Consider the following 56759-nt stretch of genomic DNA (forward strand, 5'->3'; position numbering starts at 1 on the left):
TCGGCCTCGACCGTGCGGCCGTCCGGGGTCATCAGCACGGAGGTCATCAGGCCGAGCGAGCCGAAGCCCTGCGCCACCGTGTCGGACTGCACGTCGCCGTCGTAGTTCTTGCACGCCCAGACGTAGCCGCCCTCCCACTTCAGCGCGGCGGCGACCATGTCGTCGATCAGGCGGTGCTCATAGGTGATCCCGGCCTTCTCGAAGTCGGCCTTGAACTCGGTCTCGTAGACCTCGGCGAAGATGTCCTTGAAGCGGCCGTCGTACGCCTTCAGGATGGTGTTCTTGGTGGACAGGTACACCGGGTAGTCGCGGGCCAGGCCGTACCTCATGGAGGCGCGGGCGAAGTCCCTGATCGACTCGTCCAGGTTGTACATGGCCATCGCGACGCCGCCGCCGGGGAAGTCGTAGACGTCCAGCTCGATCGGCTCCGAGCCGTCCTTGGGCGTGTAGGTGAGGGTCAGCATGCCCTCGCCCGGCACCTTGATGTCGGTGGCGCGGTACTGGTCGCCGAAGGCGTGACGGCCGACGACGATCGGCTTGGTCCAGCCGGGCACCAGACGCGGCACGTTGCTCATGATGATCGGCTCACGGAAGATCACACCACCGAGGATGTTGCGGATGGTCCCGTTCGGGGACCGCCACATCTTCTTCAGGCCGAACTCCTCGACGCGCGCCTCGTCCGGGGTGATCGTGGCGCACTTCACCCCGACGCCGTACTGCTTGATCGCGTTGGCGGCGTCGATGGTGACCTGGTCGTCGGTCGCGTCGCGGTGCTCGATGCCGAGGTCGTAGTACTTGAGATCGACGTCGAGGTAGGGAAGGATCAACTGGTCTTTGATGAACTGCCAGATGATCCGGGTCATCTCGTCGCCGTCAAGCTCGACGACGGGGCCCGCTACCTTGATCTTGGGCATGCGTGTGGTTCCCCTTCTGAACTAACACTGACCAGTACATTCCCTTATGGGGCTCACTGGCCGTTGAGGGTATCGGACGGCCGCGAGGGTGCGGCCGCCCGGCCGGTCATCCGATGATCCAGTCTCTGGGCACGAGCATGACCAGACCACCGAACACCAGCAGGACGCCCAGCAGGCCGAGTGTCACGACGTCGGTCGTACGGCCGCGCACGGCGAGTGGGCCCGCGCCGGTCACCGGCAGCAGGCCCCGCAGCGCGGCCCCGAGCAGGAAGAACCCGCCGAGCACCGGCACCATGATCTCGGAGGGGGCGCCGAGCATGATCGCGGACAGGCCGGAGAGCGTACCCGTCAGGATGACGGTGTACGGTCCCCAGCCGTTCCGCTGCTGTTCGGTCACCTCGCGTCGATCGGCTCCCACTTCTGGTCGCGCTCGCCGATGTACTCACTGTCCGGCCGGATCAACCGGTTGTCGGCGTGCTGCTCGATCACGTGTGCGGTCCACCCCGACATGCGACTCACCGAGAACACCGGTGTGAACAGGTCGGTGGGAATCCCAAGATAGTGGTAGACCGTGGCGGCATAGAAGTCGACGTTGGGGTAGAGCCCCTTCTCGTCCAGGACGACCTGCTCCATCTCCCGCGACATCCGGAAGTAGGTGTCGTCGCCCGCCGCCTGGGCCAGCTCCTGCGACATCTTGCGCAGGTGCGTCGCCCTGGGGTCCTCGGTCTTGTAGACCCGGTGACCGAAGCCCATGATCTTCTGGTGGTCGGCCAGCATCTGGCGAACCGTGCTCGCCACGCTGCCCGGTTCGATGCTCTGCAGGGTGCGCATGACCTGCTCGTTGGCCCCGCCGTGCAGCGGGCCCTTGAGCGTGCCGATCGCCGCGACGATCGCCGAGTGCATGTCCGAGAGCGTGGCGGCGCACACCCTCGCGGCGAAGGTCGAGGCGTTCATGGTGTGGTCGGCGTGCAGCACCAGGCAGGCGTCGAAGATCTCGACCGCCCGGGGGTCGGGAGTGCGGCCGGTGATCTGCAACAGGAAGTTCGCGGCGACGCTCAGCCCCGGGTCCGGGTCCGGCACGCTCACGCCGGATCGGGCGGCGTGGTAGCGGGCGACCAGGATCGGCTGCTGTGCGGTGAGCCGCGCGGCCTTGCGCAGATTGGCCTCGACGTCGTTGGAGTCCTTGTCGGGATCCTCCGCGCCGGCGAGCGACACCAGGGTGCGCAACGCCTCCATCGGGGCCATCTTCTCGGCGATCTCAGGGATGTTGGCCTCGACCAGAGCCCCGAGCGCACGACCATCGACCAGTTTCGCGCCATAGGCTGCGAGCTGGTCTCTCGTCGGGAGCGCACCGCACTGCAGCAGGTGTGCGGTCTCTTCGAACGTCGTACGGCCGGCCAGGTCGTGGATGTCGTAGCCGCGGTAGAACAGGCGGCCGGCCTTCCCGTCGATGTCGCTCAGCGCTGTGGACGCGGCGACGACATCGGCGAGACCTTTGGTGGGTTTTTCCGCTGTCGCGCGCGGGGCTCCGACCCCCGCGCCCCCCTCGGGTGAGGTTGCGTTCATTGTGTGTTTCCTCCGCGTATCATCGCCCGAAGTCTACCCGTGAGCTGGCAAAACCTCGGCTGGGGCCCCACGCCAAATTCGAGCCGGATTCTCCTTACGGCAAAGGCGATTCCCCATCCCCTCGTTTGGGTAAGCCGGAGCTATAGCAGAAGATACGGCGGGCTACCTGGGGAGGAACTGCCGTGGAGGGGCCGTTCATACGCATCGAGGACACTGGCGAGGTTGTCCCGTTGCGCCCCGAGATCACCACGGTCGGCCGCGGCCGTGGTGCCGACATCCGGCTGACGGATCCGAGTGTGTCCCGGCTGCACGCGGAGTTCGTCCGGCGCGGGCCATATCTCTATGTCGTAGATCTCGGGCTTTCACGCAACGGAACAAGGGTGAACGGCAGGCCGATCGCCCGGAGGGTCCTCGACGACGGCGACGTCGTCTCCTTTGGGGCGGCTCGGGCCAGGATCGGCGGCATACCCAGGGAGGACTTCACTCCCGAGGTAGAGCTGCGCCGCGCCGCCGCACCGGAGTTGACCAGGCGGGAGGTCGACGTGCTCACATCGCTGTGCCGTCCGGCGCTGTCGGACGAGGCGTTCGTGGCGCCGGCGACCGCACGCGAGATCGCCGACGATCTGGTGGTCACCGAGGCGGCGGTGAAACAACACCTGCTCCGGCTTTACCAGAAGTTCCGCATCCCGGAGGGCACCAACCGCCGCACGCGCCTGGCCAACGAGGTCGTCGCACTCGGCTTGGTACGCCCCACCCCGGTGGTGCCGTCCCAACGCGCCGCCACCGCCCCACCCGATCCCACAAGCCACCCGACCCCCACCACGACCACAGCAGGCCGCCGCGCCTCCTGATCCACCTCGACGGGAACGTGCCAACACCCCACGGGAGTGGCCCTTCCCCATGCCCACGACCCCGGAAAGCGGCAGAGTGAGATATCACACATGTCGTACCCCGGCGTGGGATCGGCGTTCCCGGGGCGGCGTAGCAGGGTCAGTGGGACTGGCGTTCGGCGGCTTCGACGACGTTGGTGAGGAGCATGGCGCGGGTCATGGGGCCGACGCCGCCGGGGTTGGGGGCCAGGTGGCCGGCCACTTCGGCGACGTCGAGGGCGACGTCGCCGGCGATCTTGCCGTCGACGCGGGAGACGCCCACGTCGAGGACGGCCGCGCCCGGCTTGACCATGTCGGCGGTGATCAGGCCGGGGACTCCGGCCGCAGCCACCACGATGTCGGCGCGGCGGACGTGGGCCGCGAGGTCTTGGGTGCCGGTGTGGCACAGGGTCACCGTGGCGTTCTCGCTTCGGCGGGTCAGCAGCAGCCCGAGCGAGCGCCCCACCGTGATGCCGCGCCCGACCACCACGGCCTCCGCGCCCTTGGTCGGCACACCGAACTCCGCGAGCAGCGCCACGATTCCGCGCGGCGTGCACGGCAGCGGCGCGTCGACCATGTGCACCAGGCGGCCGAGATTGACCGGGTGCAGCCCGTCGGCGTCTTTCGCCGGGTCGACCCGCTCGATCAGCGCCATCGTGTCGAGGTGCCTGGGCAGCGGAAGCTGGATCAGGTAGCCGGTGCACTCCGGCATCGCGTTCAGCTCGTCGATGACCGCCTCGATCTCGGCCTGCGTGGCCGTGGCGGGCAGATCCCTGCGGATGGAGGCGATGCCCACCTCGTTACAGTCGCGGTGCTTGCCCGCCACATAGATCTGGCTGCCGGGATCATCGCCGACGAGCACCGTGCCGAGCCCGGGGGTGATGCCCTGCTCCTTAAGCGCGGCCACCCGGACCGCCAGGTCGGCCTTGATGCGTGCCGCGGTTGCCTTGCCGTCCAGTCTCTGCGCGCTCATGAGGCCCTATCCTATGGCGGCCAGGGAGACCTTCACCTGCCGCCTTCCCTGGCGGCGGCCTCGCGCCGCTCGATGATCCGCCGAGTGAACGGAATCCGCTCCACGGCCAGCCCGGCGAGGTAGGCGGCGAAGAAGCCGAGCAGGATGACGCCGTACGGCGTGGTACTGAAACCGTTCAGGACGACGAACGTGTGCAGGACAGGATCGATCAAGGCCATGGGGCGATCTCCGGTGGCTACGACTACCTAGGGGATGCCTCAGATTATCTCGCCAAACCCCCTACAAAGACCCTAATCGGGACAATCCGCGAGAGGTCATGCCTCCTCGTGATGGATGAAGATCGAGGTATCGAGATCGACGTCCACCGGTTTCGGCAGTTGCACGGTCGCGCCGAGTTCTGCGCGGACCGACTGCTTGTAGACACCGTCCACCGGGTCACTGTGCACGGTCACGCTCGGCGGACCGGCGAACGGATCGATCAGGAGCATGACCGGAATCCGCGCCCACGCGGCGGCCAGCGGCTTGCGCTCGCGGTCTTCCTCCACGCTCCCGGCGGACACGATCTCGCCAACGAGCAGAACGTGCTCAGAACGGATGGACTTGCCCCACATGCCGCGCTTGGCGTGCGCGATGACCATGTCGGGGATGTAAGTGTCACGTGCGGGGAAGAAGCAGACGTCCACCGTTCCCCCGAAGACCAGCCGGTCGCGCTCCTTCCCACCGGGTACATGGCGACGATGAAACCGGTCATTCCCAGCGCATGGTTGGCGCCTCCGGCGGGGCTCATCACGACCTTGCCGTCGATCGCCGCGACCGACCAGCCGGGGATGCGGGGCAGCCATTGGTAGACATCTCGCGCCGTGGCCAGCGGAGGAAGCTCGACGGCCGGCTGTTCGACGCCGAGCTCACCGCGTTCCACCGGCATGGACCGATCATCCCTTCGCTCCCGGGGGTGAGACAACTCCAGAATGACACACTGAGTATCTCTTACGTCACCCTCGGTCGCAGGAGTTCGCGGGAATCTGTGTTCGAGAGACGACTATGGCCGTCGCGGAGTCCGCGACGGCCCTAGCCGTTCGGATCAGTGGAAGAAGTGGCGGGTTCCGGTGAAGTAGAGGGAGATGCCGGCGTTCTGTGCCGCCTCGATCACCTCGGGGTCGCGGATGGAGCCGCCGGGTTCCACCACCGCGCGGACTCCCGCCTCGGTGAGGACCTGGAGGCCGTCGGCGAAGGGGAAGTAGGCGTCGGAGGCGGCGACGGCGCCGGTGGCGCGCTCGCCGGCGCGGGAGACCGCCAGGCGGGCGGAGTCGACGCGGTTGACCTGGCCCATGCCGACTCCCACCGTGGCGCCGTCGGCCGCCAGCAGGATCGCGTTGGACTTCACCGAACGGCAGGCCCGCCAGGCGAAGGCCAGGTCGGCGAGCACGGCCGGGTCGGCGGGCGGGCCCGCCTTCAGCTCCCACGACTCAGGGGCGTCGCCGGGGGCGTCGAGCCGGTCCACGCCCTGGACGAGCAGGCCGCCATCGATCCGGCGGAACTCCTCGGTGTTGGCGGGCCCCTCGGGGCAGCGCAGCAGGCGGATGTTCTTCTTGCCCCGCAGTACGGCCAGCGCCTCCTCCTCGAACCCGGTCGCGACCACGACCTCGGTGAAGATCTCCGCGATCTGCGCCGCCAGGGCCGCCGTGACCGGGCCGTTCACCGCGATGACCCCGCCGTAGGCGGACACGGGGTCGCAGGCGTGCGCCTTGCGGTGCGCCTCGGCCACGTCGGCGCCCACCGCGACGCCGCACGGGTTGGCGTGCTTGATGATCGCGACACAGGGGTCGGTGAAGTCCCACGCCGCCCGCCAGGCCGCGTCGGCGTCGACGTAGTTGTTGTAGGACATCTCCTTGCCGTGCAACTGCTCAGCCCCGGCGAGGCCGCCGCTCTGCCCGGCGCCGGTGTAGAGCGCGGCGCGCTGGTGCGGGTTCTCGCCGTAGCGCAGCACGGCCGAGCGCCGCCAGGTCGCGCCCATGAAGCCGGGCCACTCGGTGTTGTCGTCGGTGTCGTCGCCGGCGACCTCGTCGCGCCCGGCGAACCAGGAGGCGACCGCCACGTCGTAGGACGCGGTGTGCGCGAACGCCTCGGCGGCCAGGCGGCGGCGCGCGGCCGCGGTGAACCCGCCCTCGGCGACGGCGGCCAGCACGTCGCCGTAGGAGGCCGGGTCGACCACGACGGCCACGGTGGCGTGGTTCTTGGCGGCGGCGCGGATCATCGCGGGCCCGCCGATGTCGATCTGCTCCACGCACTCGTCGTAGGACGCGCCGGAGGCGACGGTCGCGGTGAACGGGTAGAGGTTCCCCACGAACAGCTCGAACGGCTCGATCTCCAGCTCGTCGAGCTGGGTCACGTGATCGGGGTCGCGCATGTCGGCGAGCAGTCCCGCGTGGACCCTCGGGTGCAGGGTCTTCACCCGGCCGTCCAGGCACTCGGGGAAACCGGTCAGCGACTCGACGGGGGTCACCCGCACGCCGTACGACGCGATCCGCGTCGCCGTGCCTCCCGTCGAGACGATCTCGACGCCGGCGGCGTCGAGGCCGCGGGCGAGTTCCTCCAGCCCTGACTTGTCGTACACGGTGATCAGCGCGCGCCTGACGGCGATGCGGGTCACTTCTCATCCCTCCTGGCGGAACCTTGCGGACCTGCTTGCGGGGCCTGCTCGCCGGGGGCCTCAGGCTCCCAGGCGTACCTTGCGGCCCGTGACGGACCAGCCCTCGCGGGCCATCCGGCCGATCGTCTCGACCAGCAGCGCGCGCTCCACGACCTTGATGCGCTCGTGCAGCTCCCGCTCGTCGTCCCCGTCGAGGACGGGCACGGTGGCCTGGGCGATGATCGGACCGGTGTCCACTCCGGCGTCCGCGAACATGACCGTACAGCCGGTGACGCGCACGCCGTACGCCAGGGCGTCGCGGACGCCGTGCGCGCCCGGGAAGGACGGCAGCAGCGCGGGGTGCGTGTTGACGACCGGGAAGGCGTCGAGGGTCGGCCGGCCGATGATCTTCATGAACCCGGCGCAGACCACCAGGTCCGGTTTGTGCACGGCGATGCGCTCGGCCAGCGCGGCGTCCCAGGACGCCCGGTCAGGGTGGTCGGGAAGGCGTTCCACGAAGGTCGGCACGCCGGCCCGCGCCGCCCTGTCCAGCCCTTCGATCCCGGTGCGATCCGCCCCGACGGCCACGATCTCGGCGCCGTAGCCGGGCTCGTCCGCGGCGTCGAGCAGGGCCTGCAGGTTGGTCCCCGAACCGGAGACTAGGACCACGAGCCGGGCGGCCTGGTCGGTCACGAACGGACTCCATTCGGGCAGAGGGCAGCGAGGCGACGGGATCCCGCACGCCGCAGTCAGGGTACCCTCCGAGGAGAGCACGGCAGAGGAGGCCAGGTGACGACACCCGTCCAGACCCCTATCGGGCAGCGCTCCCCTGAGGTGGCGGCCCGGCGGGCCATTTGGCTCGCGCTGGCCGCGGCGGCCATGACCTTCCTGTTGCCGATCGCGGGTCTGGTGCTGTGCGTGATCGCGCTGGTGGCCGGGTTCCGCGCGGTCGGCGCGACCCGCCGCGAGGCGAAGCCGTCGGGTCTGGCGGTGACCGGCGTCGTGATCTCCTCGGTGTCGCTGCTGCTGTCGGTGGGGATGGCCGCCTTCCAGCTCTACTTCAGCTCCGAGCTGAGCGTCTACACCGAGTGCAAGATCGGTGCGGGCACGGTCGCCTCCCAGGAGCAGTGCCTCGACCAGCTCGAACGCGCGATGGAGCGGAAGATGCCCTTCCTGCGCCCCGGCGAGCTGCAGTTCCCGTTCGCCCCCTGAGCCGCCCGGCCCACCATGAGCCGACCGGCCCCGAGCGGGCCGGTCAGTCGCGGTCCCAGGCGTACGGATCGACGTAGATCACGTGGCCGCCCCGGTCGTCGCTCTCGTCCACGATGTCCCTGCGCGGCTCGCGCGACGGCTCACGCCGCCGCGACGGGGTGTCCGGCGGCGCGCCCGCGGAGGCGTGCTCGTCCATCCAGTCGTCTCTGATGGCCGGTATCTCCTGGGTGTCGGCCTCCGTGGCGTCCAGCCAGTGGCCGGGCAGCCGGGCCACGACGTCTTCGCGGGGCTCGGCCAGGCCCGCCCTGCCCGCCGCCTTGGCCAGCGCCGCCCCGGCCTTGCGCATCGGCGTGGCGGCGGTGCCCAGCCTGGCCAGCGCGCTCGCGTGGCCGCGCGCGGCGCGGAACACCAGCATCCAGTTGGACAGCCCGGCGGAGATGCCCGCCGCGACCCCGACCTCCAGGGTGACCGACAGCATTACCTCCCACCCGTGCGGGCCGACGGTGGCCAGCCGCCCGAAGCCGAGCGACCCGCCCGACACCGCGGCCAGCAGCCCGGCGGCGACGCCGGTGGTCAGCCCGCACAGGAACCCCCACAGCGGCGCCGCCTCGTAGGACGGCGAGGGCGCGACCCTGACCAGGACCAGCCCGGCCACCGCCCCGGCCGCGAACGGCACCGCCAGCACGGCCATCAGCCACGGCGAGGACGGCCCCGCGTCGGGCAGCGCGCCGAACACCGGCAGGCTGGGCACGCTGCCGAGCTGCACGCCGGTCGGCGCGACCAGCGTGCCGGTGCCGATCGCGAACCCGGGCCCGGCGATGTAGGCCAAGCCCCAGATGGCCCCGTTGAGCAGGTAGAGCACCTGGATCAGGATGAGCAGCAGGCCGCCCACCACCCCCGGCGACAGCGCGCCGGTCAGCTCGCCGACCTGCCCGAAGTTGACCGCCACGGCCACGAGCACCAGCAGGGTTCCGGCGGCGAGCATGATGCCGAGCGCGCTCGCGGTGCCCAGCGTCACGGACCTGGCCCGCTCGGGAAGCAGCCGCAGCATGACGCGCCAGGGGCCGATCGTGCGCGCGGTGGCCAGGCAGCCGGCGGCGAAGGCCAGCAGCAGGTGGCTGACCAGCGCCTCGGCGATGTGCGGCTGGGTGATCTCGTTGCGCGCGATCAGCGCGATCATCCCGGCGAGCAGCGCGTACGGCGCGGCCAGCGAGACCCCGGCCTGGGCGACCAGCACGAGCTGGGCGCGACGGCGGGCGCTCGCCAGGTCCTTGGGGCTGCCCTTGGGCAGCCGCGCGGGCATCCGCACCCGCAGGTCGGCGTCGCGGGCCATCCACAGCCCGGCCCGGTAGAGCAGGAACGCGGGCAGCGCCATCAGCCCGAGCGGGAGCAGCCCGACCCGCCCGCCGGGGATCGAGAAGCCCGCGTGGTGGGCGGCCAGCCAGAGCTGCGCGGCCGTGCGGAAGACCCCGGGCAGGCCCGAGCCGAACGCGCCGCGCGGCGCGGCGATCCAGCCGACCAGCGTGAGCGTGGTGAGCACGGCGAGTCCGACGCCCAGGGTGCATGCGGCGGCGAGCATCCCCGAGACGGGCAGTGGCCTGCGCGGCTCGTCGTCGTCACCGGTGACGCCTGGGCGGGGGATTCTGCCGAGGACGGTACGGGGGGCCGTCCGTAGCTGATCGAAAAGGGCCGTCACAGTAGTCGATGTTCTCAGCACGGACGGCCTGCGCGGGGTTGCCGAACCCGCGTGTCGCCGGGTTGGGCCCCATTTGGGTCCGATTTCGGCTGATCTCTTATCGGCTCCGCGCATGACCGAGGGTGCCCGGCACGACGCCTGGCACCCTCCGAAACGTCGTCAGCGGGATCGCATGATCTCGCGCATCAGGGCCGCGGTCTCGCTGGGCGTCTTGCCCACGCGGACCCCGACCTTCTCCAACGCCTCTTTCTTGGCCTGGGCGGTGCCCGAGGACCCGGACACGATCGCGCCCGCGTGCCCCATGGTCTTGCCCTCCGGCGCGGTGAAACCGGCCACGTACGCGACCACCGGCTTGGTCACCGAGGTCTCGATGAAGGCGGCGGCCCGCTCCTCGGCGTCGCCGCCGATCTCACCGATCATCACGATGGCGTCGGTGCCGGGGTCGGCCTCGAACGCGGCGAGGGCGTCGATGTGCGTGGTCCCGATCACCGGGTCGCCGCCGATGCCCACCGCGGTGGAGAAGCCGATGTCGGCCAGCTCGTACATGAGCTGGTAGGTCAGTGTGCCCGACTTCGACACCAGGCCGATGCGGCCCGCGGTGGTGATGTCGGCCGGGATGATGCCCGCGTTGCTCGCGCCGGGCGACGCGATGCCCGGGCAGTTCGGCCCGATGATCCGCGTCACGTTGCCCGCCTCGGTGGCGTAGGCCCACCACTCGGTGGAGTCGTGCACCGGCACGCCCTCGGTGATGACCACGCACAGCGGGATCCGCGCGTCGATCGCCTCCTTGACGGCGTCCTTGGTGAACGCCGGGGGCACGAACACCACGGAGCAGTCGGCCCCGGTGGCGCTCATCGCCTCGGCCACCGACCCGAACACCGGCAGCCCCTCGTGCACGGAGCCGGCCTTGCGCGCGTTCACGCCGCCGACGACGTTCGCGCCGGAGGCCAGCATCCGCCGGGTGTGCTTGGTGCCCTCCGAGCCGGTCATGCCCTGCACGATGATCCGGGACGACTCCGTCAGCCAGATCGCCATCGCTAGCCCGCCTTCCCGGCCGCGGCCAGCTCGGCCGCCCGCCGCGCCGCGTCGTCCATCGTGTCCACCAGTTCCACGCCCGACAGGCCGGCGTCCCGCAGGATCTGCCTGCCCAGCGTGGCGTTGTTGCCGTCCAGCCGTACCACCAGCGGCCGGGTCACGCTCTCGCCGCGGTCGTCGAGCAGCTTGAACGCGGCCACGATGCCGTTGGCCACCGCGTCGCACGCGGTGATGCCGCCGAACACGTTGACGAAGATCGAGCGGACCGAGGGGTCGGACAGGATGATCTCCAGGCCCGCGGCCATCACCTCGGCCGAGGCGCCGCCGCCGATGTCCAGGAAGTTCGCCGGGCGCTGCCCGTCGTAGTCCTGGCCGGCGTAGGCGACCACGTCGAGGGTCGACATGACCAGCCCGGCGCCGTTGCCGATGATCCCCACCGCGCCGTCGAGCTTGACGTAGTTGAGGTCACGGGCCTTGGCCGCGGCCTCCAGCGGGTCTTCGGCGCTCTTGTCGGCGAAGGCCTCGTGATCGGTCTGGCGGAAGACGGCGTTGTCGTCGAGGGTGACCTTGCCGTCGAGGGCCTTCACCTGGCCGTCGGCGGACAGGATCATGGGGTTGACCTCGACGAGCGTGGCGTCCTCGTCCACGAAGGCGCACCAGAGCTTCTCGATCAGCTCGGCCGCGCCCTCGATCGCGCGCTCGGGCAGCAGGCCCGCCTTGGCGATCTCCCTGGCCGTCGCCCGGTCCACTCCCGCGAGCGCGGAGACCGGGATCTTCGCCACCTTCTCCGGCGCGGTGTGGGCGACCTCCTCGATGTCCATGCCGCCCGCGGCCGAGCAGATGGCCAGGAAGGTACGGTTGGCGCGGTCGAGAAGGAAGGAGAAGTAGTACTCCTCGGCGATCGCGCTGGCCTCCTCGATGAGCACCTTGTGGACCGTGTGGCCCTTGATGTCCATGCCAAGGATCTCGGTGGCCTTCTTGGCCGCGTCAGCGGCGTCGTCGGCCAGCTTCACGCCGCCGGCCTTGCCACGGCCGCCGGTCTTCACCTGGGCCTTCACGACGACTCGACCGGTCAGGCGCTCCGCCGCCGCGCGCGCCTCCTCCGGTGTGTGAGCGACGATGCCACGCGGCACGGGGATGCCGTAGGCCGCGAAGAGCTCCTTCGCCTGATGTTCGAACAGGTCCACGAGGGTCCGTCCTTGCTTTTCCGGCTTCTCTGCAACTTGTTGTCTAGGGTGCGCGTCCAGGCCGGCGGGGGCCCTGCGCGGGGCCCACCACAAGATCCGCCGAATGCCCGGCGTTTTCGCCAGTGAAGCCTAGCCCCCCGAAAGACCCACGCAGGTCATGGGGTCGGTTTTAGCGCCCTCAGGCAAGTGCGCAGATGCGGCAAAGCCTGACAAACCCCACTAAACACGCGCCGGAATGGCGCCGCGGACCCAGTCGACGATCTCCTGAGTGGTGGCCCCGGGGGTGAAGACCTTGGCCACGCCGAGGCGGTCGAGTTCCGGCATGTCATCTTCCGGGATGATCCCGCCGCCGAACACCACGATGTCGTCCGCGCCCTGTTCGCGCAGCAGCTCCAGCACCCGCGCGAAGAGCGTCATGTGCGCGCCGGAGAGGATCGACAGCCCGATCGCCGCGGCGTCCTCCTGGATGGCCCCGCGCACGATCTGCTCGGGCGTCTGGTGCAGGCCCATGTAGACGACCTCCATCCCGGCGTCTCGCAGGGCGCGCGCCACGATCTTGACACCCCGGTCATGACCGTCGAGTCCCGGCTTGGCGATCACGACGCGGATCCGTGCCGTGGCTTCCATGCAGACCTCCCAGGGAGCGTTGCCGTCCCCCGAACTGTAACCGGAGGCCCTCGGCGCCGCGTACCACACTCCCCCGGTTCCGGTCGGAGGAACTCAGCATATCTGCACGAAAATAACACAAGCACACGCAATGCAATGTCGTATTCACGCAATGAAGCATTCATCATCATAAATTCTAAGAATTCCTATGTATTGTGACTTCGCCGTGATCACCGGCTGGGAGCATGTTCCGGCAACGTCTCGCATTTCCTGACGAGGCGACCAACGGGAGGATACGAACCCAATGAGGCGACTCATCGCCATCGCGGCGGCCGCGATCGTCGCACCCGCGCTGGCCATCGCGACCCAGGCGGGCGCGCAGGCGGCGGCCGCGTCCCCTGGCGACGCCTTGAAGAAGCAGTTCAAGAACGGGCGGGGTGTCAACTACACCGAGACTTCCCGCACCAGCATCGACGGCAAGTTCTTCGCCGGCGTGAAAGCCAAGGCGGTGTTCCAGTTCGGCAGGCCCGGCGTTGTCGCGGCGGACGCCACCGTACGCCGCACTTGGGACAAGTCGGTACTCGACATTTTCAAGGAAGATGTCGAGGAGGATTACAGCGGCGAGCAGAGGATCGACACGGTGAAGCTGCTCACCGCTCCGTACCGGGTGATCTCACTGCCGAAGGCGACCTACATCTCGCACCCGGCGATCAACGACGTGCTGCCGGAGGGCAAGAGCTGGATCTCCGAGACCGGCAGGCAGGCGCTCGCCCCCACGGAGCTGACCACCCAGCAGATCAACGTGTTCGAGCCGAAGACGCTCACGACCCTCGCCGCCTCGGCGAAGGCCAAGGGCAACGGCGGCACCGTGGACGGAGCGCGCACCACGCTCCTGCGCGGCACGATCACCTATGCCGACCTGTACAAGATCTCCCCGAGCTTCCGCTCGGCCACCGGCAACCAGCGGCCGAAGGGCAAGGACGCCAAGCGCGCGATCTCCTGGAAGCTCTGGCTCGACGGCAGGAACCTGCCCCGTCGCCTCTCCTCCACCCTTGAGGAGAAGTACGGCAAGATCAAGATGGTCTCCAGCACCGACAGCCGCTACGGCGCGTGGGGCGTCCGTGTCTCGATCAAGGCTCCGCCGAAGGACCAGATCGCGACGCCGGAGGACCTCGACCTCGGTGACGAGAACCCGATCAACCTGATCCCGGACAGCCGTCTGGGCAACCTGGGCGACCTGGGCAGCCTGGGCCTCAAGCCCTGACGACCGGTCAAGCCTGACGACCGCCTGAGCCCGACCCGCGGCCCCGTGCTCCCCGTGAGCGCGGGGCCGTCGTGTTTCCCCCGGCATTCCCGAACGGCGCCCACCTTTACCGAAGTTAGTTCGTACACGAACTTTATCCATCCCAGACCCGGCGCTCTTGGTCGATACCGTGACCGAATTGGGATCTTGTTCCACAGGGGGAATCCATTCATGAACGTGCGCTGGAAAGCCGTACTCGCCGTCGCCGCGATAGGCGCCGCGACGGCAACGATGACGAGCACAGCGAGCCCGGCGGGGGCGGCGGAAGAGACGCGGGCACCGGCCGCGTGGCCGCTGCCCGCCTCACCGGTCGATCCGACGGGGCCGGTGGCCGCGCTGCGCAGGCAGTTCGCCGACCGCGGCAGCGTCCGCATCGCGGAGATCACCACCAACGCGGTCAACGGCGCGGCCGTCGCGCGAGTGCGGACCGAGAGCACGATCGGCTTCGGCGAGAACGGGCCGTACAGCACCCAGGTCACCTTCACCAGTGACACGCCGGGCACCAACGCGATGGCGGCGCCGGGGCGGAACTGGCCGATCATCACCGACGACTCCTACTACCCGGACGCGAGCGCGGCCCGGTATGACGACGGCTTCTACCCGGAGGCGGGCGCGCCCCGGTTCGACGACGTCTACTACCCGAACGCGGGCACGCCCCGCTACGGCGAGGCCGGGGCGCCCGCCGTCGCGATGTCGGGGCCGGTGCAGGTCCTGGAGCCCGCGACGCTCCGCGCCCTGCTGCTGACCTCCTACACCGGCAGGCAGCCGTCCGAGATCCTCGACGGCCAGCAGACCACGGTCATGTCGGGCACCATCTCCATGAGCGAGCTGCACCGCGTCTCCGAGGGCTTCCGCAGGGCCTACACGGCCTACGAACCGGAGACCCGCGTCCACTGGCGGCTCTGGCTCGGCCGGGACGACCTGCCCCGCCGCCTCACCACGACCTGGAGCCGCATCGACACCGTGGACGCCAGGATGACCACGGTCAACGACGCGCGCTTCAGCGCCTGGGGACGGCGGCTCAACACCGAGGCCGACGCCGAGGCCGCGGCCAAGATCCTGGCCACCATCCCGACGCTCGAACAGCTCACCTCACAGGTGCGCGGCATTCCAGTGATCTCTTCGCTGTTCGGCTGAGCCCACTAGCTGAGCCCACTGGCTGAGCTCACCGACTGAGCCCATCCCGGTTCCCGGGGTGGGCTACCGGTATGTGGGCCAGTGCTCCGGCCCTTCATGCCGGGGGTGAAGGCCCACGCGGGAGGGCCGCCAGGCTCGGGCGTGCTCTAACCGGGCCGGTTCTGCTGCTCGATGTATCGGCGCAGGACGCTGATCGGAGCGCCGCCGACCGATCCGGCGAAGTAGGAGCCCGACCACAGCCTGTTCGCCCGGTGGTAATGGGTGGCCAGCTCAGGGAACTCCTGCCGCATTCTGCGCGAGGAGACTCCCTTGAGGCTGTTGACCAGCTTGGACAGGGCGACCTTGGGCGGGAGGTTCACCAGCAGGTGGACATGTTCGCCTTCGCCGTTGAACTCGCGAAGCTCGGTCTCGAAACCGGCGCAGACGCCCCGCATGCTCTCTTCCATGCGCTCCAGGTGAGGACCGGTGAACACCCGATGCCGGAACTTGGTGACGAATTCTTCGCCTCGATCACCGGGAAGCGCAAGGGCCCGAAGATCGGGGACGTGACGGTCCGCTGGTCGCGGGATCTGCCCGCCGAGCCGTCGAGCGTGACAGTGGTCAAGGACGCGTCCGGCAGGTACTTCGCCTCGTTCGTGGTCGAGAGGGCCGACGAGCCGCTGCCAGAGACGACGTCCGGGGTGGGCATCGATCTGGGCCTGACGCACTTCGCGGTGATGTCGGACGGCCGCAAGGCGGGCAATCCGCGTCTGCTGCGGCGGGCCGAACGCAGGTTGGGCAAGGCCCAGCAGGCGCTGAGCAGGAAAGAGAAGGGTTCCGCGAACAGGCGGAAGGCCAAGGTGAAGGTCGCCAAGGCGCACGCCAGGGTGACCGACGCCCGCCGAGACTGGGCGCACAAGCTCTCCACGCGGATCATCCGCGACAACCAAGCGGTGTACGTGGAGAACCTGTCGGTGTCCGGGCTCGGCCGAACGAAGCTGGCCAAGAGCGTGCATGACGCGGGCTGGTCCCAGTTCACGGCCATGCTGGAGTACAAGGCGAAACGCGGCGGCAGGACGTTCGCCAGGATCGACCGGTTCTTTCCGTCGAGCAAGCTGTGCTCGGTGTGCGGCGTGCCGGCCGACGAGATGCCGCTTCACGTCCGGTCGTGGGAGTGCCCGTGCGGCGCTGTCCACGACCGGGACGTCAACGCCGCCAGGAACATCCTCGCCGCTGGACGAGCGGAGAGCCTAAACGCCTGCGGAGGGACCGTAAGTCCCGCCGCCTAGCGGAGGGCGAGTCCCGGCGAAACAGGAAGCCGTCAGAAGTGCCGCAGGCGCGGCACAGGCTGAATCTCCAGCCTTCAGGATGGAGAGCGCGTCAAAGCTTTTCCATAGGGGCGTAGGCGGACATCAGGGTCTTCTCACCGGACGCGCCGAAGTCGACCTTGACCTTGGCCTTCTCCGCGACGCCGTCGACCGAGACGACCGTGCCCAGGCCGAACTTGTCGTGAGTGACCCGGTCGCCGGGCGCGTAGTCGGGGACGGCCCGCCCGCCCGCCCCGCGCGCCGGAGCCGCGGGCTCCCTGCGGGTGGTCGCCGCCGACCAGGCGGACTTCTCCGGATCGGTACGCCAGTCGAGCAGCTCGCGGGGCACCTCCGACAGGAAGCGCGACGCCGGGTTGAACGACGGCGCGCCCCACGAGCTGCGCACCGCCGCCCGGGTCAGGTAGAGCCGCTGCTGCGCGCGGGTGATGCCGACGTAGGCCAGCCGGCGCTCCTCCTCCAGCTCCTTCGGCTCGTTCAGCGACCGCGAGTGCGGGAACACGCCGTCTTCCATGCCGGTCAGGAACACCACCGGGAACTCCAGCCCTTTGGCGGTGTGCAGGGTCATCAGCGTGACCACACCGCCGCCGCCGCTCGCGGCGGTGTCGGGGGCCCGCTCGCCGGGGGGCACCACGCCCGCCCCGCCACCGGGGATCTGGTCGGCGTCGGCCACCAGGGATACCTGCTCCAGGAAGTCGGCCAGCGTGCCCTCGGGGTTGGCCTCCTCGAACTCGGCGGCCACGGAGATCAGCTCGTTGAGGTTCTCCAGTCGGCTTTCGTCCTGCGGGTCGCCGGAGTTCTCCAGCTCGGCCCGGTAGCCGGTGCTGACCAGGATGTCTTCGGCCAGGGCGGCGGGCGGCATGCCCGCGGCCTTCTCCCCCAGCTCCTCCAGCAGCGCGGTGAACTCCTTGATCGCGTTGAGCGATCGGGTGGCGAGGCCGGGCGCCTCCTCGGCCCGCCGCAGTGCCTCCCAGAACGGGATCCGCTCGCGGGTGGCGAACGCCTCCACCATCGCCTCGGCCCGGTCGCCGATGCCGCGCTTGGGCACGTTGATGATGCGCCGCAGCGACACCACGTCGTTGGGGTTGGCCAGCACCCGCAGGTAGGCCAGCAGGTCGCGGACCTCCTTGCGCTCGTAGAAGCGCACGCCGCCGACGACCTTGTACGGCAGGCCGGTGCGGATGAAGATCTCCTCGAACACCCGGGAGGCCGCGTTGGTGCGATAGAAGACGGCCACCTGGCCGGGCGTCACGCCGTCGTCGTCGGAGAGACGGTCGACCTCCTGGGCGACGAACATGGCCTCGTCGTGCTCGTTGTCCGCGACATAGCCGACGATCTTTGCCCCGGCCCCCTGGTCGGACCAGAGGTTCTTCGGCTTGCGGCTCTCGTTGCGGGAGATGACCGTGTTGGCGGCGGAGAGGATGTTCTGGGTGGAGCGGTAGTTCTGCTCCAGCAGGATCGTTCGGGCGTCGGGGTAGTCGCGCTCGAACTCCATGATGTTGCGGATGGTCGCGCCGCGGAAGGCGTAGATCGACTGGTCGGCGTCACCGACCACGCACAGCTCGGAGCGCTCGTCGCCCTCGCGGACCACGTCGCCGTCGGCGGTGCGGACCTCCGAGTGCCCCACCAGCTCGCGCACCAGGGTGTACTGCGCGTGGTTGGTGTCCTGGTACTCGTCGACCATGACGTGCCGGAAGCGGCGCCGGTAGTGCTCGGCGACCTCGGGGAAGACCTGGAACAGGTTGACCGTCAGCATGATCAGGTCGTCGAAGTCCATCGCGCCGGCCTCGGTCAGCCGCTGCTGGTAGGCGCGGTACGCCTCGGCGAGGGTCTTCTCCAGGTGGGACCCGGCCCGCTCGGCGGCGGTCTCGTAGTCGATCAGCTCGTTCTTGAGGTTGCTGACCTGGGCGGAGAACGACCTCGGCGGGTAGCGCTTGGGGTCGAGGTCCATCTCCCGGCAGACCATGGCCATCAGCCGCTGGGAGTCGGCCTGGTCGTAGATGGAGAAACCGCTCGGGAACCCCAGCCGCTTGGCCTCGCGGCGCAGGATGCGCACGCACGCGCTGTGGAAGGTCATCACCCACATCGCGGCCGACTTCGGGCCGACCAGCTTGTCGACGCGGTCCTTCATCTCGCGCGCGGCCTTGTTGGTGAACGTGATCGCGAGGATCTCCGGCGGCCGGACCCCGCGCTCGGCCAGCAGGTAGGCGATGCGGTGCGTGAGCACCCTGGTCTTCCCCGAGCCCGCGCCCGCGACGATGAGGAGCGGACTGCCGTGATGAAGGACGGCCTCTCGCTGCTGCGGGTTGAGACCGTCGAGCAGCGGATGGTCGGTGGAGACTTGGCTGGGCACCTCCCTAGGTTAGGGCCGGGCACCGACAACAATGGCCCGCTCCATCGGAATAGCGCTCCGGTTCGCGGCGTTTCGCCGGGGAAGACGTCCGGGAGCGAAACACCATGGAGGCCGCCCGTGCTGAGGGACGACGAGATCACGAGGGTGCTCAGCGTGACCGCGCATCCCGACGACGTGGACTTCGCCTCGGCGGGCACGATGGCGGGTTTGGTCGAGCGCGGGGTGGAGGTCGTCTACTGCGTCGCGACCGACGGCGACGCGGGCGGTTTCGACCGGCAGCTCGACAATGGGGGCATGGCCGCGCTGCGGCGGGCCGAGCAGACGGCGGCGGCGAAGGCCGTCGGGGTGACCGACGTGCGTTTCCTGGGCTATCGCGACGGGTCTGTGGAGCCGGGCCTCGGCCTGCGCCGTGACATCGCCCGGGTCATCCGTCAGGTGCGCCCCGATCTGGTGATCACCCACAGCCCGGAGCGGAACTACGCGTTCGTCGCTCCCAGCCATCCCGACCACCGGGCGGTCGGCGCGTCCGCCCTGGACGCGGTCTATCCCGACGCGCGCAATCCCTACGCCTTCCCCGAACTGCTGGCGGAAGAGGGTCTCGACGCCTGGACGGTCCGCGAGGTGTGGTTGAGCGGGGGTCCTTCGCCCGACCACTTCGTGGACATCTCCGCGACGATCGACCGCAAGCTCGCCGCCCTTCGCTCACATGTGAGCCAGGTGTCGCATCTGGACACCTTCGACGAGTTCGTGCGCGAGCGCTTCGCCCAGACGGCCGAGCGCGCGGGGTTCGGTCCCGGCAGTTACGCCGAGGCGTTCCAGCGGGTCTCCACGGCCTGACGGCCGGCGCGCCCCGCGCCCGCCTCCACCGGCCTGCGCCGCCCGTCGATCGGGCGCCGCCGTACGTCCACGGGCTGGTCGCGCTGATCCGCGCGATCGGCCACGAGCCGAAGCGCCGCCTCCACGGTCTCCTTCATGGTCCGTGTGCCCAGCTCGCGCTGCGCCGTCTCCAGCAGCTCCTTGTCAACGTCGATGACGGTACGCATGTGAACCCTCACCTCCTGACCTCCCATGCCTCTCCGTAGTTCTACGCCGTCGCGGAGAACGTAACGAGAACCGGCCGCCTCCGGGGGCCAAGTCCGCCGACCGGCGGTCCGGATGGCAAGAAACACCGAAGCCGGTATGGAGAAACTCAACCCTGGGGATGAGAAATGCCATCAGGCAGGTCGGCGGCCAGCCGGGCGAAGGCGTAACCCAGCGAGTTCGTCGCGGTGTGCAGCATGGACGGCGCGAGCAGCCCGCCGCGGCGGCGCAGCTCGCAGAAGAGCACCCCGGCCGCCCCGGTGACCAGCACGCTGCCCGCCACCACCCGCGCGGTGTCGAGGTGCTTCTTCCACGGCCTGGGCGGCGGGGCCTCGTCGGGGTGGCGCAGCTCCTCGACGATCTCCTCGATCGTCTCCTCGATTCCCTCGCCGGAGGCCAGGCGGCCGAGCGCCGGGTTGGCCTCGGCCATGTCCATGGCGGGCAGCACGTGCCACAGGCCGAACAGGGCGGAGGAAACGGCGGTCGCGGCGGCGGGGCCGTGGGAGCGGGTCAGGGTGCCGTACACGACACCCCGGAAGCCGACCTCCTCCAGCAGCACCGTGCCGACCGGAACCTGGAGCAGGGCCTCCTCCAGGGCCCGCGCCCGGCTCAGGCCGAGCGCCCGCTCGTCGCGGAAGAACCTGCGGGTCGCGGGCAGGGCCACTCCCACCGAGTACACCGCCACCACGCCCGCCGCGAGCGCGCCGCCGACGACCGCGCCCCGCCTGCCGTGGTGGAAGCCCAGGTCTTCCCAGCTCGCCCCGGACCTCCTGGCCATGGCGACCAGCAGCCCGGTGGCCGCCGCCGAGGTCAGCGGCCCCAGCCGGGGGGCCACGCGGTTGTTCAGCACGTTGGCCGCCGTCAGGATGGCGATCTGTCCCGCCAGGAGCCGCTTGAACGATGTCACACGTGGCACGCTACGACACGGATCACGTGGGTGGCCTAACTAGCGGCGGATCCACGCCAGTTCGCCGGGAAACGCGACCTTCGCCGCTCCTGCGGCGTCAGCCCGCCCCAGATGCCCTCGGCCTCGCCCGCGCGCAGCGCGTACGCCCGGCACTCGTCCATCACCTGGCAGCGCGCGCACACGGCCTTGGCGCTGGCCTCCTGCTCGGGCGACGGCGAGAGCGGGAAGAACAGCTCGGGATCACTCGTACGGCAGGCACCCCGCCGCGCCCAGCCGATCTCAGCGGTCGTTACCCTCATCGCGCCTCCCCGGATCACTCGCACGACCAGCGTCCACGCCCCGACCCTAGGCCCGCCCTACGCCGGGTCACATCCCCCTCTAGGCGGAGTCGCGTGTCCCCGCCTGGTCGTACACGCCGGGACGGTCAGCAGGCGCCGACACCCTGGTTATAGCCGACGGTGAACGCCTGCTGGCGCTGTTCGGCCGTGCCGTGGGCGTCGGGCCGCCACCAGGCGTCGGTGGGGTCGCCCGCCGCCGCCAGGTTGACCAGCAGTTCCTCGTCGTCGCCCTCCTCGGGGCCGAGCCGCCGCTCGGCCACCAGCGAACCGAGCGCGCCGCCCGCGTAGCAGTCGGCCTGCAGCTCGCGTTCGACGTTGAGGCGGTACTGCGACATCGTCTGCGCCTGCACGGCGTGACCGATCTCGTGCAGGATGATCAGGTAGGCGGAGGCGTCGCCGAGGCGGTCGTACATCCCCCGCATCCACGGCTCGTCGAAGGCCACGAAATGGCCGTCGGGGCAGTAGAAGGCGTTCTCGGGCAGCGCGGGCTCGCCGCCGCACGCCGGGCCGTCCTGGCTCCGGTAGGGCACGAACTCGCGCAACGGGCGGTAGTTCGCGCCCTCGGCCGCGAAGCGGCGCCGCCAGAAGTCCTCGCCCAGGCGGGCGGCCAGTCTGATGTCGCCCTCGAAGGTCTCACCGGTCTCATCGGCGCTCCGCGACGCCTCGGGCCGGGCCGTGGATGGTTCCTGACGGTCGGTCGCCACCGGGAGCCGGCCGCATCCCGCGGCGAGTACGGCGAGCGCCAGCACGGTCACGAGGAGTCTGCTACGCACGGCTCCATCGTGGCCTATACGCGCCCGCCATACGAGCATCCTTCAGCCAGCGGTTGACATGTCATACCAGACGGCGCGCGGTCGCCCAGCGCGACAGCTCGTGCCGGTTGGAGAGCTGCAGCTTGCGCAGCACGGACGACACGTGGGTCTCGACGGTCTTGACCGAGATGAACAGCTCCTTGGCGATCTCCTTGTAGGCGTAGCCCCGGGCGATCAACCGCAGCACCTCCCGCTCCCGCTGGGTGAGGGAGTCGAGCTCGGGGTCGATCGACGGGGCCTCGCTGGAGGCGAACGCGTCGAGCACGAACCCGGCGAGCCTCGGCGAGAAGACGGCGTCGCCGTCCGCCACCCGGCGGATCGCGTCGGTCAGCTCCCGACCGCTGATCGTCTTGGTGACGTATCCGCGCGCGCCGCCACGGATGACGCCGATGACGTCTTCCGCGGCGTCGGAGACCGACAGGGCCAGGAAGCGGACCGAGGACCCGGAGCCGAGGACCCGGCGCAGGACCTCCTGGCCGCCGCCCCCCGGCATGTGCACGTCGAGCAGCACCACGTCGGGTTCCAGCTCGGTGATCCTGGCCACGGCCGTGTCGACGTCCTCGGCCTCGCCGACCACCTCGACGCTGTCGCCCAGCTCCGCCCGGACCCCCGACCGGAAGAGCCGGTGATCGTCCACGATCAGGACCCTGGTACTCACGTTGTCTCCATCTTCATGGTCAGCATGACTTCTGTGCCTTCCCCGGGGGAGGTGCGAATCCGCGCGGAACCGCCGTTGCGCTCCATCCGGCCGATGATCGACTGCCGGATGCCCATCCGGTCGTCGGGAACCGCGTCGAGGTCGAATCCCTTGCCCCGGTCGCGCACGAAGATCGTCACCTCTTCCGGCTCCACTTCGGCGTACACGGACACCACTGCGGATTCAGAGTATTTCGCCGCGTTGACCATAGCCTGCCGGGCCGCGTGGACCATGGCCGACAGCCGCTGGTCCAGGTCGCGGTCGCCGACGCAGACGATCTCGATGGGCACGCCGTGGGCGTCCTCCTCCTCGGCCGCGGCCCTGCGCACGGCGGCGGCGATCGTGGCGTCGGCGTCCTGCTTGGGCTGATAGAGCCAGTTGCGCAGCTCGCGCTCCTGGGAGCGCGCCAGCCGCAGCACCTCGCGGGAGTCGTGCGCGTTGCGCTGGATCAGGGTCAGCGTGTGCAGCACCGAGTCGTGGACGTGGGCGGCGACCTCGGCGCGCTCCTCCTGCCGGATTCGCTCGCGGCGTTCGAGCTGCAGCTCCTTCCACAGGCCCGCGAGCCAGGGAGCGGCGATCACCGCGAGCCCGCCCACCACGACCGCGGTGAACAGCAGCCCCGGACGCACCTGTGCGAACTCCCCCTGGACGTAGAGGAACCCGCTGGCCCCCACCACGACCAGCGCCATGCCGATCAGGCTGCGGATGCGGTTCTGCCGCACCCCCTTGACCGCGCCGCTCATCCAGCGTCTGCGCCGGTCGGGGTCGGCCTGCTGCCAGAGGATCAGCGCGCCGATGCCGACGACTGCGATCGGCCAGGTGGCGACGCCGCCCCCGGCCGTGCCGGTGAGCCAGCCGAAGCCCATCAGCGCCATGCCGATCGCGCTGAACGCGGCGATCTGGCTCCAGTCGCGCTGCGGCGGCGTGCCCTCGTGGGGCCGGCGCGGCGTGAACAGCCAGAGCGCGGCGTAGGCCACGATGCCGATGCCGTTGACCACGGTGAGCAGCACGAAGGCCAGGCGGATCACCACTGGATCGAGCCTGAGCTGCTCTGCCGCGCCCTGGGCCACACCCGCGACGAGCTGCCCCTCGACCGGACGCGTCATCCGGTGCTGGGGGGCCTCCGTCTGGGGAGGCGGCGCCACGGGCGGCGCGTCGCGAAGAGTCTGTCGGTCAGCCATATGTCAGCATCGTCACACGTCAGTCCATATCTCGCATCAGGCATCGCCCTGATGCCACCCCTACCCCGATACTCTCCGGGCCAGGGACCGGCCGTACCACTGGGGGTGGCGCATGCCGTCCCCTGATACGCCTCGGGGATGACTCAGGGGTTCCCCGGATAGTGACGCGACGGGCCGAACCACCACGATGGAGGCATGAGCGATACCGGGGATGACGCGCGCGAGCCTGCACCAGAAGAGGCCCGCGCCGAGCGGCATGTCCCGGCCCCGGACCCTTCCGGGGACACGCGGGAGCCAGCAGACGATACGTCCGGGCCTGATCCGTCCGCTGATCCGTCAGCGCAGCCACGGGGGCAGCAGAACGCGCGGCCGAACGAGAACGGGCGGCAGAGTGAGGACGACGGCTTCCGCTACGGGGTGGCCCGCAGCCAGGAAGGCCGGATGCTCACCGGCGTGTGCGCCGGCCTCGGACGGCGGGCGGGCATCGACCCGGTCCTCATCCGGGTCGCATTCGCCGCCCTGGTGCTCGCCTCCGGCATCGGCATCATGCTCTACGTCGTCGCCTACCTGCTGATGCGCACGCCTGACGGCGGCCCCGGCCACGTCGAGCAGTGGACCAACCGCCTCTTCGACGCCGAGACCGTGATGGCTCTGCTCACCGGCGTCTTCGCGGTCGGGCTCGCGGTCAACCTGGCCTCGGGCGGCATCGGGCTGGGCACGCTCGTGGTGGCCACCCTGTTCGCGATCACGCTGCTGGCCGCGCACGCCGGGGGCGTCGACATCCTGGCGCTGCTGCGGTCGCTGCCCGAGCGGATCAGCGGACGGCGCGGCGTGCGCCACGCGCCGCCCCCCGGCCCCGCTCCCGTGTACGGCCCGCCTTCTCAGCCCCAGCCCCAGCCCCAGCCTCAGTCGTACGCGTACTACGCACCGCCGCCGCCTCCACCGGCGCCGCCCGCTCCGCCCACCCCCGGGCAGAGCGCCGGGCCCACCGCCGGGCCCACCACCACGTTGCCCTCCGGTCCCTACCGGTGGACGGCGTCCGCCTCCATGGCCGAGTCCGCGCCGCAGGCCCCGGAGCGGCCCGGCCGTCCGCCGGAGCCGCAGGACGCGCCCGAAGCCCCAGAAGCACAGGGAGCGCAGGGAGCCCCTCGGGAGGCGCCCACGGCCGCGAGCAGGGTCACGCCTCCGCATCCGTCGAACGGCGGGCCGTTCGCGCCGCACGGGCCGTACGCCCAGGCGCCCTACCAGCCGCTCGACCCCAGAAGGCGCGCAGATCAGCCGGGGTCCTACTATCCGCCGGTCCCGGCCCAGGTTCCGCACGGGGGCCCCTGGGCGCCGGCTCCGCCCGCGCAGCCGCGCAAGGCGCGCCGCCCGCGGACCTTCCTCGGGACCATCACCGTCTTCTTGGCATTCATCGTGGGAGGGATCGTCATGGCGGTCCAGTCGAGACCGGGGGAACCTGGCGGAGTGGTCGGCGTCCACATGGTCGGCGGCGCGATGCTGATCACGGTCGGCATCGGCCTGCTGGTCGCGGCGTGGTACGGCCGGGGGGCCGCGCTGGTCGCCGCGGGCACGGTCATGGCGATCGCCGTGGCCGTCGCCGGAGCCGCGATACCCGATGTGCCGAGATCCTTCGGCGCCTACACCTGGCACCCCCGCGATCTCAGCGCCGCCCAGCGCGAATACCAGGTGGACGTGGGAGAGGGCACCCTCGACCTCAGTGACCTGCCGTTCCCGCCGGGATCGCGCACGTCCTTCCGGGTGAACGTGTCCGTCGGCGAGGTGCGGGTCATCCTGCCACCCGACGTCCGGGCCGAGGTGAAGGCCCGCTCACGGGTGGGCGACGTCAAGATCGATCATTCCATCAAGGGCGGTCCCAACGCCCGGCAGGAGAAGATCCTGGAACCCGAGGTCCGTCCGAGCGGCGAGGCCGCCACCGTCGTCCTGGACATCCGTGCGGGCGTCGCCGATGTGGAGGTGCGTCGTGGAGCGTGACCCTCGCGAGCTCGAAACCGTGCCGGAGCAGCGTCCGCGCCGCTCCCACAGGACCGACTGGATGGCCCTGCTGAGCGGCCTGCTCTTCCTGATGCTGGGCATCGGGTTCGTCTCCGGCGACCTCACCGACCCGTTCGTGGCGATTCCGCTGCTGATCGCCGGGCTGGGCCTGGCCGGGTTCGTCGCGGTGATCGCCCGGGTCATCCGCCGCAGGTAGGCCGGGCCGGGCGGTTCTTTGCCATCGGCATCCCCCGGTGGGGCTTGACCGGCGGGAACAGGGGCGTACGTTCGCAAGAGTCGGCTCTCATCACTCCTATCCCTCGCCTGTGCACACACGGTCACGGGCGTGCTTGGAGGACGTATGCCCCGTATCACCGTCACCGTGGACGGCATCCGCTACGAGGAAGAGGTCGAGCCGCGCCTCCTTCTCGTTCATCTCCTGCGAGATCGCCTGGGCCGGACAGGCACTCCCATCGGCTGCGACACGTCCAACTGCGGCGCCTGCACGGTGCTGCTCGACGGCCAGAGCGTGAAGAGCTGCGCGGTGCTCGCCGTCCAGGCCGACGGCTGTGACGTGCTCACCGTGGAGGGCCTGGCGTCTGACGGCCGGTGGCATCCCATGCAGACCGCGTTCCACGAGGAACACGCGCTGCAGTGCGGCTACTGCACGCCCGGCATGATCATGGCGGCTCTCGACCTGCTCAGGGAGAACCCCACCCCCTCCGACGAGGCGATACGCACCGGCTTGGAGGGAAACCTGTGCAGGTGCACCGGCTACTGCAACATCGTCAGGGCGGTACACCGGGGCGCACAGGCCATGAACGGTGACGGCGTCTCCGAGGAGCGGGAGGTGACGGCATGACGACCGAGGCGGCGGCCCCCGCCGGGGAGTCGCGAGACGAGATCGGCCGGGCCAGACTGCGCAAGGAGGACGCCCGCCTCGTCACCGGGCGCACCCAGTGGACCGACAACATCCAGCTCCCCGGCACCCTGCACCTGGCGTTCCTGCGCAGCCCCATGGCCCACGCCCGAATCCTGCGGGTGGACACCGCCGCGGCACGCGAGCAGCCGGGCGTGGTCGCCGTCTACAGCGGCCGTGACTTCGCGCACGAGCAGGGCAGCCTGCCGTGCGCATGGCCGGTCAGCGATGACGTGGTGATCCCCGACCATCCGCCGATGGCGGTGAACGAGGTCCGCTACGTCGGGGAGGCGGTGGCCTGCGTCGTCGCCACCGACCGCTACAAGGCGGCCGACGCGCTGGCCGCGATCGAGGTGGACTACCAGCCGCTGCCGGCCGTCCTGAACATGACCGAGGCACTCGCCGAGGGCTCGGCCAAGGTCCACGAGACCGGCAACCAGGCGTTCACCTGGACCTTCGCGGGCGGCGACATCGACGCGGCGTTCCGCGACGCCCCCGTCGTCATCGACCGGACCTACGTCCAGCAGCGGCTCATCCCCAGCGCCATGGAACCCCGCTCCGTCGTCGCCACCACCGACGGCGACGCGTACACGCTCTACTCGGCCACCCAGATCCCGCACATCCTGCGGGTGATGCTGGCCCTGACCACCGGCATCCCCGAGCACCGGCTGCGGGTGATCGCCCCCGACGTCGGCGGCGGGTTCGGCTCCAAGCTCCAGGTGACCGCCGAGGAGGTGCTGGTCCTGCTGACGGCCCGCAGGCTGGGCCGGACGATCAAGTGGACGGAGTCCCGGTCCGAGGGCAACCTCACCGTCCACCACGGGCGCGACCAGCTTCAGCGCGTGAGCCTGGCGGCGGAGGAGAACGGCAGGATCCGCGGGCTGAAGGTCGACCTGCTCGCCGACATGGGCGCCTACCTGATGCTGGTCACACCGGGCGTCCCGCTGCTCGGGGCGTTCATGTACAACGGCATCTACAAGATGGGCGCCTACGACTTCCGCTGCACGGGCGTGTTCACCACCAAGATGCCCACCGACGCCTACCGGGGCGCGGGCAGGCCGGAGGCCACCTACGCCATCGAGCGGGTGATGGACGAGCTGGCCGCCGAGCTGGGCATCGACCCGATCGAGGTCCGCAGGCGCAACTGGATCCGGGCCGAGGAGTTCCCCTACACGACCATCGCCGGGCTCACCTACGACTCCGGCGACTACGAGGCGGCGACCGCCCGCGCGACGGACCTGTTCGGCTACGACGAGCTGCGCGCCGAGCAGGCCGCCCGCCGGGAGCGGCGCGACCCGGTGCAGCTCGGCATCGGCGTCTCGACCTACACCGAGATGTGCGGGCTGGCCCCCAGCCGCGTCCTGGGCAGCCTCAAGTACGGGGCCGGTGGCTGGGAGCACGCCGACGTCCGCATGCTGCCCACGGGCAAGGTGGAGGTCGTCACGGGGTCCAGCGCGCACGGGCAGGGCCACGAGACGGCGTGGAGCCAGATCGTCGCCGACTCCCTCGGCGTGCCGTTCGAGGACGTCTCGGTGCTGCACGGCGACACCGCCGTCTCCCCCAGGGGCCTGGACACCTACGGCTCGCGCTCCCTGACGGTCGGCGGCATCGCCGTGCTCCGGGCGTGCGAGAAGGTCAAGGAGAAGGCCCGCCTGGTCGCCGCCCACCTGCTGGAGGCCGCCGCCGACGACCTGGAGTACGCCGAAGGGTCGGTCAGGGTCCGGGGCACCGGCGCGGGCAAGACCATCCAGGAACTCGCGCTGGCCGTCTTCGCCGCCCACGACCTGCCCGACGGCGTAGAGCCCCGGCTCGACGCCCAGGCCACCTACGACCCGGAGAACTTCTCCTTCCCGCACGGCACCCACCTGTGCGCCGTCGAGGTGGACACCGAGACCGGCATGTCCCGCATCCGCTCCTACGTGGCCGTGGACGACGTCGGCAAGGTCGTCAACCCGCTGATCGTGGAGGGACAGGTGCACGGCGGCCTGGCCCAGGGCATCGCGCAGGCCCTCTTCGAGGAGGCCGTCCACGACGCCGACGGCAACCTGCTCACCACCACCCTCGCCGACTACCTGGTCCCGTCGGCGGCCGACCTGCCCGACTTCGTCACCGACCGGACCGAGACGCCCGCGAGCGGCAACCCCCTCGGCGTCAAGGGCGTCGGCGAGGCGGGCACCATCGCCAGCACCCCGGCGGTGGTCAACGCGATCGTGGACGCGCTGCGCCCGCACGGCGTGCGCGACGTCCAGATGCCCTGTTCCCCCGAACGCGTATGGAGAGCCCTGAACCGGGCGGACGGAGGCACCGCATGATCCCCGCGCCGTTCGACTACGTGCGCCCCGCCACGCTCGACGAGGCGTGCGGGGCCCTGCGAGAGGCGGGCGAGGACGCCAAGGTCCTGGCGGGCGGCCAGTCGCTGCTGCCGCTGCTGCGGCTGCGCCTGGCCTACCCCACCGTCCTCGTGGACGTGGGCAGGCTCGCCGAGCTGCGCGGCATCCGCGACGAGGACGACCACGTGTTCATCGGCGCCGCCGCCACCCACGACGAGGTCATGCGCTCGTCGGTGGTCAACGCCGGGATCCCGCTGGTCGCGCTGGCCACCCGCACGGTCGCCGACCCGGCGGTACGCCACCGGGGCACGTTCGGCGGCTCGCTGGCCCACGCCGACCCGGCGGGCGACCTGCCCGCCGTCGCGCTCGCCCTGGACTGCGTCTTCGTGGTCAGATCGGCCGACGGCGAGCGGGAGATACCGGCGTCGGAGTTCTTCGCCGACTACCTCGAACCGGCCATCGAGCCGGACGAGATCCTCGTCGGGATCCGGGTGCCCAAGCTCGGCCCCGATTGGGGGTATCACTACGAGAAATTCCACAGGACGGCCCAGGCGTGGGCGATCGTCGGGGTGGCCGCGGCCGTCCGCCGCTCCGACGGGAGCGTGCGGGAGGCGCGGATCGGGCTGACCAACATGGGCACGACGCCGCTGCGGGCGAGCGCGACGGAGGCGGCGCTGCGCGGCGTGCCGTCCGGAGACGGGGGCGACGGAGCCGGCGGAGCCGTCGCCGAAGCCTGCGCGGTAGCGGCCGAGGGCACCTCGCCTCCCGCCGACCTGCACGGCGGGCCCGACTACCGCAGGCACCTGGCCAGGGTGCTCACCCGCAGGGCGGTGCTGGCCGCCGCGCGGGCCTGACCGTTCGTTCCCGTCGGGTGCTGAGGCGGGCGGCGCGCTCGCCTCAGCGCCCGGCCGGTCGTAGTGTCGAAGGTAGGAGAGCAAGGAGCGGATCGATGGCGATGCGGTTCGACCACGAGTTCACGGTCCCCGTCCCGGTCGAGCAGGCGTGGACCACGCTGCTCGACGTGGAGCGGGTGGCGCCGTGCCTGCCGGGGGCGACCCTGGAATCCGTGGAGGGTGACGAGATCACCGGCCGGATGCGGGTGAAGGTCGGCCCGATCACGGTCACCTACCACGGCACCGCGCACCTGCGCGACGTGGACAAGGACGCGCGGACGGTCACGGTGGAGGCGTCGGGCAAAGAGGCCAGGGGCGCCGGTACGGCGGGCGCCACGGTGACCGCGCGCCTGACCCCCGCGGAGGGCGCGGACGGTTCCACCAAGGTCGCCGTCGAGACCTCGTTCAACGTCACCGGACGGCCCGCGCAGTTCGGCCGGGGCGTGATGGCCGAGGTCGGTGGCAAGCTCATCGACCGCTTCGCCGCCAACCTCGCCGCCCTGCTGGCGGAGTCCCCGGAGCCCGCTGTGGTGGAGGAGGCGGATGTGGTGGTCGAGGCCGGTCAGGTCCGACACCTGTCGGCCGTCCCCGACGACACCCGCCATGACGTCTCTAGTCACTCCCGCGCGTACTCCCTCGGCGTCCCCGAAGACCCCCGGCCCTCGGGCACCGCGCGCACCTCGCGGACCGCCGAGGAGGAGGCCCTCGACCTCCTGGAGATCGCCGGGACCCCGCTCCTGAAGCGCGTCGCCCCGGCGGCCGGGGCGGTCGCCCTGCTCGCCGCCGCCGTGTGGATCGGCCGGCTGATCTTGCGCCGCCGCCGCCGTTCCGGCTGAGTGGCCGGGGCCGCCGCCGCGAGCCCCGAAACTGTCGGCGGCGTGCCCTAGAGTCCCGGCGCATGGAGAGCATTCGCATCGTCGGCGCCCGCGAGCACAACCTCAAGGATGTGTCGCTGACCATCCCCCGGAACAAGATCACCGTGTTCACCGGCGTCTCGGGGTCCGGCAAGTCGTCGATCGTCTTCGACACCGTCGCGGTCGAGGCGCAGCGGCAGCTCAACAGCACGTTCTCGTGGTTCATCCGCAACCTGCTGCCCAAGTACGAGCGGCCCCACGCCGACGCGGTGGACGGCCTGACCACCGCCGTGATCGTCGACCAGAAGCCGGTCAGCGGCAACACCCGCTCCACCGTCGGCACGATGACCGACATCCAGCCGATGATCCGGGCGCTGTTCGCCCGCGAGGGCGGCCGGCACGTCTCCGCCTTCTCCTTCAACGACCCGCTCGGCATGTGCCCCGAGTGCGACGGCCTGGGCAAGACGGTCCGCGCCGACGCGTCCCTCATGGTCGATCGCGACAAATCCCTCAACGACGGCGCGATCCTGCTCCCCAACCACAAGGTCGGCAGCGCCGACTGGCAGATCTACGCCGCGTCCGGCCGGTTCGACCCCGCCAAGCCGCTGCGCGACTACACCGAGAGCGAATGGCACGACCTCCTGCACGGCACCGGCGGCGAGATCGAGCTGAGCTTCAGCCGGGGCACCTACAAGGTCGAATACGAGGGCCTGGTCGCCCGGTTCACCCGCTCCAGCCTCAAGCGCGACCTCAGCGGCGTCAGCGAACGCACCCGCCAGAACATCCAGCGCTTCATCAGCGAGGGCACCTGCCTCGCCTGCCAGGGCGACCGGCTCAACGCCGCCTCGCTGGCCACCCGCATCGACGGCCGCAACATCGCCGACTGGTCGCGGATGCAGATCAGCGACCTCATCGAGGTGCTGGCCAAGCTCGCCTCCTCCCCCGCCGCCGACGCCGCCCGCACCGCCCTCGAACGGGTCGCCGACATCGGCCTGGGCTACCTCAGCCTCGACCGCCCCACCTCCACGCTGTCCGGCGGCGAGGGCCAGCGTCTGAAGATGATCCGCCACCTCGGGGCCACCCTGACCGAGGTGACCTACATCTTCGACGAGCCCAGCGTCGGCCTGCACCCGCGCGACGTGGGCCGTCTCAACGACCTGCTGGTCGCGCTGCGCGACAAGGGCAACACCGTGCTGGTCGTCGAACACGACCCCGACGTGATCGCCATCGCCGACCACGTCGTCGACGTCGGCCCGCGAGCCGGCGCGCACGGCGGCGAGATCGTCTTCTCCGGCTCCCTCGCCGAGCTCCGCCAGGCCGGCACCCTCACCGGTCAGGGGCTGAGCCGCCGCGCCGCGGTGAAGGAGACCGTCCGCCCGCACACCGGCGCCCTCCCGATCGAGAAGGCCGACCTGCACAACCTGAAGAACGTCTCGGTCGACATCCCCACCGGCGTCCTCACGGCGATCACCGGCGTCGCGGGCTCCGGCAAGAGCTCGCTGATCGGCGGCGCCTTCATGTCCGCCTACCCCGACTCGATCTTCATCGACCAGTCCGCGATCGCCGCCTCCTCGCGCTCCACCCCCGCCACCTTCCACGGCCTGATGGACCCGATCCGCCAGCTCTTCGCCAAGGCCAACGGTGTCTCCCCCGGCCTGTTCAGCTTCAACTCCACCGGGGCCTGCCAGGAATGCCAGGGCCGCGGCGTCCTGATCACCGAGCTCGCCTTCATGGCCCCCGTCACCGCGCACTGCGACACCTGCGACGGCCGCCGCTTCAAGGAAGAGGTCCTCGCCCACCTGCTGCGCGGCAAGTCCATCGCCGACGTCCTGGAGATGCCCGCCGAGGTCGCGGCCGGGTTCTTCACCGAGCCCGCCCTGCGCGGCAAACTCGCCAAACTCGTCGAGGTCGGCCTCGGCTACCTCAGCCTCGGCCAGTCCCTCAGCAGCCTGTCCGGCGGCGAACGGCAACGCCTCAAACTCGCGGGCCACCTGCACCGCAGCGGCGGCGTCTACGTCCTGGACGAACCGACCACCGGCCTGCACATGTCAGACGTCGACACCCTGCTGGCCCTGCTCAACGGCATGGTCGACCGGGGCGACACCGTCATCCTCATTGAACACAACCTCGACGTGATCCAGCAGGCCGACTGGATCATCGACCTCGGCCCGGACGGCGGCCGCAACGGCGGCGAGGTCATCTTCACCGGCTCCCCCTCCGAGCTCCTGACCCACCCCGACTCCCTCACCGCCGAATACCTCCGCCGCTACATCACCAACGGCCGATAACCGCAAAGCGACCCGGCCGGTCCACCACGAGCGTCGGGCTCCGCCCGACGCTCCCGCCGGCCTTCGCGCCGTCCAGTCTCTTTCTGTAGCGGTATGATCACGGTCAGCACTCCCGCTTGATTTCCAGCAAACGAGGAGGCCTGCATGGGCGAGCACGAAGGTAAGCCCAGGGAGGACAAGCCGCTCCCCAAGCCGCCCGCCGGACACCCCGACGGCGCGGCGCCCAGCGGCAAGCACGAGGGCAAGCCGAAAGACGAGAAGAAGTAGTGGACGAGGGCATCGCCGTACGGATCGAACGGCTGATCGACAGCCTCGGCGACATCAGCGATCCGGTCAAGCAGGCGATGCGAGCGGTGCCCCGGCACCGGTTCGTCCCGCAGGTGGCCCTCGTCGCCGGCGACACGACAACGGTCATCGACCGCGACGCGGACCCGTCCGGCTGGCTGGATGCGGTGTACTCCCCGCTTCCCATCGTCACCCAGCTCGACGATGGTGACACCGACCTCCGCGACAGGGCCGGCGGCCTCTATACCTCTTCGAACTCCGCACCGGGAACCGTCGTCGATCTCCTCGAACTCCTCGATCCCGCCCCGGGGCACCGGGTACTGGAGATCGGCACGGGTACCGGGTGGACCGCCGCGCTGCTGTCGCACATCGCCGGCGAGGGCGGCGTGACGTCGATCGAGGTGGACGCCGCGCTCGCCGAGCAGGCCGCGAAGAACCTCGGCGACGCCGGGGTCCAGGCGCACCTGGTGGTCGGGGACGGCGCGGACGGCTGCCCGGAGCGGGCGCCGTTCGACCGAGTCCACGTCACCTGCGGCGTCCGCGCCGTGCCGTACACGTGGGTGGAGCAGACCCGGCCGGGTGGCGTCATCGCCCTGCCCTACGATCCGGGGTTCGTCGTCGGGCACGCGTTGCGGCTCACCGTCCGACCGGACGGCACCGCGGCCGGCCGATTCGCCGGGTACGCCGCGTACATGATGATGCGCTCCCAGCGCATCGCCGCGAATGCGCAGCGAGGCGACGGCCGCGAGACACGAACCCGCATCGACCCCCGCACGATCACCCGGGCGCCCGCGGGGGCCGCACTGGCGATGTCCGCGCTCACCGGCCTGTACATCAGCAGCCACCGCGACACCGACCGGCTCTTGACCTGGGTGACCGACCCCGACGCTCCGGCCCAGTGGGCCCTTATCAGCCACGTCCCCCATGCCGACGACCATGAGGTCTACCAAGTCGGCGATCGGCCGCTGTGGGACGAGGTCGTGAACGCCTACTTCCAGTGGATGGACTGGGGCGAACCCGGCCGGAACCGGTTCGGGATGACGGTCACCCCGGACGGGCAACAGGTGTGGCTGGACACGCCTCAGCACCCGATCGGATGATCGGCCCACGGGCTCGCTCGTCCTCCTCCGGCGCGCAGGCGGCCCGGCGGCGGCACGGCGACCAGCGTCGTTAGAGACCTCGACGCGCTGCTGAGCCCTGGCGGTGACCGCTCGGCGGACCGGTGCTGTTACCTTCTCCCTTCGGCACTCGTCATAGGGGTGACGACCGATCCGAACGGTCGCCGAACCGACGAGTGAATCGAGGGCAGGATGCTGACCAACATCATGTACGTGACGGTCCCCGTCACCGACCAGGACCGCGCGCTGGAGTTCTACACCCAGGGACTCGGCCTGGAGAAGCGGATCGACTTCCCGGGGCCCGACGGGCGGTTCCTCACCGTCGGTGTTCCCGACAGCCCGGTGGAGATCCTGCTGTGGTCGCAGGCGGCGGCCACCGGACAGCCGGCCGACCCGGGCCGGCCCGCCGCGTCCTGGCCGGTGTTCCTCGAATCCGATGATCTGCGCAGGGACTTCGAGATCATGCGTCGGCGCGGCGTCACCTTCGAGGACCCGGAACCCGTGGACTACCCGTTCGGGATCCGCGCCGAGGCGGTGGACCCGGACGGCAACCGGATCGCGCTCCGCCAGCCGCGAAGGCCCTAGCCGCCATGACCATCCGCCCGTCCGGCCCCGTGACCGAGGCGTTCGAAGCCCAGCGCGACCGGCTGCGCGCCCTGGCGTACCGCGTGCTGGGCTCGCACGCCGACGCCGAGGACGTGGTGCAGGAAGCCTGGATGCGCCTGATCCGTCAGGACGAGGGGTCCATCGGCAACCTGGCGGGGTGGCTGACCACCGTGGTCGGCCGGATCAGCCTGGACCTCCTGAGATCCCGGCAAGCCCATCCCGAGACCGGCTACGGGCACGAGTTCGCCGGCCTCGTGGTGACGCCCGCCGATGAACCCACGCCGGACGAGCAGGTGGCCCTGGCCGATTCGGTGGGCTTCGCCCTTCTCGTCGTGCTGGACGCACTCACCCCGGCCGAGCGCCTGGCGTTCGTCCTGCACGACATGTTCGCGGTCCCGTTCCACGACATCGGCCACATCCTCGGCAAATCCGCCGATGCCACCAAGATGATCGCCAGCCGCGCCCGCCGCAAGGTCCAAGCCACGGACCGGCGGCCGGGCGTCGCCCGCGAACACCGAGAGGCCGTCCAGGCGTTCCGCGCCGCCGCGCTCAGCGGCGACTTCGAAGCGCTGCTGCGCGTCCTCGACCCGAACGTGAAGCTGACCGTCGACACCGCCGACGGCATGGTCGTCACCATCGGCGCCACCGAGGTCGCCTCCGGCGCCCGCACGTTCTCCGGCGAGGTCACCCGCCACCGCCCCGTGCTGGTCAACGGCCTCCCCGGCCACATGTCCTGGCACTCCGACGGAACGCCTCTGTCCATCGTCACCTTCACCGTCGCCGAAGGCCGGATCACCGGTATCGACATCATCACCGACCCGGCCAAACTGGCCTCGATCCGGTTGCCCGCCCCAACCTGACCCGCCGCCATCAGGCCCGGCCCGGGACGCGTCTGAGATGCGCTGAGGCTTCGGGTCACCACCGTCCACGGCGCCATTAGCAGAGCGCGCCGCAGTTGTGGTCATTCGTCGAACGTGGCCCGACGCGCGGCCAGCGCGAGGTTGGACTGCGCCCGGTAGGGCAGGCCGAGCCTGTTCCAATGGAAGATCACATGATGGGCGATCACCGCCCGAAGCCCTCGGGTGAGCTGTCCGTCGTCGGCCAGCCGCCACAGCCGCCAAGGTCGGTCCGTCGTCATCTCTTGTCGTAGGGAGTGAGCAGGAGGCAGGCGTCCCAGGCGGTGACCGGTTCCACGCCATCGGCCAGTCCGGCCAGGGCCAGCGCCACTCCGGCCATCCCGTTCAGGAAGCCGGGCTCGGGAACGATCAGCGACAACATCCGGGCGGCGAGCTCGTCCATAAGGCCGGCTGGTGCGGGCGAGGCGGCCGTTGCGGCGATCCGGCGGGAGGTGTGGAGCAGGCCCGCCCATCCGTGGCACAGGCCGGGATCGGCGATCCGGGCCAGTTGGGCGGGGTCGATCAAGCAGCCGTGCAGGGCGCGCTCGGCGAGCCGTTGTCGGCGGGGTCTTCGAGTGCGATCCCGGCGAGTTGCTGGGCACGGGCGTGCCCGGGGGTGCCGTAGCACCAGGACGGGCGCGCGGGTTCCCTCTGCAGGGGCCGGCCACTCCAGGTCTCGGCGAGGGTGACGGTCTCGGGCCACCACGGGCCACAGGCCGGACAGTTCGTACGTGTGGCCCACGTGGTCGTGCTCCAGCAACGCGGCGGCGACGACCGCGGCGATGTCGTGTTCGTCGACCGGCGCCAGTGAGGCGTCGGGGAAGGCGTCGTACACCGTGTCCTCGGCACGGATCGCGGGCGCCCATCACAGGTCGTTGGCCATGAACGCGGTCGGCCGGACGAACGTCCAGGGCATGCCGGAGGCGCGTACGGCATCCTCATTCGCCCGATGCGGCCGCTCGATGTGGGGGGTCCACCGGGAAGTGACGCCGAGGACAGCAGGACGATCCGGCGTACTCCGGCCTTCCGCGCGAGCGCCAGCAGGTCGGCGACGGGCCACCCGGGCACGGGGAACAGGTAGGCCACGTCCACATCCTCGAACGCCGGCGCGAGGGACGCGGCCACCCGGAGATCGCCGCGCATGGCCACGGCGCCGCCGGGCAACCGAACATCGTCGGGATGCCTGGTGAGCGCCCGTACCGCGGCACCTGCCGCGGTCAGCTCGCGGACGACCCGGCTGCCCACCCGGCCTGTGGCCCCGGTCACAAGTATCATGTGCTTGCTCCTTGGCTAGATGTTCAGCAGGGCGATGCTGTAGGCGACGATCCAGGAGGCCCAACCGAGCCAGCCGAGCAGGCCGATCACCGCGACGCGGTTGGTGCCGTCGGCGTTGTACGGGGCGGCAGTGGAGGAGATGAACAGCAGGGCGGCGCTGATCAAGCCCAGCCAGGCGTGCCAGGCGGGGATGAAGGCGAGGCTCATTCCGGCAGCGGTGAATCCGAACACCGCGATGGCCAGGAAGACCTGGTTGAAGCCGAACAGCTGTTGCCGAACGCCCACAACGCCACCGCCGTACCGAGCCCGATCTCGCGGACTTCTATCTGCTTGGACGGCGACAGGTCGGCGAACACCGCAGCCAGGTGTTCTCCTCCTGGCCGGACGGCACACTCCGCCCCGGACTCGACTGGACATCCCCACCGCCATCGACATCTACGCCGCGCTGTGCAACATCGACGTCTACACCACCCTCCGCACCGAATGCTCCTGGTCGCCCGACCGGATCGAGCAATGATGGGGCGAGGCGTTGGCCCGCGAACTGCTGAGCCCTCCGACCGGCGCCCCATGACATCAGATATCCAGCAAGCGCTCGCCGTAAAGCGAGATGCGGCCACGGGCACGGGGAAGACGATGTTCCCGCTGACGAGTAGCGTCTATGCATGCAGATGGGTGACTTACTCGGGTCCGGTCGCAGCGCGGACGTGTTCGCGATCGATGATCATTGGGTCCTCCGCCGTACCGGGACGGCGGCGACGCCACCGCAGAAGCAGCCGTGATGGCCTACCTCGCGGACCACGGCTATCCGGTGCCCCATGTCCGGGCCCCGGCGAGCGGCGTGCCCGGCGCAGTACGGCGAACCGATCTGATGATGCAGCGACTGCATGGCCCGTCCATGCTGCAGGCCCTGCTGCGGGGCACGATCACGCCCGAAGCCGCAGGATTGAGACTCGCCGGCCTGTTACACCGCTTGCACTCGATTCCCGCACGGGTGTCCGCTGAACCCACTGACCGCGTCCTCCACCTGGACCTGCACCCGGGCAATGTGATGCTCACCTCTCAGGGCCCGGTAGTGATCGACTGGCGCAATACCGAGGAGGGGCCGCCCGGGCTGGACTGGGGAATGTCGGCCCTCGTCCTGGGGCAGGTCGCCGCCGACACCACAGCCCAGGCAGCGCCGGCCCGTGCAGTGCTTACCTCGCTGCTCGCACACCTCGGCCCTGCGGTCGTTCTGGGCAGCGCCGACACCGGATGCCTTTCCCAGGCCAGAGAGAAAAGAGCCGCCGACCCGGCCACAAGCAAGAGCGAAATGCGCCTTCTCGATGACGCCATGGAACTTGTACTCGAACTGCGGCAACTCCTGTAGATACCTGCCCCTCCGTCGCCGGATCGTCACCATCGAGCTTTACGGAAAAGGCGACCTACGGCAGTTGGATGGACAGAGCGTGCGCCGTTCCCCGCCAGTACGGCCGTTGGTGGGGGACGATCACGACGGGTGAGCGGAACGCGGCCAGGCCGACGGCCGTGGTCACGGTCTGGGGAGATGGCGGACAGATGCTCCCACTGGGTCAGTACAGGCGCCGTCGTCCAGGAGCGCCGCCATCGCGGCTGTGGGCCGTCCGGCCAGGCGACGAGCCACCAAGGCCCCCGTTTCCCGCAGGAGGTGAGGGCCTCGGCGACTAGAGCGTCCGCCCGCTTTTGACACCGGCGAGGAAGGCGCGCCACTCATCAGCGGTGAAGCAGAGCGCCGGACCGTTGGGATCCTTACTGTCACGGACGGCCACGACACCGGGAAGATTGTCCGCGACCTCGACACAGTTCCCGCCGCTACCTCCGGACCGTGCCGATTTCCGGAACACGGCATGCAACAGATTTACTTGTTCCATTCGTCCCGCACCTCCTTAATAAGCTGCAAAGAGTCTATGGCACGCATTGCCTCTGCCCTGAGTCTGTCACAGCGACGCCACAACGCAGAGACCAAATCTGCCTCGGTGCTCACCTCACCACGCCCCGCCGACTCTATTGACACCGCCGTCGGCCCGTCACCCTCGGCGATGATGAAACCACTCATCATGCCGACGGTTGTCGCCGCACCGGACGGCACGACCTGTACTGTCACTTCTGGCATGTCAGCCCTGCAGAGAATGCGATCAAGCTGGTCTGCCATGATCTTTCGTGTTCCTATGAGGCGCCGGAGCGCACCCTCGTCAAGCAGAACCCAGAGTTCCGGGGGGTACTCCCGGTCCAGGACGGTCTGGCGCACCATCCGAGCATGCACGCGGCCATCCACCTCAGCAGTCGGCGTCAGGTCACCTGAGATGACCGCTCGGGCGTACTCCTCGGTCTGGAGCAGACCCGTGATCAGCAAAGGGTCCCAACATCGAATGATGCTCGCGGACGGTTCGATCTCGCCGACCCACGCCTGGAACCAGTCCGGCCCGCCGACCGCTAGCCGTTCCTTGCTGAGCGCATCCGCTAAGCGCACAAAGACATCATCTAGCCCGAATAGGGCATCTAGCGATTTCGCCATCGAAATGGATGGTTTCCTAGCGGCGCGTTCCACACTAGAAACAAGGCTCGCCGAGATGCCACAGTAACGAGCTACACGCTCTTGAGAGTACCCGGCGTCCTCGCGCCGTTTACGCAGCTCCCTGCCGAATCTGAGCGCGATATTACTCGGTTCCTTGGGAGGGCCTGACGGCATGACAACTCCTGGTCCTTCCGGTCGTCCACAAGTAGTAACACAAAGCTGTGCTGCCAACACAAGAATGGGCGACAAGCGTCCAGAACCGTCGGACACGTGTTGGCCATCATGCGGCCTGACCTGCGTCAAGGTAAATCGCGTCAGGAAGAACTGCACAACGACAGGCGCAGTGGTGACAGCGATGCGACAAATCTTCAAAACACCGAAAAATGCTCCAATTGGCGCGGTTCGCAGAGGAGCGGTCTTTCCGGGGACCTTGGATCAGGTCGCCGTGGCCCGCCGCTTCGTCAGGCGCCTATGGGAGGAAACACCGGATCTCGCCCCCGAGATCCTTGATGATCTGGTGCTCATGGTCTCCGAGCTGGTCGCCAATGCCATCCGGCACACGCGATCCGGCGACCCGGGCGGACGCGTCGGCCTGACGGTCACGGCCAAGGACGGCTGGGCGCGGGTCGAGGTCCTGGACGAAGGTTCACCGCACACTCCCCGCGTAGTCGATCACGATGGGCCGGCCACGGGCGGCTGGGGCCTGGCCTTGGTCGCCCGCACGGCCGACACCTGGGGATTCGCACCCGACGGAGCAGTCGTGGACGCCGGTCGCGTCGTGTGGTTCGAGAAGGGCGACCCCCCAACCAGCCGGGAGGGGCGACTCGCACGGCCCCATGTGGAGATCTGACGGGGCGTGCAGAGAACGGTCGTCGGCCTGGTCGCCTTCCACGAAGGCGACTTCGTCCTCCGTTTCCCACGCCCCTGTCCACGACATCGATTCCGAACCCCCGCCCGAACCTCGTGATCCAAACCTCAAGGTTCGATGCCCATAGGGGCAGCAGGATTGATCACACAGTGCGGGCGCAGCCGTCCAAGGGAATCGCTCAGCAAGCGTCCAGGGCGGCGTCCGGGCTCACGGCGGGGACTTGACCAGACCCCACGGGCTCGGTGATCTCCGCTGATGAGTAGCGGACACAGGTGTCCGGCGGCGATGGCCCGTTCAGCGTTGCGGCAGACAGACCCGCTGCCCAGGCGGCGGCACGTTCCTCGGCGGCCGGGGCACCGACCGTATGCAGGGTGCGACTTTGCGCACGGCGCACGGCGGTCCGGAGTGTGGCGCGCGACCGTGGCGGGGTGAATCACGTACGGCGTGCGACTGGAGTACGGGGAGCTGGTGCCGGGGAGGCGGCGGGTGGCGGTGTACCGGGGCGACGGGTTCGGTCGTGCGGGGATTCGGGAGATTGGGGACGCCGTAACGGCGAGCGCCACGCGCGCCTGAGGAGCGCTCGGGCTCCGGGGCGGTACCAGGTACGGGCGTCGGACGACACCATCGCCCGCCGTACATGGGTGGACGGGCGCGGACGGGCCGACGGGCCGACGCATCGGCAATCGCACGGCGAGCGGCCGGGAGCACGGCCCCGCGGAACGGCGTCAAGCGGACGGAGGCACGGGCCGAACGAAACGAGGGCACCGGCGGCGAGCGGGACGAGGGCATCGGCGGCGAGGGGGGCGGAAGCGCGGGCCGGGGGGAACAGGGAGCGAGCGGGTCAGGAGGTCGGGGGGCGGAGCATGAACCAGTTGGGGACGCCGATGATGGGGGATTCGGCGATGAGGGTGAAGCCGAAGCGTTGGTAGAAGGCCACGTTTTCGCGTTTGTCGGTTTCCAGGTAGCCGTGGTGGCCGTCGGTGTCGAGGCGGCGGCAGTATTCGCGCATGATGAGCGAGCCGATGCCCATGCCCTGTAAGTGGGCGTCCACGCCGAGCGGGCCGAGGTGGGCGTGGGTGGTCTCCTTCGGGTCCAGTGCGGCCCAGCCGGACACCCACTTGGCCACGCGGACGGCCGTCCGGGGGCCGAGGGTGAGCAGGGCGGGAAGCTGGCGGAGTTTGCCCAGCCCGGACGGCTGGCAGCTGCCCGGCGCGGCCACTCCGGTGACCCCGACGACACGGCCTTCGTGGACGGCGACAATGGGCCGCTGGTGCGGGGAGGTGGTGAACAGGCCGCGCACGAGCAGGGCGTGGCTGCGGACCCGCTGCTCCGGATCCACCCCATAGGCGGCGAAGTGGAGGGGGTTGTCGCGCATGCCCCGGGCCAATACGCCCACGGCCTGGGGGATCTCCTCCCGCCGCAGGTCGCGCACCTCGATGGCGTCGATGGACGGGCGTTCGGCCTTCGGCATCCTTGTGCTCCTCGTAAGGGGTCGATGCCACACATCCCAGCACACTCACGCGGTCGGCGAGCGCTGCTGCGGCGGGGTCGTGTTAGGGAACCCCCACTTCGGGGGAACGCCCCCACACCGGATACGGCAGCCCGGCCGCCCGGTTGATCACGAAGCCCTGGATCGTGATGATCAGCACCGCGGCCATCATGATGACCAGGTGTGCGGGGGTCCGCAGCAGGCCCAGCGCGACGATCAGGGTGGTGGCCCCGGCGGGCGGGTGGCCCGCCTGGAAGACCGGCATCAGGCCGCAGGTCAGGCCGAGCGCGACGGCGCAGGCTAGGATCCGCTGGCCGTCCACGTGTTCGAGGTCGGGCGGCACGGTCAGCAGGCCGGTGATCGCCAGTGCGAACCACCCGGCCAGGATGCCGATGAGGTGGCCGATCAGGGTGTTGTGCGGGGTGGAGGAGGCGGCCAGCGGCGTGTAGAAGAGCAGGAACGCGGTGGGTCCGAGCGACGGGAAGACGAACGGCGCGTCCGTCCAGTAGGCCAGCAGGGCCATCAGCGCGACCGAGATGAAGCAGTTCACGCCGGTGTAGACCGAGCGGACCATCCGCTTGGAATGCCGCCGTTCCAGCTCCGTCAGGTCGAAGCCGCGAGATGCACGGCTCATATGTCGCCTTGTCCCCATCCGGGGCGGACCGCCGCCGTCGAGACGTTCTGCGGGTCACGGGCCCGGTAGACGATGTACGGCCGGAACAGGTAGTGCACCGGCGCGGCGAAGGCGTGCACCAGCCGGGTGAACGGCAGGATCGCGAACAGCAGCAGCCCGGACACCGAGTGGATCCGGTATTCGATCGGGGTGCCCGCCATCAGCGAGACCTCCGGCTGGAAGATGAACAGGCTGCGCACCCACGGCGAGACGTCCACCCGGTAGTTGTAGTCGAGCCGCGCGGCGTTGATCAGCGTGGTGGCGAGTCCGAGGGTCAGCGCGGCGACCAGGAAGATGTACATGACCTTGTCGTTGCGGGTGGTCGCCAGGAACACCGGGCCGTTGGTGCGCCGCCGCCAGATGAGCAGCACGATCCCGGTGTAGGTGAGCACCCCGGCCGCCAGGCCAAGCCACAGCGCCATCGAGTGGTAGATGCCCTCGGTGATGCCGACGGCGGCGGTCCAGCTCTGCGGGATGAACAGGCCGAGCAGGTGGCCGAGCAGGACGACCAGCAGGCCCACGTGGAACATCGGGCTGGCGTACCGCAGGAGCTGCGACTCGTAGAGCTCCGACGAGCGCGTCGTCCAGCCGAACTTGTCGTAGCGCCACCGCCAGATCAGGCCGCTGATCAGCAGCGCGACGCACAGGTAGGGCAGCGCCCCCCACAGGAAGATGTCAATGGCCGACGGAGTCATCCGCCACCTCCGGGACTCGTGGCTGTTCGAACGCGAACCGCCCGGGACCGCCGCCCAGGCCGACCATTTCCAGGCCGGGGGGCGGCGGGGCCATCCGGCGGGCCTCCGCGGCGTTCTTCGGCGACGGGCCGGGGAGGGTGTCGCAGACGGCCCCGAGCAGCAGCGCGTACGGCGTGTCCGCCTCCACCAGCGCGAACCGCAGCAGTTCCAGCCCGGCCCGGTGCTCCTGGAGCAGGGCCGTGCCGTCCTGTGGTTCCAGTGCGGCGTATTCCAGCATCACCGGCAGAAAGTCGGGCAGTTCGTCGCCGCCGGGCGGGGTCAGGCCGTGCGCGCGGTAGCGGGCCTTGATCGCGGCGAGCGAGAATCCGCGCCGCCGGGTGTCGCCGTCGCTCCACCAGGTGAGGTGCAGCGAGCGGCGGTTGCGGGTGTCGAAGACGGACACGTAGTGCTCTTCTGCGCGCATCGGCTCGGTGCCGCCCAGCCACTCGGCGAACTCGGTCACGGCGGACGCCGGGGGGTGGCCGGCGTACTCGGACATCGCCGCCTGGATCAGCGGCAGGCGGTCGAACAGGTCGTAGGCGGGGTAGTCCAGGCAGAATCCGACGGCCTGGCGGACCACGGCGACGCCGTCCTCGGGCAGCCGCTCCCGCCGTTCGGGCATGAGCCCGGACAGCCGCCCGGAGAGGCGGCCCGTGCGCCGGGGGCTCATGGGTGGTCCTCGTGCGGCGGGCGGTTCTCGGTGATCTCGCCCGCCTCGCTGCCCAGGTCGGCGCCCCGGTCCACGCCCCGCCGCGTGCCTTCGCCGTTGCGCTCGGGGAACATCCCCTGGGGGACGCCGCGCCCGTCCCAGTCCAGCAGGTTGACCCGGCCGCGCGGGCCCGAGGTGTCGGCCGCACGGTCCGAGGTGTGCCGGTCGCGCAGCGCGTGGAAGCTCTCGACGGCCAGCGGCGCCGGCCGTCCCGACGCCTCGCCGAACGGCCCGGATCCGCCGCCCCCGCCCATCCCGGGACCGCCCTCGTAGTCCAGGCTGCATCCGCGCAGCGCGGTCTCCTCCAGCGTCCGCACGTCCCCGGCCGCCGCGGTCGGGATCACGTAGCGGTCGTCGTACTTGGCCAGGGCGAGCAGCCGGAACATGGAGTCCATCTGGTCGACGGTGAAGCCGACCGACTCGGCGATGCCGGGATCGACGTCGTCGCCGAGGTTGATCCGCCGCCGGTGGGCGCGCATCGCCGCCAGGCGGCGCAGTGCCGTCTCGACGGGCAGCGGGTCACCCGCCGTGAACAGCTCCGCCAAATAGGACACCGGGATGCGCAGGGTGTCGATGGCCCCGAACAGGTTGATGTGGTCCTCCCCGTCGTGCCCGGACGCCGTGATCGCCTCGACCACGGGCGAGAGCGGCGGCACGTACCAGACCATCGGCATCGTCCGGTACTCCGGGTGCAGCGGCAGCGCCACCTTGTAGTTGACGATCAGGTCGTAGACGGGAGACCGGCGGGCGGCACGCATCCAGTCGTGCGGGATGCCCGCGATTTCGGCTGCCCTGGCGACCTCCGGGTCGTTCGGGTCGAGGAAGACGCCGAGCTGGGCGGGGTAGAGGTCCTGCTCACGCGGGGTGGCGGCGGCCTCGGCCACCCGGTCGGCGTCGTAGAGCAGCACGCCGACGTAGCGGAGGCGTCCCACGCAGGTCTCGGAGCAGACCGTGGGCAGCCCGACCTCGATCCGGGGAAAGCAGAACGTGCACTTCTCGGCCTTGCCGGTGCGGTGGTTGAAGTACATCTTCTTGTACGGGCAGCCGGTCACGCACATCCGCCAGCCCCGGCAGCGGTCCTGGTCGACCAGGACGATGCCGTCCTCGACCCGCTTGTACAGCGCGCCTGAGGGGCAGGACGCCACGCAGGACGGGTTGATGCAGTGCTCGCAGATCCTCGGCAGATAGAACATGAAGGACTGCTCCAGTTCCATCCGGACCTTGTCCTGGATCTTCTGGAGCACCACGTCGTCGTCCTGGTGCTGGGGCATGCCGCCCAGGTCGTCGTCCCAGTTGGCCGACCAGGTGATGGTGTCCATCCGCTGCCCGCTGATCAGCGAGCGGGGCGCGGCCACCGGGAAGTCGTCCCCGGCGGGGGCGTCGAACAGGTCGTTGTAGTCGTAGGTCCACGGCTCGTAGTAGTCGCGGATGTTGGGCAGCAGCGGGTTGGCGAACAGGCTGGCGAGCCTGCGCGCCCGGCCTCCGGCCCTGGGCACCAGGCGTCCGCGCCGGGTCAGCTTCCAGCCGCCCTGCCAGCGGTCCTGGTCCTCGTAGCGACGGGGTAGCCCTGCCCCGGCCTGGTCTCGACGTTGTTGAACCACACGTACTCGACTCCGGCCCGGCTGGTCCACGTCTGCTTGCAGGTGACCGAGCAGGTGTGGCAGCCGATGCACTTGTCCAGGTTCATCACCATGCAGATCTGGGACATGACTCGCATCAGTAGCGAACCTCCTGTGTGCGACGGCGGAGCACGGTGATCTCGTCGCGTTGCGTCCCCACCGGGCCGAGGTAGTTGGGGAAGAACGAGAACTGCGCGTATCCGCCGATCAGGTGGGTCGGCTTGAGCAGCACCCTGGTCAGGGAGTTGTGCACGCCGCCCCGGCGTCCGGTGGTCTCGGTCTTCGGCACGCCGACGACCCGGTCCTGGGCGTGGTGCATGTAGACGGTTCCGGCGGGCATCCGGTGCGAGACGATCGCCCTGGCGACCACCACGCCGTTGCGGTTGACCGCCTCGACCCAGTCGTTGTCGACGATGCCGATGGCCGCCGCGTCCTGCGGGCTGACCCAGATGACCTGCCCGCCCCTGGCCAGCGACAGCATGATCAGGTTGTCCTGGTACTCGGAGTGGATCGACCACTTGTTGTGCGGGGTCAGGTACCTGACGGTCACCTCGCGCGTGCCGTCCGCGCCGAGGACCGGTTCGCCGAAGAGCCGGTGCATGTTCAGCGGCGGACGATAGATCGGCAGGTTCTCCCCGAGTTCGGACATCCAGTCGTGGTCGAGGTAGAAGTGCTGACGTCCGGTCAGGGTGTGCCAGGGCTTGTCGTGCTCGACGTTGATGGTGAACGCGCTGTACTGGCGGTCCTCGGTCTCGATGCCCGCCCACTCGGGGCTGGTGATCGTCAGTTGCGGGTGCGCCTGGGTGTCGGCGTACCTGATCCGCCGGTCGGCGTCGGTGCGGGCCAGCCGGGCCAGGCCGTCGCCGCCGCCCACCGACTCGGCGAGGGTCCGGAACGCCTGGTCGGCCAGGCGGCCGTTGGTGGAGCCGGACAGGGCGAGGATGGCCTCGCAGGCCCGGCGGCCGGTGTCGATCAGCGGACGGCCGTCGGCGGGGCCGCCGCGCGCCGTGCCGTTCAGCCGGGCCAGGTCGGCGAGTTCGGCCTCCACCCGGTACGTCACGCCCTTGCAGGGCAGGCCCTTGTCGCCGGCGAGCGGCCCGAGCGCGCGCATCTTGGCGGCGACGGCCGGGTAGTCGCGCTCGACGATCGTCAGGGACGGCATGGTCGAACCGGGCACGGGCGTCGAGCCGTCGGCCCGCCAGTCGCGCGCCACGCCCGACGGGTTGCCCATCTCGCCGGGCGTGTCGTGCATGAACGGCGTGGCGACGAGGTCGTGCCTGGTGCCCAGGTGCCGTTCGGCCAGCGTGGAGAACGCGTCGGCGATGTCGTTGAAGATCTCGAAGTCGGTGCGCGCCTGCCAGGGCGGTTCCACGGCCGGGTTGAACGAGTGCACGAACGGGTGCATGTCCGTGGCGTTCAGGTCGTGCTTCTCGTACCAGGTCGCGGCGGGCAGCACGATGTCGGCCAGCAGCGTGGTGGAGGTCATCCGGAAGTCGAGCGACAGCAGCAGGTCGAGTTTGCCCTCCGGAGCGGGGTCGCGCCAGCGCACGTCCCTGGGCCGCACCTCCGGCGACGCCTCGGTGGCCCGCAGGTTGTTGTGGGTGCCGAGCAGGTGCCGCTGGAAGTACTCGGCGCCCTTGCCGGACGACCCGAGCAGGTTGGCCCGCCAGGCGATCAGGATGCGCGGCCAGTTCACGGGGGCGTCGGGGTCCTCGGCGCAGAAGCCGAGCCGTCCGGCGGCCAGTTCGGCGGCGACGTGCTCCCCCGGGTCCCGGCCGGACGCCATGGCCTCGTCGGCGAGGTCCAGCGGGTTGCGGTCGAAGGTGGGGTACGACGGCATCCAGCCGAGCCTGGCCGACTGAGCCAGGACGTCGGCGGCGGCCATGCCGGCGAAGTGGCCGCGCCCGAGCGGCGAGGACAGCACGTCGGCGCGGAAGTGGTCGTAGCGCCACTGGTCGGTGTTGAGGAAGAAGAACCCGGTGCCGATCATCTGACGGCTGGGGCGGACCCAGTCGGAGGCGGTGGCCAGGGCGGTCCAGCCGTTCAGCGGGCGGCACTTCTCCTGGCCGACGTAGTGGGCCCAGCCGCCGCCGTTGCGGCCCACGCAGCCGGTGACCACCAGCAGGGTGATGAAGTTCCGGTAGGTGGTCTCGGCGTGGAACCAGTGGTTGGTGCCGGCGCCCATGATGATCATGCAGCGGCCGTCGGTGCGCTCGGCCGTCCCGCCGAACTCGCGGGCGATCCTGATCGCGGCGGCGGCGGGCACCGAGGTGATCGTCTCCTGCCAGGCCGGGGTGCCGGGCGCGGCCGCGTCGTCGTAGCCGGACGGCCAGTCGCCGGGCAGGCCCTCCCGGCCCACGCCGTACCGGGCGAGCAGCAGGTCGAAGACGGTGGTGACCAGCGGCCCGTCGGGCGTCAGCCGCCGGGCGGGGACGCCGCGCCGCAGCACGTCGCCGGAACCGTCGGCGGTGTCGAAGCGGGGCATCAGCACCTCGGCGCCCGTGGCGTCCGGCAGGCCGAGCATGCTGAGCCGGGGCACCACCTCGCCGAGGTCGAGGTTCCAGTGGCCCTGGTCCCGTGACCAGCGGTCGGCGATCGTGCCGGGCGGGACGACCACGTCGCCGGTCCGCTCGTCCAGCAGCACGGTGCGCCACTCGGCGTGCTCGGCGGCGGCGTGCTCCCCGCCGAGGTCGCTGGCGCGCAGGAACCGGCCGGGGACGTACGCGCCGTCCCGCTCCTCCAGCCGCACCAGGAACGGCAGGTCGGTGAACCGCCGGACATAGCCGGTGAAGTACGGCACCTGCCGTTCGACGAAGAACTCCCGCAGGATCACGTGCCCCATGGCGTGGGCCAGCGCTCCGTCGGTGCCCGGATGGGGATGCATCCAGTCGTCGGCGAACTTGCTGTTGTCTGCGTAGTCCGGGGAGACCACGACGACCTTCTGGCCGTTGTAGCGGGCCTCCACCATGTAGTGGGCGTCCGGCGTGCGGGTGACCGGCACGTTGGAGCCCCACATCATCAGGTACGCCGCGTCCCACCAGTCGGCCGACACCGGCACGTCGGTCTGGTCGCCGAACACCTGCGGGGAGGCGACCGGCAGGTCGGCGTACCAGTCATAGAACGACAGGGCCTGGCCGCCGATCAGCGCCAGGAACCGGGTGCCGATGGCGTGCGACAGCATGGACTGGCCGGGGATGGGGGTGAATCCGATGATCCGGTCGGGTCCGTGCGCCTTGACGGTGTGCACGTGGGCGGCGGCGATCATCTCCAGGACCTCGTGCCAGGTGCACCGCACCAGCCCGCCCTTGCCCCGCGCCCGCTGGTACCGGGCGCGCCGTTCGGGATCGCCGACGATCTCCTCCCAGGCGAGCACCGGATCGCCGAGCCGCCGCCTGGCCTCGCGGTACATCTCCACGAGAACGGCCCGCACGTACGGGTAGCGCACGCGGGTCGGGTGGTAGGTGTACCAGGAGAACGCGGCGCCGCGCGGGCAGCCCCTGGGCTCGTACTCCGGCCGGTCGGCGCCGGCGGACGGGTAGTCGATCTCCTGGGTCTCCCAGGTGATGATCCCGTCCTTGACGTAGACCTTCCAGGAGCAGGAGCCGGTGCAGTTCACACCGTGCGTGGAGCGCACGATCTTGTCGTGCGCCCAGCGGTCCCGGTAGAAGACCTCCGCGTTCCGGCCGCCCCGGTAGAAGACGTCTCTGAGATTTCCGGAGTAGACGCCCTTGCTGAAGAACCGGCCCGTCCGCAGCAGCGCGTCGGCCGGGCCCTCGGAGGCGGGATTCCTGGCATTCCGCTCATCAACCACTCTGTGTATCTACCGACACACGCCTCGCACAACCAGACAAGCCATAAACAATGAGCAATCATCCTGTTGCGGAATGTGGCCATATCGAGGCCGGGGGTGGGATGGGCACGGCGGTCGCGGAGGGCGGAGGGCCGTGGTGGACGCCCGTGTTCGGGGTGCTCCAGCGGATCGGGCGGTCGCTGATGCTGCCGATCGCGGTGCTGCCCGCGGCCGGGCTGCTGCTCCGCTTCGGCCAGGACGACCTGCTGGGCCGTACCGACAACGCGGTGCTCGACCGGGTGGCGGCGGTTTGCGCGGCGGCCGGTGGGGCACTGTTCGACAACCTGCCGGTGCTGTTCGCGATCGGGGTGGCGATCGGGTTCGCGCGCCGGGCCGACGGCTCGACGGCGCTGGCCGCGCTGGTCGGCTACCTGGTGTTCGACCGGGTCACCAGGGTGATGTTCTTCGACAGCGCGCCCGGCGGCGCCGTCTACCGCAAGGTGCTGGTCACCGCGATCGGCCCGGACGGCAGGCCCGAGGCCCGCGTCGATCTCGGCGCGCAGAACCCGACGGGCGTGCTGGGCGGAATCCTCATCGGGATCGTCGCCGCGCTGCTCTGGCAGCGCTACCACCGGATCAAGCTGCCCGCGTGGCTCGCCTTCTTCGGCGGGCGGCGGTTCGTCCCGATCGTGACGGCCGTGGCCGCGCTGCTGCTCGGGGTGCTCTTCGGCCTGCTGTGGCCGCCGGTCGGCGAGTGGCTGACGCGCAGCGGCGACTGGCTGGCCGAGCACGGCACCGAGGGCGCCGGGATCTACGGCGTCGCCAACCGGCTGCTCATCCCGCTCGGCATGCACCACTTCCTGAACACCATCGTGTGGTTCACGATCCCCGAGTGCACGGCGGGCGCGGACGGCGCGACCCGTACCGCGGCGGGCGACCTGAACTGCTACTTCGCCGGGCAGGAAGGTGCGGGGATCTTCATGACCGGGTTCTTCCCGATCATGATGTTCGGGCTCCCGGCGGCGGCGCTGGCGATCTGGCGGGCCGCTCCCCCGGACCGCCGGGCCGCGGTCGGCGGGATCATGGTCGGGGCCGGGCTGACCTCGTTCGTCACCGGGATCACCGAGCCGATCGAGTTCGCGTTCGTCTTCGTCGCGCCGGCGCTGTTCGTGATCCACGCGCTGCTGATGGGGTCGTCGATGGCGCTGATGTCGGCCCTGGACGCGCGCCTCGGCTTCAACTTCTCGGCGGGCGCGGTGGACCTGCTGCTCAACGCCACCAAGTCGAACACCCGCAACCTCTGGGTGGTCCTGGCCTTCGGGCCGGTCTACTTCCTGGTCTACTACGTGATCTTCAGCGTCCTGATCAGGACACTGAAGATTCCGACGCCGGGGCGCGGACCGGATGGCTGAACGGGTTCCGGCCACCCGATACGGCATGCGCACCGAACCGGAACCACGCCGAATCTGGCCGCCAACCGCTCCAGGTCGCCCATGACATCGCCACGAAGCCTGACAGACCCCCGGCCCGGCTGGAGCATCCGGTGCCGGATGTATCTGGAACCCCGCCCGAAAACTCCTTATGCATAGCAACCCCTCCCCTTCCGTCCGCGCGCTCCGGCGGGCGGAACCCGCGGATTCCCGAAGCCAGCGGAGTCGCCATGCCTCGCCCTGTGAGTTCGCCCCTTCCGATCCACCTCGTCCCGATGCCGAGGTTCGGTTCGTCGCCCATCGCCGACCCTCCCTACGAGGCGTCGGCGGCCGGAGCACCCGCGCCAGGAAACGGGTCGCGGACGCCGCCGGTGCCGTACCCGCGCGGCGGGCCGGGCGGCGCGCGAATGCTCGACTCCTACGTCAGCGCGGTGCCCGCGACACCCGACGAACGCAGGCTGCAGGCGCTCGGGCTGGCCTTCGCCGAGGTCCTGGCCGGGGTCCGGCTCCCCGGCACGGTCGCCGCGCACGCCACCGAACGGACGTACGGGGAGCTGGTCCGGGCCGGGAAGATCATCGAAGCCGACGGCACGCTCCGCGTCTCGGCCCCGCACATCTCCAGGCCGGGTGCCGACGCGCTGGAGATGTGCCTGCTGGTGCACTGCGGACGGCGATCGCGCGTGCTGGCCATGCGGATGGAACGCCGGGGGCCGCGCTGGCTCTGCACCGACTTCGAGACCACTCCTTGAAAAAGACGGACGGCCCCTCCCAAGTGCGGGAGGGGCCGTCCGGCTGGATCGATCAGGCGGTGGCGTTGTCGGCGTGCTTCGGGTCGCCGTGGCAGCGCTTGAACTTCTTGCCCGAGCCGCAGGGGCACGGGGCGTTGCGCGAGACGTCGCCGTAGGCGGCGCGCTCCTCCGGAGTCGTGGTGACCCGGGTGTGCTCGACCTCGCCGGTCTCGCCCGGCGCGGTGTATTCGAGCTGGGCCGGACGGTCGGGACCGCGCAGCCCCCGCGCGATGATGGAACGGGTCTCGGAGATCGCGGCGTCTTCCTCGGCGTCCTGCTCCTCCTCGACGATCGGGTTCGTCTGAACCTCGACCTCAAGGTTGAACAGGTAGCCGACCGACTCCTCCTTGATGCCGTCGAGCATCGCGGCGAACATCTCGAAGCCCTCGCGCTGGTACTCCACCAGCGGGTCGCGCTGCGCCATCGCGCGCAGGCCGATGCCCTCCTGGAGGTAGTCCATCTCGTAGAGGTGCTCACGCCACTTGCGGTCGAGCACGGACAGGACGACCCGGCGCTCCAGCTCGCGCACGGTCTCCTCGCCCAGCTCGTCCTCGCGGCGCTGGTAGGCGGCGAGCGCGTCCTCCTTGATCCGCTTGGCGACGCCCTCGGCGGTGAGGTCCTCGCGGTTGCCGCCCGCCTCCTGGATCACCTCGTCGCTGGTCAGCGAGATCGGGTACAGCTCGCCGAACGCCTTCCACAGCTTCTCGAGGTCCCACTCCTCGGCGAAGCCCTCGCCGGTGGCGACCGTGACGTAGTCGTCGATGACGTCGGCGATGAACCCGTGGATCTGCTCGCGCAGGTCGGCGCCCTCCAGGACCCGGCGGCGCTCGGCGTAGATCACCTTGCGCTGGCGGTTCATGACCTCGTCGTACTTGAGGACGTTCTTACGGGTCTCGAAGTTCTGCTGCTCGACCTGGTTCTGCGCGGAGGCGATGGCCTTGGACACCATGCCGGACTCGATCGGCACGTCGTCGGGGATGTTCAGCCGCGTCATGATCGACTCGACCCGGGCGGCGTTGAACAGGCGCATCAGGTCGTCGCCCAGCGACAGGTAGAACCGGGACTCGCCCGGGTCGCCCTGACGGCCGGAACGACCGCGGAGCTGGTTGTCGATCCGGCGCGACTCGTGGCGCTCGGTGCCCAGCACGTACAGGCCGCCCAGCGCGGTGACCTCGTCGTGCTCGGCCCGCACGGCCTCCTTGGCCTTCTCCAGCTCCTCGGGCCAGGCCTTCTCGTACTCCTCGCGGGTGTCGACCGGGTTCAGACCCCGGTCGCGCAGCGCCACGTCGGCGCGGAACTCGGGGTTGCCGCCGAGCATGATGTCGGTGCCTCGACCGGCCATGTTGGTCGCCACGGTGACCGCGTTGCGACGCCCGGCCTCGGCGATGATCACGGCCTCACGCGCGTGGTTCTTGGCGTTCAGCACCTCGTGCTGCACGCCCTGACGGCGCAGCGCCTTGGACAGCCGCTCGGACTTCTCCACCGAGGTGGTGCCGACCAGGACCGGCTGGCCCTTCTCGTAGCGCTCCTTGATGTCGTCGACCACCGCGTCGAACTTGGCGTCCTCGGTCTTGTAGACGACGTCGGCCTGATCCTTGCGGATCATCGGCTTGTTCGTCGGGATGGTGACCACGCCGAGCTTGTAGGTCTGGTGGAACTCGTTGGCCTCGGTCGCGGCCGTACCGGTCATGCCGGCCAGCTTCTCGTAGAGGCGGAAGTAGTTCTGCAGGGTGACCGTGGCGAGGGTCTGGTTCTCGTCCTTGATCCGGACGCCTTCCTTGGCCTCGATCGCCTGGTGCATGCCCTCGTTGTAGCGGCGGCCGTGCAGCACGCGGCCGGTGAACTCGTCGACGATCAGGACCTCGCCCTCGACGACGATGTAGTCCTTGTCGCGCTTGTAGAGCTCCTTGGCCTTCAGCGCGTTGTTGAGGAAGCCGACCAGGTGGGTGTGCTCGGGCTTGTAGAGGTTGTCGATGCCGAGCCAGTCCTCGACCTTCTCGACGCCGGGCTCGAAGATGCCGACCGTGCGCTTCTTCTCGTCGACGACGTAGTCGCCGGTCTGCTCCTGGCCGTCCTTGCCCTCGGTGCCGCGCCGCAGCCTGGGGGCGATCTTGGCGAACTCCTGGTACCACTTGCCGGACTGCTCGCCGGGACCGGAGATGATCAGCGGCGTACGGGCCTCGTCGATGAGGATCGAGTCGACCTCGTCGACCACCGCGAAGTGGTGGCCGCGCTGTACGCACTCCTCCAGCGACCAGGCCATGTTGTCGCGCAGGTAGTCGAAGCCGAACTCGTTGTTGGTGCCGTACGTGATGTCGGCGCTGTACTGCTTGCGGCGCTCGTCCGGGGACATGTTGGCGAGGATCACGCCGACTTCGAGGCCGAGGAAACGGTGGATGCGGCCCATCGTGTCGGCGTCGCGCTTGGCCAGGTAGTCGTTGACGGTGACCACGTGGACGCCCTTGCCGGTGAGCGCGTTAAGGTAGGCCGGGAGCGTGCACGTGAGGGTCTTGCCCTCACCGGTGCGCATCTCGGCGATGTTGCCCAGGTGCAGCGCGCCGCCGCCCATCAACTGCACATCGAAGTGCCGCTGGCCCAGCACCCGACGGGCGGCCTCACGAATGGTGGCGAACGCCTCGGGCAAAAGGTCGTCCAGCGACTCGCCGTCGGCGTATCGCTGCCGGTACTCCTCGGTCAACGCGCGCAGCTCGGCGTCGGACAGGCTCTTGAAGTCGTCCTCGATCGAGTTGACCTGGTCGGCGACCCGCTTCAGCTTGCGCAGGGTCTTGCCTTCGCCAGCGCGAAGGATCTTGTCGAGAATAGCAGCCACTTTGTGTAAAGCTCCTCGCAGGTCTACCCCGGCCGGGCTGACGAGTCAAACTTCCCCGCTGCCATCGTAGGCGGTTCCGCCACCTGACACAGCCACCGGCGAAACGCCGACCGGGACCGGAAAAGTTCCGCGGCGCCGTGGCCAGGCGAAAGTCCACGTAAGCGCGGAGGGGCACGCCCTGCCCATGCGTATGGGGCGCGGCTTCGGGTATGCCGATGTGGATCGCGCTTGCCGCGGGGTCACGCGGCGGGCGCTTTCGCGGCCGACGGCATTCGCGCGCTCGCTCGGGTCGCTCACGGTGTCCTCGATGGCGATGCTACGTCATACGACGCGCCGGACGCGCACCGCCGCGCCCACGCCGTCCGCCGCGAACCCCCTGAGACGGGAGAAAGGGGACGTGATGGCTGAGTCGATCGAACGGCGGATGGCCGCCGCGGAAACCGGCGGAGGACAGGTGGAGCGAGTCATACCGGTGGCTCCGCCGCACGGCACCGCCAGCCACGGCGGGCGCGCGTCCTCGTGGCTGGCCGTCACGGTGATGCTGGCGGGCTTCACGGCGGCTGGAGTCGCCCTGTGCCTGGGCCCGAACTGGTTCGTGTTCTGGGTGAGCGTGGGGGTGTGCGCGCTGGGCGGCATCCTGGCCCTGGTGTTCGACATCTTCTCCGACGTGATCGTGGACTCGCCCAGGGTGATCAGGGCGGCCGAGCACCACTCGCCTTTCGAGCGCGGGTAGAGCGCGAGCGTAGGGTGCGCCGATTCGCCCGCGACACCATCGAACGGTTTTCGTCGGTGCCGGAGGCTAGCATCGCTGCATGCCGACCTCCCTCACTCCCGACGAAGCACGCCGTATCACCCTGCGGGCGCAGGGGTTCCTCGGCGCCGATTCGCGGCGTGGCGGCGTGCCCGCCATGCTGCGCAGGCTCGGAGCCGTCCAGCTCGACACGATCTCGGTGCTGGCGCGCTCGCACGAGCTGATCGCCTACGCGCGGCTCGGCGCCGTCCCCAGGGAGAAGGTCGAACGCGCCTACTGGGGCGGCGGCGCGTTCGAGTACTGGTGCCACGCCGCCTGCGTCCTGCCCATCGACCAGTGGCCGCTCTACTCGTTCCGCCGCCGCGCCTTCCGCGAGCGCAAGTACCGCTGGCACGAGGTGCCGCCGACGGTCGACAAGGTCCTCGACCAGGTCCGCGACGGCGGGCCGCTCACCACCACCGACCTCGGCGGCGCCAAGAACGGCGGGCCGTGGTGGGACTGGTCCGACGTCAAGATCGCGGTGGAGTGGCTGCTCGACATCGGCGAGGTGGTGTGCACCCGCCGCGTCGGCTGGCGGCGCGTCTACGACCTGGCCGAGCGCGCGGTGCCCGCCCACCTGCTCGAACCCGGGCTGACCGACCGCGAGTGCGTGATCGAGCTGGCCCGCACGGCCGTCGCGGCCATGGGCGTGGCCAACCGCGCCGACCTGGTCGAATTCCTGCGCCTGTCCAAGGAGCACGCGGCGATCCTGGACGACGCGCTGCGCGAGGGCGCCACGGGCCTGGCGCCCGTGCACGTCGCGGGCTGGCCCGCCGCCCGCGCGCCTCGCGCCGCGGCCCTACCGTCCGACGCCCCGAACGCCTGGGCCGACCCCGCCGCACTCGAATCCGAGCCGCGCGGACGGCACCGCGTCACGCTGCTCTCGCCGTTCGACTCCCTGGTGTGGAACCGGGAGCGCACCGAGCGGATCTTCGGCTTCAGCCACCGCCTGGAGGCGTACGTGCCCAAGCCGAAGCGGGTCTACGGATACTTCACCATGCCCGTGCTGGCGGGCGGCAGGCTCGTCGCCCGCGTCGATCCGGCCCGCGAGGGCACCACGCTCGTCGCGCGGCACGTCGCCTTCGAGCCGGGCGCCGCCACCCGGCACGCCGACGCGGTGCGCGAGGCGCTGCACTCGGCCGCCGAATGGGTCGGCTGTGAAACCGTGCGGGTCGACCGGGTCACCGGGGGCGACGTGCGGCTGTGATGATCCGCCGCGCCGACCCGCTGACGACCCGGATCGCACGGGTC

At 70.2% G+C, this 56759-nt stretch carries 51 protein-coding genes and 4 pseudogenes (1 of these 55 cut by a window edge); 23 read left to right on the top strand and 32 right to left on the bottom strand.

From position 1 onward, the window contains the following. From P3X83_RS01620 to P3X83_RS01630, 3 genes are all read right to left on the bottom strand, one after another. Window positions 1-914, bottom strand: the 5' portion of a protein-coding gene (locus tag P3X83_RS01620; RefSeq protein ID WP_277303419.1) for an NADP-dependent isocitrate dehydrogenase. Its footprint begins 304 nt before the window's first position; only the first 914 of its 1218 coding nucleotides appear in the window; it begins with the start codon at window positions 912-914; its stop codon lies off the left edge, out of view. 106 nt (window positions 915-1020) lie between these two features. After that, window positions 1021-1311, bottom strand: coding sequence for a DUF3017 domain-containing protein (locus P3X83_RS01625; protein ID WP_277303420.1), 291 nt, complete (start codon window positions 1309-1311; stop codon window positions 1021-1023). Continuing rightward, a complete protein-coding gene (locus P3X83_RS01630) occupies window positions 1308-2480 on the bottom strand; it encodes a citrate/2-methylcitrate synthase (RefSeq protein ID WP_277303421.1) in 1173 nt (390 codons plus the stop codon). Before P3X83_RS01630 ends, P3X83_RS01625 begins: the two co-directional genes overlap by 4 nt. Before the next feature lie 182 nt (window positions 2481-2662). Here P3X83_RS01630 and P3X83_RS01635 point away from each other — a divergent pair, with 182 nt between their 5' ends. Further along, complete coding sequence (locus P3X83_RS01635) at window positions 2663-3331, top strand: FHA domain-containing protein (protein ID WP_277303422.1); 669 nt, start codon at window positions 2663-2665, stop codon at window positions 3329-3331. Window positions 3332-3470: 139 nt separating this feature from the next. Here the strand turns inward: P3X83_RS01635 and P3X83_RS01640 are convergent, their stop codons facing one another. The 5 genes from P3X83_RS01640 to purN all read right to left on the bottom strand — a co-directional run bounded on the left by P3X83_RS01640 (window position 3471) and on the right by purN (window position 7644). Next, window positions 3471-4322 carry a bifunctional methylenetetrahydrofolate dehydrogenase/methenyltetrahydrofolate cyclohydrolase gene (locus P3X83_RS01640; protein WP_277303423.1) on the bottom strand — a complete coding sequence of 284 codons (852 nt, stop codon included), beginning with the start codon at window positions 4320-4322 and terminating at the stop codon, window positions 3471-3473. Between the two features lie 32 nt (window positions 4323-4354). Beyond that, window positions 4355-4540 carry a hypothetical protein gene (locus tag P3X83_RS01645; RefSeq protein WP_277303424.1) on the bottom strand — a complete coding sequence of 62 codons (186 nt, stop codon included), beginning with the start codon at window positions 4538-4540 and terminating at the stop codon, window positions 4355-4357. A gap of 96 nt (window positions 4541-4636) precedes the next feature. Continuing rightward, complete coding sequence (locus P3X83_RS01650) at window positions 4637-5164, bottom strand: Uma2 family endonuclease (protein ID WP_277303425.1); 528 nt, start codon at window positions 5162-5164, stop codon at window positions 4637-4639. A gap of 239 nt (window positions 5165-5403) precedes the next feature. After that, complete coding sequence (purH, locus tag P3X83_RS01655; RefSeq protein ID WP_277303426.1) at window positions 5404-6972, bottom strand: bifunctional phosphoribosylaminoimidazolecarboxamide formyltransferase/IMP cyclohydrolase; 1569 nt, start codon at window positions 6970-6972, stop codon at window positions 5404-5406. Window positions 6973-7032: 60 nt separating this feature from the next. Further along, window positions 7033-7644 (bottom strand): phosphoribosylglycinamide formyltransferase, encoded by a 612-nt coding sequence (purN, locus tag P3X83_RS01660; protein ID WP_277303427.1) that lies wholly within the window; start codon window positions 7642-7644, stop codon window positions 7033-7035. Between the two features lie 96 nt (window positions 7645-7740). Here purN and P3X83_RS01665 point away from each other — a divergent pair, with 96 nt between their 5' ends. Beyond that, window positions 7741-8163 (top strand): hypothetical protein, encoded by a 423-nt coding sequence (locus P3X83_RS01665; RefSeq protein WP_277303428.1) that lies wholly within the window; start codon window positions 7741-7743, stop codon window positions 8161-8163. Between the two features lie 43 nt (window positions 8164-8206). Here the strand turns inward: P3X83_RS01665 and P3X83_RS01670 are convergent, their stop codons facing one another. The 4 genes from P3X83_RS01670 to P3X83_RS01685 all read right to left on the bottom strand — a co-directional run bounded on the left by P3X83_RS01670 (window position 8207) and on the right by P3X83_RS01685 (window position 12708). Beyond that, window positions 8207-9859 (bottom strand): DUF6350 family protein, encoded by a 1653-nt coding sequence (locus P3X83_RS01670; RefSeq protein ID WP_277303429.1) that lies wholly within the window; start codon window positions 9857-9859, stop codon window positions 8207-8209. Between the two features lie 159 nt (window positions 9860-10018). Continuing rightward, on the bottom strand, window positions 10019-10894 hold the full coding sequence (gene sucD / locus P3X83_RS01675) for a succinate--CoA ligase subunit alpha (RefSeq protein ID WP_277303430.1): 876 nt from the start codon (window positions 10892-10894) through the stop codon (window positions 10019-10021). 2 nt (window positions 10895-10896) lie between these two features. Beyond that, entirely contained in the window at window positions 10897-12081 is a 1185-nt protein-coding gene (sucC, locus tag P3X83_RS01680) for an ADP-forming succinate--CoA ligase subunit beta (RefSeq protein ID WP_277303431.1), read from the bottom strand. Between the two features lie 219 nt (window positions 12082-12300). Then, window positions 12301-12708 carry a cobalamin B12-binding domain-containing protein gene (locus P3X83_RS01685; RefSeq protein WP_277303432.1) on the bottom strand — a complete coding sequence of 136 codons (408 nt, stop codon included), beginning with the start codon at window positions 12706-12708 and terminating at the stop codon, window positions 12301-12303. 283 nt (window positions 12709-12991) lie between these two features. On the opposite strand from P3X83_RS01685, the gene P3X83_RS01690 reads away from it, so the two are divergent. Both P3X83_RS01690 and P3X83_RS01695 read left to right on the top strand, forming a co-directional pair. Then, window positions 12992-13951, top strand: a complete 960-nt coding sequence (locus P3X83_RS01690; protein ID WP_277303433.1) for a hypothetical protein — start codon at window positions 12992-12994, stop codon at window positions 13949-13951. A 210-nt stretch (window positions 13952-14161) separates the two neighbouring features. Beyond that, a complete protein-coding gene (locus P3X83_RS01695) occupies window positions 14162-15127 on the top strand; it encodes a hypothetical protein (RefSeq protein WP_277303434.1) in 966 nt (321 codons plus the stop codon). 146 nt (window positions 15128-15273) lie between these two features. On the opposite strand, the pseudogene tnpA reads toward P3X83_RS01695, so the two are convergent. Then, window positions 15274-15624, bottom strand: a pseudogene (gene tnpA / locus P3X83_RS01700) (IS200/IS605 family transposase); the annotation flags it as partial. 18 nt (window positions 15625-15642) lie between these two features. Here tnpA and P3X83_RS01705 point away from each other — a divergent pair. Continuing rightward, window positions 15643-16395: pseudogene (locus tag P3X83_RS01705) on the top strand (transposase); the annotation flags it as partial. Window positions 16396-16486: 91 nt separating this feature from the next. Here the strand turns inward: P3X83_RS01705 and pcrA are convergent. Further along, the gene (gene pcrA, locus P3X83_RS01710; protein ID WP_277303500.1) at window positions 16487-18754 is read right to left on the bottom strand and encodes a DNA helicase PcrA; all 2268 of its coding nucleotides are present in this window, start codon (window positions 18752-18754) and stop codon (window positions 16487-16489) included. A gap of 147 nt (window positions 18755-18901) precedes the next feature. Between pcrA and P3X83_RS01715 the strand changes: the two genes are divergently transcribed. After that, window positions 18902-19621, top strand: coding sequence for a PIG-L deacetylase family protein (locus tag P3X83_RS01715; protein ID WP_277303435.1), 720 nt, complete (start codon window positions 18902-18904; stop codon window positions 19619-19621). Here P3X83_RS01715 and P3X83_RS01720 read toward each other — a convergent pair. From P3X83_RS01720 to P3X83_RS01745, 6 genes are all read right to left on the bottom strand, one after another. Then, on the bottom strand, window positions 19585-19827 hold the full coding sequence (locus P3X83_RS01720) for a type II toxin-antitoxin system VapB family antitoxin (RefSeq protein ID WP_277303436.1): 243 nt from the start codon (window positions 19825-19827) through the stop codon (window positions 19585-19587). The genes P3X83_RS01715 and P3X83_RS01720 overlap by 37 nt on opposite strands. Window positions 19828-19973: 146 nt before the next feature. Next, window positions 19974-20771 carry a type II CAAX endopeptidase family protein gene (locus tag P3X83_RS01725; protein WP_277303437.1) on the bottom strand — a complete coding sequence of 266 codons (798 nt, stop codon included), beginning with the start codon at window positions 20769-20771 and terminating at the stop codon, window positions 19974-19976. A 35-nt stretch (window positions 20772-20806) separates the two neighbouring features. Further along, complete coding sequence (locus tag P3X83_RS01730; protein WP_277303438.1) at window positions 20807-21070, bottom strand: WhiB family transcriptional regulator; 264 nt, start codon at window positions 21068-21070, stop codon at window positions 20807-20809. Window positions 21071-21195: 125 nt separating this feature from the next. Continuing rightward, complete coding sequence (locus P3X83_RS01735; protein ID WP_277303439.1) at window positions 21196-21882, bottom strand: neutral zinc metallopeptidase; 687 nt, start codon at window positions 21880-21882, stop codon at window positions 21196-21198. A 61-nt stretch (window positions 21883-21943) separates the two neighbouring features. Continuing rightward, entirely contained in the window at window positions 21944-22579 is a 636-nt protein-coding gene (locus P3X83_RS01740) for a response regulator transcription factor (RefSeq protein WP_277303440.1), read from the bottom strand. Continuing rightward, window positions 22576-23799, bottom strand: a complete 1224-nt coding sequence (locus P3X83_RS01745) for an ATP-binding protein (protein ID WP_277303441.1) — start codon at window positions 23797-23799, stop codon at window positions 22576-22578. Before P3X83_RS01745 ends, P3X83_RS01740 begins: the two co-directional genes overlap by 4 nt. Window positions 23800-23994: 195 nt before the next feature. On the opposite strand from P3X83_RS01745, the gene P3X83_RS01750 reads away from it, so the two are divergent. The 11 genes from P3X83_RS01750 (at window position 23995) to P3X83_RS01800 (ending at window position 35947) form a co-directional block, all read left to right on the top strand. Then, window positions 23995-25794 carry a PspC domain-containing protein gene (locus tag P3X83_RS01750; RefSeq protein WP_277303442.1) on the top strand — a complete coding sequence of 600 codons (1800 nt, stop codon included), beginning with the start codon at window positions 23995-23997 and terminating at the stop codon, window positions 25792-25794. After that, window positions 25784-26011 carry a hypothetical protein gene (locus P3X83_RS01755; RefSeq protein ID WP_277303443.1) on the top strand — a complete coding sequence of 76 codons (228 nt, stop codon included), beginning with the start codon at window positions 25784-25786 and terminating at the stop codon, window positions 26009-26011. The genes P3X83_RS01750 and P3X83_RS01755 overlap by 11 nt, the downstream gene beginning before the upstream one ends. A gap of 144 nt (window positions 26012-26155) precedes the next feature. After that, window positions 26156-26656: a (2Fe-2S)-binding protein gene (locus P3X83_RS01760; RefSeq protein ID WP_277303444.1), complete on the top strand. Its 501-nt coding sequence runs from the start codon at window positions 26156-26158 to the stop codon at window positions 26654-26656. Next, the gene (locus tag P3X83_RS01765; protein WP_277303445.1) at window positions 26653-29025 is read left to right on the top strand and encodes a xanthine dehydrogenase family protein molybdopterin-binding subunit; all 2373 of its coding nucleotides are present in this window, start codon (window positions 26653-26655) and stop codon (window positions 29023-29025) included. Before P3X83_RS01760 ends, P3X83_RS01765 begins: the two co-directional genes overlap by 4 nt. Beyond that, window positions 29022-29897, top strand: a complete 876-nt coding sequence (locus P3X83_RS01770) for a xanthine dehydrogenase family protein subunit M (RefSeq protein ID WP_277303446.1) — start codon at window positions 29022-29024, stop codon at window positions 29895-29897. The genes P3X83_RS01765 and P3X83_RS01770 overlap by 4 nt, the downstream gene beginning before the upstream one ends. Window positions 29898-29992: 95 nt before the next feature. Beyond that, window positions 29993-30772: an SRPBCC family protein gene (locus tag P3X83_RS01775; RefSeq protein ID WP_277303447.1), complete on the top strand. Its 780-nt coding sequence runs from the start codon at window positions 29993-29995 to the stop codon at window positions 30770-30772. Between the two features lie 62 nt (window positions 30773-30834). Next, window positions 30835-33078, top strand: a complete 2244-nt coding sequence (locus tag P3X83_RS01780; RefSeq protein ID WP_277303448.1) for an excinuclease ABC subunit UvrA — start codon at window positions 30835-30837, stop codon at window positions 33076-33078. A 144-nt stretch (window positions 33079-33222) separates the two neighbouring features. Continuing rightward, complete coding sequence (locus tag P3X83_RS01785) at window positions 33223-33345, top strand: hypothetical protein (RefSeq protein ID WP_277303449.1); 123 nt, start codon at window positions 33223-33225, stop codon at window positions 33343-33345. Continuing rightward, complete coding sequence (locus tag P3X83_RS01790; protein WP_277303450.1) at window positions 33345-34463, top strand: methyltransferase domain-containing protein; 1119 nt, start codon at window positions 33345-33347, stop codon at window positions 34461-34463. The genes P3X83_RS01785 and P3X83_RS01790 overlap by 1 nt, the downstream gene beginning before the upstream one ends. A 210-nt stretch (window positions 34464-34673) precedes the next feature. Continuing rightward, window positions 34674-35066 carry a VOC family protein gene (locus P3X83_RS01795; protein WP_277303451.1) on the top strand — a complete coding sequence of 131 codons (393 nt, stop codon included), beginning with the start codon at window positions 34674-34676 and terminating at the stop codon, window positions 35064-35066. A 5-nt stretch (window positions 35067-35071) separates the two neighbouring features. Further along, window positions 35072-35947 (top strand): sigma-70 family RNA polymerase sigma factor, encoded by an 876-nt coding sequence (locus tag P3X83_RS01800; RefSeq protein ID WP_277303452.1) that lies wholly within the window; start codon window positions 35072-35074, stop codon window positions 35945-35947. A gap of 101 nt (window positions 35948-36048) precedes the next feature. Here P3X83_RS01800 and P3X83_RS01805 read toward each other — a convergent pair. The 3 genes and pseudogenes from P3X83_RS01805 to P3X83_RS01815 form a co-directional block, all read right to left on the bottom strand. Then, window positions 36049-36195, bottom strand: a pseudogene (locus P3X83_RS01805) (bacteriocin biosynthesis protein); the annotation flags it as partial. Between the two features lie 26 nt (window positions 36196-36221). Next, window positions 36222-36818, bottom strand: coding sequence for a hypothetical protein (locus P3X83_RS01810; RefSeq protein WP_277303453.1), 597 nt, complete (start codon window positions 36816-36818; stop codon window positions 36222-36224). 455 nt (window positions 36819-37273) lie between these two features. Next, window positions 37274-37543, bottom strand: a complete 270-nt coding sequence (locus P3X83_RS01815; RefSeq protein WP_277303454.1) for a hypothetical protein — start codon at window positions 37541-37543, stop codon at window positions 37274-37276. Between the two features lie 493 nt (window positions 37544-38036). Here P3X83_RS01815 and P3X83_RS01820 point away from each other — a divergent pair, with 493 nt between their 5' ends. Then, window positions 38037-38624, top strand: coding sequence for a phosphotransferase (locus P3X83_RS01820; protein ID WP_346742678.1), 588 nt, complete (start codon window positions 38037-38039; stop codon window positions 38622-38624). A 313-nt stretch (window positions 38625-38937) separates the two neighbouring features. Here P3X83_RS01820 and P3X83_RS01825 read toward each other — a convergent pair whose 3' ends face one another. Next, the gene (locus P3X83_RS01825; protein WP_277303455.1) at window positions 38938-39144 is read right to left on the bottom strand and encodes a DUF397 domain-containing protein; all 207 of its coding nucleotides are present in this window, start codon (window positions 39142-39144) and stop codon (window positions 38938-38940) included. Continuing rightward, a complete protein-coding gene (locus P3X83_RS01830; RefSeq protein ID WP_277303456.1) occupies window positions 39132-39962 on the bottom strand; it encodes a helix-turn-helix transcriptional regulator in 831 nt (276 codons plus the stop codon). Before P3X83_RS01830 ends, P3X83_RS01825 begins: the two co-directional genes overlap by 13 nt. A 256-nt stretch (window positions 39963-40218) precedes the next feature. Here P3X83_RS01830 and P3X83_RS01835 point away from each other — a divergent pair, with 256 nt between their 5' ends. After that, window positions 40219-40638 (top strand): ATP-binding protein, encoded by a 420-nt coding sequence (locus P3X83_RS01835; RefSeq protein ID WP_277303457.1) that lies wholly within the window; start codon window positions 40219-40221, stop codon window positions 40636-40638. Between the two features lie 859 nt (window positions 40639-41497). Here the strand turns inward: P3X83_RS01835 and P3X83_RS01840 are convergent. The 6 genes and pseudogenes from P3X83_RS01840 to P3X83_RS01865 form a co-directional block, all read right to left on the bottom strand. Beyond that, the gene (locus P3X83_RS01840) at window positions 41498-42127 is read right to left on the bottom strand and encodes a GNAT family N-acetyltransferase (RefSeq protein WP_277303458.1); all 630 of its coding nucleotides are present in this window, start codon (window positions 42125-42127) and stop codon (window positions 41498-41500) included. Window positions 42128-42209: 82 nt separating this feature from the next. Beyond that, on the bottom strand, window positions 42210-42779 hold the full coding sequence (locus P3X83_RS01845) for an HPP family protein (RefSeq protein WP_277303459.1): 570 nt from the start codon (window positions 42777-42779) through the stop codon (window positions 42210-42212). Continuing rightward, window positions 42776-43513, bottom strand: coding sequence for a respiratory nitrate reductase subunit gamma (narI, locus tag P3X83_RS01850; protein WP_277303460.1), 738 nt, complete (start codon window positions 43511-43513; stop codon window positions 42776-42778). Before narI ends, P3X83_RS01845 begins: the two co-directional genes overlap by 4 nt. Continuing rightward, window positions 43494-44222: a nitrate reductase molybdenum cofactor assembly chaperone gene (gene narJ, locus P3X83_RS01855; protein WP_277303461.1), complete on the bottom strand. Its 729-nt coding sequence runs from the start codon at window positions 44220-44222 to the stop codon at window positions 43494-43496. Before narJ ends, narI begins: the two co-directional genes overlap by 20 nt. Next, a pseudogene (narH, locus tag P3X83_RS01860) lies at window positions 44219-45978 on the bottom strand (nitrate reductase subunit beta). The gene narJ and the pseudogene narH overlap by 4 nt, the downstream one beginning before the upstream one ends. Beyond that, window positions 45978-49691: a nitrate reductase subunit alpha gene (locus P3X83_RS01865; protein ID WP_277303462.1), complete on the bottom strand. Its 3714-nt coding sequence runs from the start codon at window positions 49689-49691 to the stop codon at window positions 45978-45980. The pseudogene narH and the gene P3X83_RS01865 overlap by 1 nt, the downstream one beginning before the upstream one ends. A 101-nt stretch (window positions 49692-49792) precedes the next feature. Between P3X83_RS01865 and P3X83_RS01870 the strand changes: the two genes are divergently transcribed. Both P3X83_RS01870 and P3X83_RS01875 read left to right on the top strand, forming a co-directional pair. Then, window positions 49793-51082 (top strand): PTS transporter subunit EIIC, encoded by a 1290-nt coding sequence (locus P3X83_RS01870; RefSeq protein WP_277303463.1) that lies wholly within the window; start codon window positions 49793-49795, stop codon window positions 51080-51082. 260 nt (window positions 51083-51342) lie between these two features. Then, window positions 51343-51849, top strand: a complete 507-nt coding sequence (locus P3X83_RS01875; RefSeq protein WP_277303464.1) for an Rv3235 family protein — start codon at window positions 51343-51345, stop codon at window positions 51847-51849. Window positions 51850-51901: 52 nt separating this feature from the next. Here the strand turns inward: P3X83_RS01875 and secA are convergent, their stop codons facing one another. Continuing rightward, window positions 51902-54718: a preprotein translocase subunit SecA gene (gene secA / locus P3X83_RS01880; RefSeq protein WP_277303465.1), complete on the bottom strand. Its 2817-nt coding sequence runs from the start codon at window positions 54716-54718 to the stop codon at window positions 51902-51904. Window positions 54719-55118: 400 nt separating this feature from the next. Here secA and P3X83_RS01885 point away from each other — a divergent pair, with 400 nt between their 5' ends. Next, the gene (locus tag P3X83_RS01885) at window positions 55119-55451 is read left to right on the top strand and encodes an HGxxPAAW family protein (RefSeq protein WP_277303466.1); all 333 of its coding nucleotides are present in this window, start codon (window positions 55119-55121) and stop codon (window positions 55449-55451) included. A gap of 79 nt (window positions 55452-55530) precedes the next feature. Further along, complete coding sequence (locus P3X83_RS01890; protein ID WP_277303467.1) at window positions 55531-56715, top strand: crosslink repair DNA glycosylase YcaQ family protein; 1185 nt, start codon at window positions 55531-55533, stop codon at window positions 56713-56715. Window positions 56716-56759 lie beyond the last annotated feature (44 nt).

Origin of the sequence: Spongiactinospora sp. TRM90649, from assembly GCF_029382225.1 — a bacterium.
Lineage (GTDB): Bacteria > Actinomycetota > Actinomycetes > Streptosporangiales > Streptosporangiaceae > Spongiactinospora.

Bases quoted from the DNA above. Each gene is read 5' to 3' on its own strand.
- P3X83_RS01785 (WP_277303449.1), top strand. From the start codon at position 33,223: ATGGGCGAGCACGAAGGTAAGCCCAGGGAGGACAAGCCGCTCCCCAAG.
- sucD (WP_277303430.1), bottom strand. From the start codon at position 10,894: ATGGCGATCTGGCTGACGGAGTCGTCCCGGATCATCGTGCAGGGCATG.
- P3X83_RS01690 (WP_277303433.1), top strand. From the start codon at position 12,992: ATGAGGCGACTCATCGCCATCGCGGCGGCCGCGATCGTCGCACCCGCG.
- P3X83_RS01820 (WP_346742678.1), top strand. From the start codon at position 38,037: ATGGCCTACCTCGCGGACCACGGCTATCCGGTGCCCCATGTCCGGGCC.
- P3X83_RS01885 (WP_277303466.1), top strand. From the start codon at position 55,119: ATGGCTGAGTCGATCGAACGGCGGATGGCCGCCGCGGAAACCGGCGGA.
- P3X83_RS01825 (WP_277303455.1), bottom strand. From the start codon at position 39,144: ATGGAACAAGTAAATCTGTTGCATGCCGTGTTCCGGAAATCGGCACGG.
- narI (WP_277303460.1), bottom strand. From the start codon at position 43,513: ATGACTCCGTCGGCCATTGACATCTTCCTGTGGGGGGCGCTGCCCTAC.
- P3X83_RS01840 (WP_277303458.1), bottom strand. From the start codon at position 42,127: ATGCCGAAGGCCGAACGCCCGTCCATCGACGCCATCGAGGTGCGCGAC.
- P3X83_RS01795 (WP_277303451.1), top strand. From the start codon at position 34,674: ATGCTGACCAACATCATGTACGTGACGGTCCCCGTCACCGACCAGGAC.
- P3X83_RS01650 (WP_277303425.1), bottom strand. From the start codon at position 5,164: ATGGCTGCCCCGCATCCCCGGCTGGTCGGTCGCGGCGATCGACGGCAA.
- P3X83_RS01890 (WP_277303467.1), top strand. From the start codon at position 55,531: ATGCCGACCTCCCTCACTCCCGACGAAGCACGCCGTATCACCCTGCGG.
- P3X83_RS01745 (WP_277303441.1), bottom strand. From the start codon at position 23,799: ATGGCTGACCGACAGACTCTTCGCGACGCGCCGCCCGTGGCGCCGCCT.
- P3X83_RS01640 (WP_277303423.1), bottom strand. From the start codon at position 4,322: ATGAGCGCGCAGAGACTGGACGGCAAGGCAACCGCGGCACGCATCAAG.
- P3X83_RS01845 (WP_277303459.1), bottom strand. From the start codon at position 42,779: ATGAGCCGTGCATCTCGCGGCTTCGACCTGACGGAGCTGGAACGGCGG.
- P3X83_RS01760 (WP_277303444.1), top strand. From the start codon at position 26,156: ATGCCCCGTATCACCGTCACCGTGGACGGCATCCGCTACGAGGAAGAG.
- P3X83_RS01770 (WP_277303446.1), top strand. From the start codon at position 29,022: ATGATCCCCGCGCCGTTCGACTACGTGCGCCCCGCCACGCTCGACGAG.
- P3X83_RS01780 (WP_277303448.1), top strand. From the start codon at position 30,835: ATGGAGAGCATTCGCATCGTCGGCGCCCGCGAGCACAACCTCAAGGAT.
- P3X83_RS01765 (WP_277303445.1), top strand. From the start codon at position 26,653: ATGACGACCGAGGCGGCGGCCCCCGCCGGGGAGTCGCGAGACGAGATC.
- P3X83_RS01685 (WP_277303432.1), bottom strand. From the start codon at position 12,708: ATGGAAGCCACGGCACGGATCCGCGTCGTGATCGCCAAGCCGGGACTC.
- P3X83_RS01720 (WP_277303436.1), bottom strand. From the start codon at position 19,827: ATGCGTACCGTCATCGACGTTGACAAGGAGCTGCTGGAGACGGCGCAG.
- P3X83_RS01830 (WP_277303456.1), bottom strand. From the start codon at position 39,962: ATGCCGTCAGGCCCTCCCAAGGAACCGAGTAATATCGCGCTCAGATTC.
- P3X83_RS01645 (WP_277303424.1), bottom strand. From the start codon at position 4,540: ATGGCCTTGATCGATCCTGTCCTGCACACGTTCGTCGTCCTGAACGGT.
- P3X83_RS01775 (WP_277303447.1), top strand. From the start codon at position 29,993: ATGGCGATGCGGTTCGACCACGAGTTCACGGTCCCCGTCCCGGTCGAG.
- P3X83_RS01730 (WP_277303438.1), bottom strand. From the start codon at position 21,070: ATGAGGGTAACGACCGCTGAGATCGGCTGGGCGCGGCGGGGTGCCTGC.
- P3X83_RS01630 (WP_277303421.1), bottom strand. From the start codon at position 2,480: ATGAACGCAACCTCACCCGAGGGGGGCGCGGGGGTCGGAGCCCCGCGC.
- narJ (WP_277303461.1), bottom strand. From the start codon at position 44,222: ATGAGCCCCCGGCGCACGGGCCGCCTCTCCGGGCGGCTGTCCGGGCTC.
- P3X83_RS01695 (WP_277303434.1), top strand. From the start codon at position 14,162: ATGAACGTGCGCTGGAAAGCCGTACTCGCCGTCGCCGCGATAGGCGCC.
- P3X83_RS01750 (WP_277303442.1), top strand. From the start codon at position 23,995: ATGAGCGATACCGGGGATGACGCGCGCGAGCCTGCACCAGAAGAGGCC.
- P3X83_RS01800 (WP_277303452.1), top strand. From the start codon at position 35,072: ATGACCATCCGCCCGTCCGGCCCCGTGACCGAGGCGTTCGAAGCCCAG.
- P3X83_RS01870 (WP_277303463.1), top strand. From the start codon at position 49,793: ATGGGCACGGCGGTCGCGGAGGGCGGAGGGCCGTGGTGGACGCCCGTG.